General features: G+C 53.5%; 49 protein-coding genes (2 of these 49 running past the window's edge). 21 read left to right on the top strand and 28 right to left on the bottom strand.

Translation table 11 applies throughout. The features are described 5' to 3' along the window. The 6 genes from G006_RS0115020 to G006_RS0114995 all read left to right on the top strand — a co-directional run. A protein-coding gene (locus G006_RS0115020) for a hypothetical protein (protein WP_020484031.1) crosses the window boundary here: on the top strand, positions 1–98 show its 3' portion. Its footprint begins 313 nt before the window's first position; 98 of the gene's 411 nt are visible here — the last part of the coding sequence; the start codon falls outside the window, past its left edge; it ends in the stop codon at positions 96–98. A 228-nt stretch (positions 99–326) separates the two neighbouring features. After that, positions 327–1,856 carry a site-specific DNA-methyltransferase gene (locus G006_RS0115015; protein WP_200860437.1) on the top strand — a complete coding sequence of 510 codons (1,530 nt, stop codon included), beginning with the start codon at positions 327–329 and terminating at the stop codon, positions 1,854–1,856. Positions 1,857–2,025: 169 nt separating this feature from the next. Further along, complete coding sequence (locus G006_RS0115010) at positions 2,026–2,274, top strand: UPF0175 family protein (protein WP_020484029.1); 249 nt, start codon at positions 2,026–2,028, stop codon at positions 2,272–2,274. Beyond that, a complete protein-coding gene (locus G006_RS0115005; RefSeq protein WP_020484028.1) occupies positions 2,267–2,761 on the top strand; it encodes a DUF3368 domain-containing protein in 495 nt (164 codons plus the stop codon). The genes G006_RS0115010 and G006_RS0115005 overlap by 8 nt, the downstream gene beginning before the upstream one ends. A gap of 168 nt (positions 2,762–2,929) precedes the next feature. After that, the gene (locus G006_RS0115000; protein WP_020484027.1) at positions 2,930–5,620 is read left to right on the top strand and encodes a DEAD/DEAH box helicase; all 2,691 of its coding nucleotides are present in this window, start codon (positions 2,930–2,932) and stop codon (positions 5,618–5,620) included. A gap of 165 nt (positions 5,621–5,785) precedes the next feature. Next, entirely contained in the window at positions 5,786–6,157 is a 372-nt protein-coding gene (locus G006_RS0114995) for a hypothetical protein (RefSeq protein WP_020484026.1), read from the top strand. Between the two features lie 71 nt (positions 6,158–6,228). On the opposite strand, the gene G006_RS0114990 is transcribed toward G006_RS0114995, so the two are convergent. Continuing rightward, complete coding sequence (locus tag G006_RS0114990) at positions 6,229–6,408, bottom strand: Arm DNA-binding domain-containing protein (RefSeq protein ID WP_020484025.1); 180 nt, start codon at positions 6,406–6,408, stop codon at positions 6,229–6,231. Between the two features lie 179 nt (positions 6,409–6,587). Further along, on the bottom strand, positions 6,588–7,439 hold the full coding sequence (locus G006_RS0114985) for a YicC/YloC family endoribonuclease (RefSeq protein WP_020484024.1): 852 nt from the start codon (positions 7,437–7,439) through the stop codon (positions 6,588–6,590). 55 nt (positions 7,440–7,494) lie between these two features. Here G006_RS0114985 and G006_RS0114980 point away from each other — a divergent pair, with 55 nt between their 5' ends. Genes G006_RS0114980 through G006_RS0114965 form a run of 4 tightly spaced genes read left to right on the top strand, consistent with a single transcriptional unit; the run spans position 7,495 to position 10,861 of the window. Next, positions 7,495–8,400 (top strand): serine/threonine protein kinase, encoded by a 906-nt coding sequence (locus G006_RS0114980; RefSeq protein WP_020484023.1) that lies wholly within the window; start codon positions 7,495–7,497, stop codon positions 8,398–8,400. A 57-nt stretch (positions 8,401–8,457) separates the two neighbouring features. Then, complete coding sequence (gene rph, locus G006_RS0114975; protein WP_020484022.1) at positions 8,458–9,207, top strand: ribonuclease PH; 750 nt, start codon at positions 8,458–8,460, stop codon at positions 9,205–9,207. Positions 9,208–9,212: 5 nt separating this feature from the next. Next, positions 9,213–9,800, top strand: a complete 588-nt coding sequence (rdgB, locus tag G006_RS0114970; protein WP_020484021.1) for an RdgB/HAM1 family non-canonical purine NTP pyrophosphatase — start codon at positions 9,213–9,215, stop codon at positions 9,798–9,800. Continuing rightward, complete coding sequence (locus G006_RS0114965) at positions 9,797–10,861, top strand: phosphotransferase enzyme family protein (protein ID WP_020484020.1); 1,065 nt, start codon at positions 9,797–9,799, stop codon at positions 10,859–10,861. The genes rdgB and G006_RS0114965 overlap by 4 nt, the downstream gene beginning before the upstream one ends. A gap of 464 nt (positions 10,862–11,325) precedes the next feature. On the opposite strand, the gene G006_RS0114960 is transcribed toward G006_RS0114965, so the two are convergent. From G006_RS0114960 to G006_RS0114915, 11 genes are all read right to left on the bottom strand, one after another. After that, complete coding sequence (locus G006_RS0114960) at positions 11,326–11,727, bottom strand: hypothetical protein (protein WP_020484018.1); 402 nt, start codon at positions 11,725–11,727, stop codon at positions 11,326–11,328. 1 nt (position 11,728) lies between these two features. Next, entirely contained in the window at positions 11,729–12,232 is a 504-nt protein-coding gene (locus G006_RS27150) for a DUF4410 domain-containing protein (protein ID WP_081607941.1), read from the bottom strand. 325 nt (positions 12,233–12,557) lie between these two features. Continuing rightward, positions 12,558–14,921, bottom strand: coding sequence for a penicillin acylase family protein (locus tag G006_RS0114950; RefSeq protein ID WP_026147076.1), 2,364 nt, complete (start codon positions 14,919–14,921; stop codon positions 12,558–12,560). 247 nt (positions 14,922–15,168) lie between these two features. Further along, positions 15,169–16,728, bottom strand: a complete 1,560-nt coding sequence (locus G006_RS0114945; RefSeq protein WP_020484015.1) for a SulP family inorganic anion transporter — start codon at positions 16,726–16,728, stop codon at positions 15,169–15,171. Positions 16,729–16,760: 32 nt separating this feature from the next. After that, positions 16,761–17,393 carry a carbonate dehydratase gene (can, locus tag G006_RS0114940; protein ID WP_020484014.1) on the bottom strand — a complete coding sequence of 211 codons (633 nt, stop codon included), beginning with the start codon at positions 17,391–17,393 and terminating at the stop codon, positions 16,761–16,763. Positions 17,394–17,541: 148 nt separating this feature from the next. Then, positions 17,542–19,113, bottom strand: a complete 1,572-nt coding sequence (locus G006_RS0114935) for a complex I subunit 4 family protein (RefSeq protein ID WP_020484013.1) — start codon at positions 19,111–19,113, stop codon at positions 17,542–17,544. After that, positions 19,106–20,647: a complex I subunit 4 family protein gene (locus G006_RS0114930; RefSeq protein ID WP_020484012.1), complete on the bottom strand. Its 1,542-nt coding sequence runs from the start codon at positions 20,645–20,647 to the stop codon at positions 19,106–19,108. Before G006_RS0114930 ends, G006_RS0114935 begins: the two co-directional genes overlap by 8 nt. After that, positions 20,644–22,215: a proton-conducting transporter transmembrane domain-containing protein gene (locus G006_RS0114925; protein WP_020484011.1), complete on the bottom strand. Its 1,572-nt coding sequence runs from the start codon at positions 22,213–22,215 to the stop codon at positions 20,644–20,646. Before G006_RS0114925 ends, G006_RS0114930 begins: the two co-directional genes overlap by 4 nt. A 2-nt stretch (positions 22,216–22,217) precedes the next feature. Continuing rightward, positions 22,218–25,415: a DUF2309 domain-containing protein gene (locus G006_RS0114920; RefSeq protein WP_020484010.1), complete on the bottom strand. Its 3,198-nt coding sequence runs from the start codon at positions 25,413–25,415 to the stop codon at positions 22,218–22,220. A 19-nt stretch (positions 25,416–25,434) separates the two neighbouring features. After that, positions 25,435–25,845 carry a hypothetical protein gene (locus G006_RS28645; protein WP_160167675.1) on the bottom strand — a complete coding sequence of 137 codons (411 nt, stop codon included), beginning with the start codon at positions 25,843–25,845 and terminating at the stop codon, positions 25,435–25,437. Next, complete coding sequence (locus tag G006_RS0114915; protein ID WP_026147074.1) at positions 25,845–27,317, bottom strand: complex I subunit 4 family protein; 1,473 nt, start codon at positions 27,315–27,317, stop codon at positions 25,845–25,847. Before G006_RS0114915 ends, G006_RS28645 begins: the two co-directional genes overlap by 1 nt. Before the next feature lie 285 nt (positions 27,318–27,602). On the opposite strand from G006_RS0114915, the gene rlmH reads away from it, so the two are divergent. From rlmH to G006_RS0114885, 6 genes are all read left to right on the top strand, one after another. Further along, positions 27,603–28,067 carry a 23S rRNA (pseudouridine(1915)-N(3))-methyltransferase RlmH gene (gene rlmH, locus G006_RS0114910; protein ID WP_026147073.1) on the top strand — a complete coding sequence of 155 codons (465 nt, stop codon included), beginning with the start codon at positions 27,603–27,605 and terminating at the stop codon, positions 28,065–28,067. Between the two features lie 4 nt (positions 28,068–28,071). Then, a complete protein-coding gene (locus G006_RS0114905) occupies positions 28,072–28,647 on the top strand; it encodes a Maf family protein (protein WP_020484007.1) in 576 nt (191 codons plus the stop codon). Continuing rightward, positions 28,644–30,101, top strand: a complete 1,458-nt coding sequence (rng, locus tag G006_RS0114900; RefSeq protein WP_020484006.1) for a ribonuclease G — start codon at positions 28,644–28,646, stop codon at positions 30,099–30,101. The genes G006_RS0114905 and rng overlap by 4 nt, the downstream gene beginning before the upstream one ends. A gap of 9 nt (positions 30,102–30,110) precedes the next feature. Continuing rightward, positions 30,111–33,914 (top strand): YhdP family protein, encoded by a 3,804-nt coding sequence (locus G006_RS0114895; protein WP_020484005.1) that lies wholly within the window; start codon positions 30,111–30,113, stop codon positions 33,912–33,914. 68 nt (positions 33,915–33,982) lie between these two features. Further along, positions 33,983–34,801, top strand: coding sequence for a carbon-nitrogen hydrolase family protein (locus G006_RS0114890; protein ID WP_026147072.1), 819 nt, complete (start codon positions 33,983–33,985; stop codon positions 34,799–34,801). A 5-nt stretch (positions 34,802–34,806) separates the two neighbouring features. Next, entirely contained in the window at positions 34,807–35,388 is a 582-nt protein-coding gene (locus G006_RS0114885; RefSeq protein WP_020484003.1) for an outer membrane protein assembly factor BamC, read from the top strand. Between the two features lie 15 nt (positions 35,389–35,403). Here G006_RS0114885 and moaC read toward each other — a convergent pair whose 3' ends face one another. Then, a complete protein-coding gene (moaC, locus tag G006_RS0114880; RefSeq protein WP_026147071.1) occupies positions 35,404–35,892 on the bottom strand; it encodes a cyclic pyranopterin monophosphate synthase MoaC in 489 nt (162 codons plus the stop codon). A 53-nt stretch (positions 35,893–35,945) separates the two neighbouring features. Between moaC and G006_RS0114875 the strand changes: the two genes are divergently transcribed. Further along, positions 35,946–36,179, top strand: coding sequence for a MoaD/ThiS family protein (locus tag G006_RS0114875; protein WP_020484001.1), 234 nt, complete (start codon positions 35,946–35,948; stop codon positions 36,177–36,179). A 4-nt stretch (positions 36,180–36,183) separates the two neighbouring features. Then, positions 36,184–36,639, top strand: coding sequence for a molybdopterin synthase catalytic subunit (locus G006_RS0114870; protein WP_033194253.1), 456 nt, complete (start codon positions 36,184–36,186; stop codon positions 36,637–36,639). 5 nt (positions 36,640–36,644) lie between these two features. Here G006_RS0114870 and G006_RS25625 read toward each other — a convergent pair whose 3' ends face one another. The 5 genes from G006_RS25625 to trxA all read right to left on the bottom strand — a co-directional run bounded on the left by G006_RS25625 (position 36,645) and on the right by trxA (position 41,864). Beyond that, positions 36,645–36,905 carry a hypothetical protein gene (locus G006_RS25625; protein ID WP_020483999.1) on the bottom strand — a complete coding sequence of 87 codons (261 nt, stop codon included), beginning with the start codon at positions 36,903–36,905 and terminating at the stop codon, positions 36,645–36,647. 134 nt (positions 36,906–37,039) lie between these two features. Continuing rightward, complete coding sequence (locus tag G006_RS0114860) at positions 37,040–38,143, bottom strand: glycoside hydrolase family 5 protein (RefSeq protein WP_020483998.1); 1,104 nt, start codon at positions 38,141–38,143, stop codon at positions 37,040–37,042. 42 nt (positions 38,144–38,185) lie between these two features. Then, positions 38,186–39,856: an ABC transporter ATP-binding protein/permease gene (locus G006_RS0114855; protein ID WP_020483997.1), complete on the bottom strand. Its 1,671-nt coding sequence runs from the start codon at positions 39,854–39,856 to the stop codon at positions 38,186–38,188. Positions 39,857–40,106: 250 nt separating this feature from the next. Then, on the bottom strand, positions 40,107–41,363 hold the full coding sequence (gene rho / locus G006_RS0114850) for a transcription termination factor Rho (protein WP_020483996.1): 1,257 nt from the start codon (positions 41,361–41,363) through the stop codon (positions 40,107–40,109). Between the two features lie 174 nt (positions 41,364–41,537). Next, positions 41,538–41,864, bottom strand: coding sequence for a thioredoxin TrxA (gene trxA, locus G006_RS0114845; protein ID WP_020483995.1), 327 nt, complete (start codon positions 41,862–41,864; stop codon positions 41,538–41,540). Between the two features lie 101 nt (positions 41,865–41,965). Between trxA and rhlB the strand changes: the two genes are divergently transcribed. Further along, the gene (gene rhlB, locus G006_RS0114840) at positions 41,966–43,306 is read left to right on the top strand and encodes an ATP-dependent RNA helicase RhlB (protein ID WP_020483994.1); all 1,341 of its coding nucleotides are present in this window, start codon (positions 41,966–41,968) and stop codon (positions 43,304–43,306) included. Here rhlB and yrfG read toward each other — a convergent pair. After that, the gene (gene yrfG, locus G006_RS0114835; RefSeq protein ID WP_020483993.1) at positions 43,245–43,901 is read right to left on the bottom strand and encodes a GMP/IMP nucleotidase; all 657 of its coding nucleotides are present in this window, start codon (positions 43,899–43,901) and stop codon (positions 43,245–43,247) included. The genes rhlB and yrfG overlap by 62 nt on opposite strands. 176 nt (positions 43,902–44,077) lie before the next feature. On the opposite strand from yrfG, the gene G006_RS0114830 reads away from it, so the two are divergent. Both G006_RS0114830 and nudE read left to right on the top strand, forming a co-directional pair. Continuing rightward, the gene (locus tag G006_RS0114830; protein WP_020483992.1) at positions 44,078–45,589 is read left to right on the top strand and encodes a methyl-accepting chemotaxis protein; all 1,512 of its coding nucleotides are present in this window, start codon (positions 44,078–44,080) and stop codon (positions 45,587–45,589) included. Between the two features lie 71 nt (positions 45,590–45,660). Then, on the top strand, positions 45,661–46,212 hold the full coding sequence (gene nudE, locus G006_RS0114825; protein ID WP_020483991.1) for an ADP compounds hydrolase NudE: 552 nt from the start codon (positions 45,661–45,663) through the stop codon (positions 46,210–46,212). Positions 46,213–46,265: 53 nt separating this feature from the next. Here the strand turns inward: nudE and G006_RS0114820 are convergent, their stop codons facing one another. From G006_RS0114820 to G006_RS0114785, 8 genes are all read right to left on the bottom strand, one after another. Next, positions 46,266–47,954 (bottom strand): BatD family protein, encoded by a 1,689-nt coding sequence (locus G006_RS0114820; protein ID WP_235048863.1) that lies wholly within the window; start codon positions 47,952–47,954, stop codon positions 46,266–46,268. Between the two features lie 12 nt (positions 47,955–47,966). After that, the gene (locus tag G006_RS0114815; protein ID WP_020483989.1) at positions 47,967–51,092 is read right to left on the bottom strand and encodes an efflux RND transporter permease subunit; all 3,126 of its coding nucleotides are present in this window, start codon (positions 51,090–51,092) and stop codon (positions 47,967–47,969) included. Positions 51,093–51,095: 3 nt separating this feature from the next. Then, positions 51,096–52,232 (bottom strand): efflux RND transporter periplasmic adaptor subunit, encoded by a 1,137-nt coding sequence (locus G006_RS0114810; protein ID WP_235048862.1) that lies wholly within the window; start codon positions 52,230–52,232, stop codon positions 51,096–51,098. Positions 52,233–52,367: 135 nt separating this feature from the next. Beyond that, complete coding sequence (locus G006_RS0114805; RefSeq protein WP_020483987.1) at positions 52,368–53,666, bottom strand: hemolysin family protein; 1,299 nt, start codon at positions 53,664–53,666, stop codon at positions 52,368–52,370. Positions 53,667–53,769: 103 nt separating this feature from the next. Beyond that, complete coding sequence (locus tag G006_RS0114800; RefSeq protein WP_020483986.1) at positions 53,770–55,560, bottom strand: vWA domain-containing protein; 1,791 nt, start codon at positions 55,558–55,560, stop codon at positions 53,770–53,772. Further along, on the bottom strand, positions 55,557–56,543 hold the full coding sequence (locus tag G006_RS0114795; protein ID WP_020483985.1) for a vWA domain-containing protein: 987 nt from the start codon (positions 56,541–56,543) through the stop codon (positions 55,557–55,559). Before G006_RS0114795 ends, G006_RS0114800 begins: the two co-directional genes overlap by 4 nt. Continuing rightward, positions 56,540–57,007 (bottom strand): DUF4381 domain-containing protein, encoded by a 468-nt coding sequence (locus G006_RS0114790; protein ID WP_020483984.1) that lies wholly within the window; start codon positions 57,005–57,007, stop codon positions 56,540–56,542. The genes G006_RS0114795 and G006_RS0114790 overlap by 4 nt, the downstream gene beginning before the upstream one ends. A gap of 9 nt (positions 57,008–57,016) precedes the next feature. Further along, positions 57,017–57,671, bottom strand: partial view of an EAL domain-containing protein gene (locus G006_RS0114785; RefSeq protein WP_020483983.1) — the end only. 3,503 nt of this gene lie beyond the right edge of the window; 655 of the gene's 4,158 nt are visible here — the last part of the coding sequence; its start codon lies beyond the right edge, outside the window; it ends in the stop codon at positions 57,017–57,019.

The raw sequence follows: 57,671 nt of genomic DNA, 5'->3' as shown, positions 1-57,671 counted from the left end.
GTGAAACTTGGATTTTCCCACTTGCTAAAGTTCTCAAGCGTATTAGCAACGGCAAAAGCGATGATTTGAATGTGTACTTTGCTGAAATCCTGGAATAAAGCATCAGTTCCCGATAATCACAAGATCAATCCGCATGCCATGGGCTTTCCGGGCGGTTGGCGGCAAATGCCGATTTGGTTATCGGCTATTTAGATTTTCACGGAGGAATAGTGCCCATTTTGCACTGGCTCAACAAAAACCAAGCCGTCAAAACCAGTAGCCAATGTGCTTACCGCTTGCTGGAAGAAGTGCCGGGATTGTCGTATGGCGATCCGGATAACCGCAATATGCTGATCCAAGGCGACAACCTGGAAGCCTTGAAAGCATTGATTCCGTTCTATGCCGGTCAGGTGAAATGCATCTACATCGACCCCCCGTACAACACCCGCTCTGCCTTCAGCCATTACGACGACAATCTGGAACACTCGATTTGGTTGAGCATGATGTACCCGCGTTTGGAACTGCTGCGGGAATTGCTCAGCGAAGAAGGCAGCATCTGGGTATCCATCGACGACAACGAAGCCCATTATTTGAAGGTGATGATGGATGAGGTGTTTGGGCGGGGGAATTTTGTTGCTTCCAATGTTTGGCAAAAAAGATATTCAAGAGAAAACCGAGAGTCGATTGGCGATGTCCACGAATACCTTTTTATCTATGTGAAAGATCAAGATAAATTCAAGCAATATCGAAATCGAATTCCGTTGGACGAATCACAAGCAAAAATTTATAGGAATCCAGAAAACCCAAAAGAGACTGATCCAAGCAAAAGATGGCGTGGTTTACCTATGACGGCACAAGGGTTTCGACCAAATCAGATGTACACGATTACAGCGCCGAATGGAAAAAAGCACGTTCCACCAGAAGGCCGCTGTTGGTCAATGATAGAGTCTGAGTTTATCAAATTGAAAGAAAAGGGCCGTATTTACTGGGGAAAAGATGGTAATGCACAGCCGAGCGTTATCCGTTTTTTGTCAGAAGTTGAAGGCTTAGTGCCTTGGACATGGTGGCCGCATGATGAAGTTGGTCATACAGATGAATCCAAAAAAGAATGTAATTCTCTTTTTGGAGCCGATGTTAGTTTTGGTACTCCCAAGCCCGAAAGACTATTGAAGCGAGTTTTCGAAATCGCATCCAACCCCGACGACCTAATCCTCGACAGCTTCCTCGGCTCCGGCACAACCGCTGCTGTGGCCCACAAAATGAATCGCCGTTACATCGGCATCGAAATGGGCGACCACGCGCAAAGCCATTGCCAAGCCCGCTTGTGCAAAGTCGTCGATGGCGAGCAAGGTGGTATTTCCAAGGCCGTCAACTGGCAGGGCGGCGGCGGCTTTCGCTTCTTCAAACTGGGCGAACCGGTGTTCGACGCTTACGGCAAGCTCAACCACGACATCAAATTCGCCGCGCTGGCCGCGCACATTTGGTACGCGGAAACCCAAACCCCGCTATCCTCGTTCCCACGCGCCGCGAGGGAATGCGGTTCAACCGCGCCGCAGTACATGGTCCGCGACGCGGACAAGCCCGGCGTTACCACGCAGCGCGTGGGAACGAGTCAATTGATGAGCTTGTATGACTCGCCGTTGCTGGGCGTTTACGACGGCACCGCCTATTATCTGCTGTACAACGGCATCCTCGGCGACCGTCGCCCGCAAGGCGGCAACGTGCTGACCTCGCGCGTATTGGCTGAATTGCCCGGCATAGCCGAACACATCGGCCCGGTCGTAATTTACGGCGAAAGCTGCCGCTTGGGCCCGTCCCGCCTGGCCGAGCACCACATCACCTTCAAACAAATTCCTTACGACGTGAAGGCGTTGTGAAGCTCGTTCTTTTACACGAACGAGCCAGTGGTTTTGATTGGGTCTGGCGTGTAAGCGCCCTGTCTTCTATCGCCACCATGAAATTAGATAAAGAGATAACTATTGTTATCGTTTCTTGCCAGAATGTAGGAACGATTGCTGACCGAAAAACTAAAAGTGGAGAAGCACGATGCAACTGATCGTTAATTATCCTGAACAATTACCCGATGCCTTGCAACAATCGCCGTCGCAGTTCGAACATGAGGCGAAAATGGCTATGGCGGTAAAGCTGTACGAAATGAAGCGTATCTCTAGCGGCATGGCGGCAGCATTGGTGGGCATGGAACGGGTCGATTTCTTGTTGGAGTTACACCGTTATGGCGTGGTTGCCATTGATTTGGGCGCTGATGAGTTATTGGCGGATTTGCGTAATGCCTGAAAGCAAAGAAATTGTTATCAACACCACGCCCATCTTGTCGTTAATCGCGGCGACTGGCTCATTGGATATGCTGCCCATGCTGTATAGCCGGGTCTGGGTGCCGTGGGAAGTGTGCCAGGAAATCCATGTTGGCGGTTCCGATGGTTTTGCGGTGAGCGAGTTTCAACAGGCCGATTGGTTGTATAAACAAAGTCAGCCAGTGACAATTCCTGTCTTACTGCGCAATTCATTGGATGCGGGCGAAGCTGCGGTGATTCAATTGGCCTTGCAGGAAGGCATCCCATTAGTGGCTATCGACGAGAATGTCGGTCGCCGTTTTGCTAGGCTATCCGGCCTGACATTGACCGGCTCTATCGGTATTTTGTTGAAAGCCAAACGCTTGGGTTATCCCGTCAAGATAACCGACGCCGTGCGGAGGATGCGGCAACGAGGCATTTGGTTGAGCGATACGGTGGTCGAGTTTGCTGTACGCGAAGCGGGCGAATGAAAGCGGATGGCTTAGTTTTTCGAAACTATTCAGCAGATGGTTTGAGTTGAGCTTCCCCCTTTGAAAAAGTACCCGAAGGGCATAAAGGGGATCGAGGGGGATTTATTTGAAAAATCTCCCCTAGCCCCTCTTTTTCAAAGAGGGGAATAGCAATGATAGGAATTCAGGATGTTAACCTTAAAAGGCTACCAACAACGCGCGATCGACACTTTGGACGACTTTCTGTCCAAGGCCCGCGACCGGCAAAATGTCACGGAGGCTTATGCCGAAGCGTTGCAAGCGCAAGGCTTACCACCGTTGGCCTATCGGGATTACGGCTTTGCCGACGTGCCTTATGTGTGTTTTCGCATTCCCACCGGCGGCGGTAAAACCCTGTTGGCTTCGCATGCCATTGTCACAGCCGCCAAAAGCTATCTGGATGCGGATTTTCCAATCACTTTGTGGCTGGTTCCCAGCAACACCATTAGGCAACAAACCGTTGAAGCCTTGAAAAAGCCCGGTCATCCGTACCGGGAAAAGTTGGATTTTGCCTTTAATCATCAAGTGCTGGTGTTGGACATTGATGAGGTCACGCAAATCAGGCCGCAAGACATCGGACAGAAAGCGATTGTGGTGGTGTCGACCTTGGCCAATCTGCGCGTCAACGATACTTCGGGGCGCAAGGTCTATGCGTATCACGAAAACTTCGAGCCGCATTTCGCCAAGTTGCCGCCCAACCATCCTTACCTGGAGCGGCTGGAAAAGGTCAGTGCAGCCGATATTCAGGAAGTGGGTTTAAGTGCTAACGAGCTTGGTAAAATCAAATACTCGTTTGCCAACCTGCTGGCCCTGCACCGGCCGTTGTTGATTGTGGACGAGGCGCATAACGCCAGAACCTCATTGACCTTCGACACCTTGCAGCGGGTGCATCCGGCGGCGATTATCGAATTTACCGCTACGCCGAACACCACATCCACCAATGGCAGCAACATTCTTTACCACGTTTCGGCGGCGGAATTGAAAGCCGAAGAGATGATCAAGCTGCCGATCATTTTGACCGAACATCAAAACTGGCAGGATGCGGTACGCGATACCGTCATCACACGGAACAAACTGGCTCAGGATGCTCAAAAAGACGAGGCGTATATTCGTCCGATTGCCTTGTTGCAAGCCGAAGCCAAAAACGGCGACGTGACGGTTGAGGTGTTGAAAGCCTATCTGACCGATGATTTGCATATCGATGCCGACAGCATCGCAATTGCCACCGGCAACCAGCGCGAACTGGATGGTCTGAATTTGTTCGACCCCGCTTGCCCGATTGAATACATCATCACCATCGAGGCCTTGAAGGAGGGCTGGGATTGCTCATTTGCTTATGTGTTTTGCTCGGTCAAGCAAGTCAGTTCCAGTAAGGATGCCGAACAATTGCTAGGCCGGGTGCTGCGCATGCCGTTTGCCCGCCGGCGGTTGATTGAAGATTTAAACCGGGCTTACGCGCATCTGGCCACCAAGGGTTTTGCCAATGCCGCCAAGGAGTTGACCGACAAGTTGATTGCGATGGGTTTTGAGGAAATGGAAGTTGCGGCGTTTTTACGGCAGCAAGCGCCGGTTGGTGATGGGCAAATCGATTTGTTTGGACCTAACGCCGGAGAGGGTTCCAAACCAGTGCTGGCTTCTTTGGTGATTGAATTGCCTACCATGCCGGATCTGGAGCATTTGGACGACGCCGACAAACGCCAATTGGCTATCAGTGAGGATAACGGCGCTTATGTCGTGCGCATCAGCGGTGAAGTGTCCGAACCGTTGCAGCAAGCCTTGTTGAAAGCGGTGGGTAAAAAGCCGGCGCAAGAAACCATCGCCCGCGATTTACGCATTCACAATCAAAGTATCCAGGCGCAAAAGGCGCCTTCGGAGCGTGGCGAAAGTTTTGGTCGTTTGCCCTTGCTGTGCGCTTACATTCAAGACGAATTGGAACTGATAGAACCGGAAACCATTCTGGAAAACGGTCAGTTGAACTTGCTGGATTACCCGGCCAAATTGAATAATTTTAGGATACAGGAAACCAGCAACAGTTTTTCCATTGATTTGGATGGCAAGGAAATCAGTTACCACATTGCCCAGCAAAATGAGGTGATTAACCTCAATGAAGATTTGTTGGATGTCACCGAACAAGACTTGATCGGCTGGCTGGATCGGGAATGCCGGCAACCGGACGTATTGCAGCGGGATTTGATCAAATTCAGCGCCTTGCTGATTAACGATCTATTGCAGCAACCGAACATTAATTTGACGGCGCTGGTTCGCAATAAATATCCCTTACTGCGGGCGGTCAGGGATTTGATCGGCTTATATCGCAAACGCGCGCAAAAAGCCGGTTACCAGCAAACCTTGTTCGGCCATGCGGCGCAAGTGGTATTGACGGATGAATTCGTCTACCGCTTCACGCCGGAACATTACCCGGCGCGTCCGCCGTATTACGCCGGTCGGCACAAATTTCAGAAGCACTTTTTCCCTATCATCGAGGATTTGAAAGCCCAAGGCGAAGAGTTTGAATGCGCGCAAGCGATAGAAAGTTTGTTAGAAGTGAAATACTGGATAAGGAACTTGGTGCGCCGGGATCATGCTTCGTTTTGGCTACCACTAGCTCATAACCGCTTTTATCCGGATTTTGTCTGCGAACTGCAAGACGGCCGGATGCTGGTCGTCGAATATAAGGGTGAAGCCTACGCTAGCAACGACGATTCAGCCGAAAAGCGTGCGGTGGGTGAATTGTGGGCGAAATCTAGCCAAGGACGCTGCTTGTTTATCATGGCGGTCGAGCAGGATAGTCAAGGCCGGGATGTTAGGCAGCAGATTCAGGATTTGCTGACTGTAATGTGAGCGGAACACTAGTTAGGTAGCGCAACTGCTGAATCTTGCAGTTTGCAACACCGAGAACCAAGAACTGCATTGCAAAGTATCCGCCGCCAATATTGCCGCCGCAGCCGCGCATCATGCGACCGCTGAAAAGCAGGCTTATCGCGGTTCGAAAATAAGGTAAGAGCATTGGCGCGACGGATCAAGGCCCACCCCGGTTATACGGAGGCACTGGTTAGTCTGTTGGGTATCGTCGGCGCGGAAATCAATACGGATTTAACCGATGCCAAGCCGGTGCTGAAGGCTGCGGATCAGACCGGTGGTAATGTGGTGTTGAGTTTTCAAAAATTCAAAAGCGACGGCATCAATATCTATTCTCAGCGGGAGAATGAAAGCGAATTTGTGTTTCTAGCCCGTGATACCCCAACTCGCTATGTCGATAACCGCCCGCTTTTGGTTGCCGGTAAGCCAGAGTTGCGCCGTTATACGGCGGTTTATGTGGTGAAAGATTTGGAAGTGGGTCAATACAGTGACGAATTGGTGGTGAGTTGTGCACCGTGAGCTTAAGAAAAACGTGTGCAGTTTCTCGGCTTTGCGTCAGCTGGTGGTCCGGCCGCTTTGTGGTGTCGTAATCAAAGGCTGCCCATTGTCACCCATCTTGAGACGCCTTTAATTTTGTAGCGAAGCCTCCAGATAGGTGCGGCAAAATTTTCACGATAGCTCAGATAAAGCCCGTCACCATCGCTTTTACCTTCAAAGCGTTCGCCGTTTTTAATCCATGCCTTTATCTGTATATCAGTCAGCTTTGCCATGATTCGCGCTCCCTATGTGGTGTACCACCAAATTTTGAACAATTATGCCATTGGTACACCCAGTGGTACACCTAAAACTTGCGCTCTTTTGGGATTACTTGGGAATGTCTAGGCATAAAAAAGCCCAGACTTACTGGGCTTCGTTTAGTTGGTGGGACTGTCCGGGACAGCCTGAAACATTATTCAATATTCTGAATTTGCTCTCGCATTTGCTCGATCAGCACCTTCAAATCGATGGAAATCTGCGTCATTTCCCGGTCAGCGGACTTGGAGCCCAAGGTGTTAGCTTCCCGGTTCATTTCCTGCATTAAAAAATCCAGACGGCGGCCGGTGGGTTCCGGTTGTTTCAAGGTGCGCAGCACTTCGGCGACATGGGTTTCCAAGCGATCCAGTTCTTCGGCCACATCAAGTTTTTGCGCCAGCAACACCAACTCCTGCTCCAAGCGATCAAAATTAGGTTCGGCCACCATCTCCAACACCCGGCTGGTAAGCTTGCTACGCAGGTTGTGCAACACATCCGGCATACGTTTGTGGGCCGCTTCGACCAACAAATTAATCTTTTGACAACGATCTTCTAATAATTGCGCCAGTTGCGCCCCTTCGCGGGCGCGGGTTTCCAGCATTTTATCCAGCGTTAAGTCCAGTAACTGGACAATTTTTTCGCGTAGCGCTTCCTTGTCGGTTTCGGTTTCTTGCTGCACCCCCGGAAACGCCAGCACCTCTAATGCGGAAAACGGCTGCGGATTGCTCATCATCGCTTCGATACCCGCGGTAGCCGTCAGCAACTTTTCGATTATTTCCCGATTGATATTGAAGCTGTTATCGCTGGCTTGCTTTTTGTAACTCAAGGCGCATTCGATTTTGCCGCGCTTCAGTTTGTCGGCAATCAGGCGGCGGGCGTCGGCTTCCACAAAGCGTAGTCGCTCGGGCAACTTGACGCTAAGATCGCTGTAACGATGGTTGACCGAACGTAATTCGCAAAGGATGGTCAGATTGTCGGCGCTTATTTCGCCGTCCGCGAAAGCGGTCATGCTTCTTATCATTTTTCACCTATAATCGTTACGCTTAACCCGCCCAGCTTTGCACATGGCCGAATACTACGATCCAGAAACTTATCCCAAGGAATGGAATTACCTTCAATCGGGAACCATTATAGATCAGTACATGATCGAGCGGGAATTGGCGCATGGTGGCTTTAGCTCGGTGTATCTGGCCAGGCAGTTGGCCGATCAGATTCAGGTGGCGATTAAGGAATATCTACCCCGCAAGTTGGCGCACCGCACCTGGAACAATCTAGTCGTACCCAATAATGAGGAGGCCAAGACACTGTTCATGCGCGGCCGCTCGTTATTCTTTGAAGAAGCCAAAGTGCTGGCGATGCTCAAGCACCACAATATCGTCGATGTGATTAATTTCTTCCAGGCCAACGACACCGTGTATATGGTGATGACTTACGACTACGGCATCACCCTGGACAAAATCCTCCACAAACGCAGCCTGCCGATTAACGAAGACTTCTTGCTGACCGTATTCAAGCTGTTGCTGACCGGCGTCGAAGCGGTGCATCAAAAAGGTCTGGTGCATCTGGACATCAAGCCCGCCAATATTTTGATCCGCAGCGAAAACGATCCCTTGCTGCTGGATTTCGGTGCCATCCGCAAAATCACCCTGGACCCACAACGCAACCGCGCCAAGGTGCTAACCAACGGTTATTCGCCGATCGAACAATACGACAACAACGGCAATCTCGGCCCTTGGTCGGACATTTATGCGGTGGGCGCCAGTATGCGCGCCTGTTTGGATTATAAAATCCCGCAGCCCTCGCCGGATCGCATCAAACAGGACGATTTAGCACCGGCCGTGAAGGCGCATAAACGGCATTTTCCCGAGTATTTACTGAAAGCCATCGATTGGGCCATGGCGGTTTTTCCAGAGAATAGACCGCAAAGCGTGGCAGAGTTACAGCAGGCTCTCAGTCCCGGCAATAGTTAAAAATCCGCCCGGTAAAGCCAGTATAATGCCGGCAATTTATATACCAGCGAGATGAATATGAGACCAAGCGGACGCAACCCCGATCAACTGCGCGAAATACGCTTCACCTGCAATTACACCAAACATGCCGAAGGCTCGGTGTTAGTGGAGTTCGGCGATACTCGGGTTCTATGCACCGCCAGCGTCGACAACAGCGTTCCTCGCTTCTTGAAAGGCAAAGGTGAGGGCTGGGTAACCGCGGAATACGGCATGTTGCCGCGCTCCACCCACAGCCGGATGGACCGCGAAGCCGGCCGCGGCAAACAAGGCGGCCGCACCCTGGAAATTCAACGTTTGATCGGCCGCTCCTTGCGCGCGGCCATTGACTTAAAAGCCCTGGGTGAAAACACCATCACCATCGATTGCGACGTGATTCAAGCCGACGGCGGCACCCGCACCGCGTCCATCACTGGCGGCTTCGTCGCTTTGTCGATTGCTATTGAACATCTGTTAAAAACTCACAAAATCAAGAAAAACCCGCTGCATGGGCAAGTGGCTTCGGTATCGGTGGGGATTTATAACGGCGTACCGGTGCTGGATCTGGACTATGCTGAAGATCATCAAGCCGAAACCGACATGAACGTGGTGATGAACGAAGCCGGCCACTTCATCGAAGTGCAAGGTACCGCCGAAGGTCATGCGTTTAGAAAAGACGAGCTTAACGCGATGCTGGAATTGGCCGAGTTCGGCATCAATCAGCTGCTGGAAAAACAGCAAGCGGCATTGCGGGAAGCGAAAAAGCCAGCCCCGCTGCGAGTCGTGCTGTAAAAGAAATGAGTTCGATAGTTTTGGCCAGCGGTAATGCCGGCAAGATTCGGGAAATTCAGGCCATCCTGCAAAACGACCAAATCCTGCCGCAATCGCAGTTTAATGTGGTCGAGCCGGAAGAAACCGGCGCGACCTTTATCGAAAACGCCATCATCAAGGCCCGCAACGCTGCGGCGCATTGCAACTTGCCGGCCATTGCCGATGACTCGGGTTTGGCGGTGGATGCGTTGGGCGGCGCGCCTGGCGTGATTTCGGCGCGTTATGCCGGTGTCGGCGCTTCGGACCAAGCGAATCTGGACAAGTTACTGGAAGAAATGCGCGACGTGCCGGACACAGAACGCAGCGCGCGTTTCATCTGCGTGATGGTTTATCTACGTCATGCGTTGGACCCGACGCCCATCATCGCCCAAGGCGTTTGGGAAGGCCGGATTTTGCGGCAAGCTGTGGGTGAAAACGGCTTTGGTTACGATCCGGTGTTCTGGGTTGAGCAGTACCAATGCTCGTCGGCGCAACTGGCCCCGGAATTAAAAAACGCTCTCAGCCATCGCGGCCAAGCTTTGCGGGCGCTTAGTCAACAACTTGCCGGGCTGTGATTCGGCTACAGCAGATAGCCGAACAATTTACCGGCCTCGGCAGCGCACCGCAGATCAGCCCGCTCGGTAACGGCCTGATCAACGACACCTATCTCGTCACCCCAAGCAACGGCAATCGCTTTGTATTGCAAGGCCTGAACGGTCGGGTATTTCCGCAACCGGAACAGGTCATCGCCAATCTGCAACGGCTGAATCGGCACATCGGCTCGCAGCGTGCCGCCGATGTGCGTCTGCAAATTCCGGCCATGCTGCCCACTGTGGCTGGATCGGCGAGTTATCGGGACGATAGCGGCCAAGTCTGGCGAGCGTTGGAATTGATCGAGCCCGCCGAGAGCCGCGAGTACATCAGCAATCCGGCGGAAGCCAGCCAAGTCGGCTTTGCCCTGGCACACTTTCACAAGCTATGCGCCACCCTGCCCGCCGCTGAGCTGCACGACACCCTGCCGGGCTTCCATATCACGCCAAGCTACTTTGAAACTTATCGGCAACGGCTGGCGCAGCCGTTGCAAGTCACCTGCGATACGGCATTTAACGAATGCCGGGATTTTATCGACCGGATGCAGCAACGAATCCCCGTCCTGGAGCAAGCCAAACAGTGCGGAGAACTGTGCGAACGGGTGATACACGGCGACCCGAAACTGAACAATTTTCTATTCGAACCCGGCAGCGACCGCATCGTCAGCCTGATCGATCTGGACACCGTCAAACCCGGCCTGGTGCATTACGACATCGGCGACTGCCTGCGCTCCTGCTGCCACAACCCCAGCAACAACGAATTCGACCTGGCCCGCTGCCAGACCATACTGGAAAGCTACCTGCAAGAAGCCGGCGAGTTTTTCACCGCCAACGACTACGACTATCTCTACCCGGCCATCTGGCTGATTCCGTTTGAACTGGGCCTGCGCTTTTTCAGCGATTATCTGGACGGCAACCAATACTTCAAAGTTAGCGCGCCCCGGCAAAACCTGGAACGGGCGCAGGCGCTATTTGTTTTGTGCGCCAGTATCGAGCGGCAGAAGGACTTATTGGAGCGTTTAATTGCTCGATGCAAAGGCGGGTAACTTGAATGTTCTTGGTTACATGAAATCACCGGGCTAATGGCTTAGATGTAAGGGACAGGCGCATAAAACACGTATGGCATCCAATGCGTTCAATCAGTACCTTACTAAGCTAAATCGGCCATCCCAGCCACCAATCCACCAGAAAAAGAATTGAGAACAAAACCAAAATCCATCGCTCATTCTTGTGAAGGTGGCGGAGCGCCAAATGGAAAGGTAGTACTAGCGGATTCTGGTGGCTATTAAAACTTTCGTGTTGTTTCATGGTATTTCTCCTTATCGAGTGACTCAGTGTATCTGGACGTTTGGCGAAAAGCCTTATGCATGTATAAGTAACCTGCCTTGAGGAGGCCCAACGTCCACTGAGGGGCGCCGGTCAGAGAGGTTAACGACCTCGGCGCAACCGGTTAGAAAAATAGCATGCAAAGCCACCTTGAAATGTTGTTTTCATTTTCCGGCGAGTCACGCTAGCTTCCAGACTTTGGGTCAAGTGCGACATGTACTTGCTCGGGTTTGATATCGAATAACCCGCCGCTTGCAGCATCGATCAAATTCCCCACTCCGAGCGAAAACGCATCAAGAAACCACCAAACAAACCGGACCTCTCTTCTTAAAGGTACAACCTCGGTTTTATAACCTTCTTTAGAAAATTCAAGGGAATGCGAAATGCTTTTTTCCAAAGAAACAATGACAGGTGTGTTGTATTTCACGCCAGTATCGGTGTCAATCACTTGCGCGTTGGGAGGATCGCTTGTCAATTTAATGTCTTGGGTCAGGCCGCCAAATAGTGTGCCGCAGCCATTCAAGGCTAACAGCAAGAATGCTGAGCGTAAAGAGATATAAAACCGCCGCAACTTGATAAGGCCCACATTACTTGGTCCCGGTGAAAAATTGCGAGAATGCCTCGGCGGCTTTTTCATGGACGTTATAAAAATCGCCGCCAAACACCCCCATCGAAATACTGCCATCGATATTACAGCTGCCGATTTCGCCACCGGTCTGATCAGACACTTTCCACGCCGTTTTCATTTTACCTGTGCCAGCGCCGAAGCCGACAAAGTACCGAAGCGCTTTACTGCCTTTATCGTATTGTTGAATTTGACCAACGACGGCCGCTACGTCTTTATTCTCGGTCGATACAATCTTGACGCCGGCTTTTTGCAATGAATCGGAAAAAGCAGATTTCAAATTGCCAATGTCCTCATTAGAAACCTTGCTTCCGGTGTTATCAATCAGAATCAGTGATGCTGAAGCCGGTTTAGCAGCCATTGCCTGCACTACACTCAAATTGGCCGAAGCGCACCCATACAACATTAAAACCAATACCGAGAGGCTGAAACCCGACAGATATCTTTTCATTTTTCCGTGATTCATTGCTGTACCTTTATTAAGTCAATTTAACAGTTAAAAACACTACTAGGATAACCCAAAAAGCTAAGACTACATCTGCTTGGCGTTCGAGTGTTAGCCCCAATACCGTCTGTCCTCAGCACGCGTAACGCCGTCAGCGTAATTGGAGGAATCCGGCTCGAAACTTGTCGGTACGTAAGCTTTTATGCGTTTTAGGGTAAGTCGTGCGGACCCATCAAACGTCAGCTTGTTGGACTTTTCTTGGTGTTTCAGATTAATTTTAGCTGGCAGCTCTGGTTTGTCGTTTTCTAGTTGCCAAACCACCGATATTCAATCAGCCCCACTACCGTCATTGCGGCACAAACTGCAACACCTCCTCAGCCTTCGCCGACCGCAACGGCAAGGCCACTCCATCCCGCCAAAAATTCTGCTGGTCGCGGTAATGTGCTGATAAAGGGTGGCCGGACTGGCCGCCCGGCATGTGGAATATGGCGGCTTCCGGGTGGGAGGGCGACAAGACCAGCCGTTCGCTGGCGCCATGGGCGTTGTCCATGACCTTGACGCATACGCTGGCGCAGCCGTCGCTGTCGAAGGCGGGCATGTCCAGTACGCCGCTCAACACAGCCGCTACTTTGCTGAACGGGTGGCGTAAATTAACCGGGTGGGTCATACCCCAGGTCAGTTGATCGGGTTCGACAGCGGGATATTTCTCACGCAGCGCTTGCACGGTTTGCCGCAAGGTTGCCACGATCATGGCCTGCCAATCGTCTTGATAACGCCGATTCAGCACACCCTTGGGCCGTTGTGTCAGCAATTGCCGGAGCGGCGTTTCCATTTCCCGCCAGGCGTAACGAAATTGCGGGTCCAGCGTTTGGCTAGCAGCGACCACTTTTTCAAACACTGCGCCGGCGAGGCGGGTTCGGAATTCACTCAAGATTGGCGCGCCTAGGCTATCGGTTTGCATATAGCCGTCCCAGGCCGCGATGGCGTTGCGGGCTTTTTGCAAACCGTCGTCCGCGTCGCTCAGATGGTCTAAAGCGTCCAGTGCCAATTGCCGATAAAACGCCAGAACTTCACTGCGGGTATCCAGTTGGATTGCCAGCAAATCTTGTTCGGTCAGGCCATTGCGACTTTTCAGCAATTCCTCGATGCGGTGCGCCCGATAGCTCAAGGACCAGTTATGGCCGATCACATAAGGATAATCCCGGCCCAGGGTACGATTGTTGGCGGTGACAATAAAACCGTCCGCCGGGTCTAGCAGCCGTGGCAATTCATCGGGAGGGATAGAGCCAGCCCAATCAAGGTTGCCGTCGGCCCAAGACTGGCTGATCAGACCGTCGAATCCGCGGCGCTTGGGGAAGCGCCCCATGTAAGTCCAAGCGATATGGTCGTCACGATCAGCAATCACCACATTCTGCGGCGGCCCGCCGAACCGATTCATTATCGCCACGGCTTGTTGGGTATTACGGGCTTGGTCCATATCCATCAGGCCCAGGTCCACAAAGTGCGGCTCAAGCGCAGTCCATTTGATCGCCACTGGCTGACCCAGTAAATCTTGATCCGATACCGGCCCCCATTCGCTGTCGCGCAAGGTCAGCGTCACGTCGGGCTCGCCTTTAACCCGAATGGTTTCCTGGTGTTCGGTAAATGCTTGCCAGCCATGCGGCGTGCGATATTGGCCGGGATGGGCCGGATCGACGTCCAGGCGGATCAAATCCAGGAAGTCGCCGGTGACATTGGTAAAGCCCCAGGCCACATCATCGTTGCCGCCGACGATTACGGCGGGTACGCCGGGCAAGGTGATGCCGTAGATATGGCGATTGTCGTAGTTCAGATCGGCGCGGTACCAGATGTTGGGCACATTCAGCGCCAAGTGCATGTCGTTGGCAATCATCGCCCGGCCATCGCTGGTTTTGCTGCCGGCGACCACCCAGTTGTTGGATCCGGACACCACGTTTTCGGCATCCACTGCTTGATTAAGTGCCAACGTTGAATCGCTGCCGGGCAGGCTGGCCAGCGCCTCAAGCGGAATCGCTGGCTGGAAGCGGCGCGGTTGGCTGCCGCCGACCAATTCCTTGGCGTAGGGATCGGTATCCGGCGTCAAAAACGTCACCAGCTCCTGAGGCAGTGCGCGAGCCATGACGCTGACCATGCGCTCGTCCTGTTCCTGGCCGTTCAGGGTTTGAAACATCGCCAACACCACGAGAATGCTGTCTTCGGGGCGCCACGTCTCGGGGCGGTGGCGCAGCGCCAGAAACTCCGGCGGCAGGACACGGGCATGGTCGATGAATTGATTCACCCCATCGACATAAGCCTGCAATGCCAGACGTTGGGCCGGCGGCAAATCGGTAACGATGCGTTGCGCGGCGCGGTCCATTTGATAGACGCGTTGTTTGCGGTCCGCATCCAGTGCCTTGGCGCCAAACAGCTCGGCTAGGCGTCCGGTGCTTTTGCGGCGCATCAATTCCATCTGAAACAAACGGTCGCGGGCATGCAAGTAGCCCAGCACACGATAGGCGTCTTCCCGCTGCGTTGCTTCGATTTCCGGCACGCCGAACGTATCGCTTTTAACGCTGGCTTGACTGGAAAGGCCGGGCAAAACCACCTCGCCATTTTCGGCGGGCAGAGATGCCAGCAACAGCCCTATTATCAAAGCAATTCCGCTGAAAATAACACCGGTAATCGACAAGAAGGCGACGCGCATTCTGGACATGGTTGATATAGCCTCGGGGAGATCGGAAAAATTGGCGAGGCGAAAGTCGCCAACCGCCCCGGCTATTATAGGGCTAAGCGATTAAAAGCCGACTGACCAGATTTTTAGCAAGGCGGAGTTTATCAACTAGACTCCGCTATCAAAAACACCCGAAATACATGCGTCAAAAAATCGGTTTCGGCGCGGCTTTTTCCGAAACCGATTAGCAACTTTGCATTGGTAGCGGCTTAAAGTAGCCGGTTTTGCATTAGTGAGCGGACGAAGAAATGTCACATGAGACGCTAAAGCCCTGGATTTCTAAATTAATACCGCGATCCCGCGCGGCCAGTAGAAAATCCGCGATGGTTTCAATGATGTCTTGATCGATGAACAACGCTTTGGAGCCGTCAATCAGCAATTCACAATCATTGGGTATGGCGGATAGATGCTTGCGTAGCAAGGCCTTATTCAAGAAGGAGACATCCTTATGCAGGCGCAATAAATAATGGTCGCCGTGCTGGGTCAAGGTAATCGCCGCATGGAAGTTGGCTTTCAAGACGAAGTAGAATCCGGCAGCCATACCGATGGCAATACCCAGCAACAGGTCAGTGAATAAAATCGCCACAACGGTAATCGCAAACGGCGCGAACTGATTCCAGCCCTTGCGATAAAACTCCACGAACAGTGCCGGCTTCGCTAGTTTGTAGCCGGTTTGCAGCAGAATTGCCGCCAAACAGGCCAGCGGAATCATGTTCAAATATTTCGCAAAAAACAGCACGCTGACCAATAGCAAAACGCCGTGTAAGAATGACGCTATTTTGGTCTGGCCGCCGGCATTGATATTGGCCGAACTACGCACGATCACGGCGGTAATCGGTAGGCCGCCCATCAAGCCGCTGACCATGTTGCCCAGGCCCTGGGCTTTAAGCTCCCGATTGGTAGGCGCAACGCGTTTGTGCGGGTCCAATTTATCGACCGCCTCTATGCTCAGCAAGGTTTCCAGGCTGGCGATAATCGCAATGGTCACCGCTACGCTGTAAATTTTCGGATTGCTGAAATAACTGAAATCCGGCAGGCGCAATTGGTTGATAAAGTTGGCGGTACTGCCCAACTCGGGAAGCGATACCAGGTGTTTTTCGCCAATCATCATATCGGGCGCAAAACGCAAAGCCAGCGCGTTGAAACTGACACCCCAAATAACGGCCAGCAACGGACCGGGAATCAGCTTTAAAAGTTTGAACTGCTTGATAAATCCGGAATCCCAAACGATCAAAATCAATAGCGCCACGGCACTGACGATAGTCACGCCGGGGGTTATCGCTTCCAAGGCCTCCGACAATTCAAAAAAGCTCGATCCCGCGCTCTCCTGCATATAACTTTCATCGCCTTCGAAGCTGGTATCGTAACCGGTGGCATGCGGCGTTTGCTTGATGATCAAAATCAAGCCAATCGCCGCCAGCATGCCTTTAATTACCGAAGCCGGAAAAAATGCACCAATCACCCCGGCTTTCAAAAAGCCCAGCACTATTTGCAAGCCGCCGGCCAGCACCACGCTCAGCAAAAAACCGCCAAAGCCACCCAGGGTTTCGATGGCTTCGAAGACGATAACCGTCAATCCGGCTGCCGGTCCGGAAACGCTCAATTGCGAGCCGCTGGCCCAGGAAACCAGAATACCGCCCACCAAGCCGGCAATAATCCCGGAAAACAAAGGCGCACCGGACGCTAATGCAACCCCCAGGCATAACGGTAAAGCCACCAGAAAGACTACGATACCGGCCGGTAAGTCCTGGTGCAGATGTTTCATATAAGAATTCAATTGAGATTTCATTGGTTTACCCAGTCGTTGCGAAAATCCGGATGCTAGTCGGCATAGCGGTAAATCGGATTGATTTGCGTGTTATGGTCGAGTTTGATCAATTCATTGATCAAGCCGTCGTTCAGGCCGTATACCCAGCCATGTAAAGTGGGTTTGTGCCCGTGTTTCCAGGCCGACTGAATAATCGAGGTGTGCGCTAGGCGATAAACTTGCTCGATGATATTCAGCTCGATCAGGCGATCCGTTTTTTTCTCCGGCGGAATAGACTCAAGCTCTTCCTGATGCAAACGGTATATATCTTTAATGTGCAGCAACCATTTATTGGTGATAACCAGATCGGATTTTTGCGGCTGCAAGGCCGCTTTTACGCCGCCGCAGCCGTAATGGCCGCAAACGATAACGTGCTTAACTTTTAAGACCGAAATGGCATATTGCAAAACGCTCAGACAATTGAAATCGGTGACGATGACCTGATTGGCAATATTGCGATGCACAAAAATTTCGCCGGGCTTGGCGTTGACGACTGTCTCAGCGGGCACTCGGCTATCCGAGCAGCCTATCCACAAAAAGTCGGGCTTTTGTTCTTTGGCCAACTGGACAAAAAATTCGGGGTCTTTTCTACTGACTTCTTCCGACCAGGCTTTGTTTTCAAGTAGTAATTTCGTGGGCGTAATCATAATGGGTGTCCTTATTTTCTATCACTATGCGTTCTGGAGCGTATCCGGAACGGGTTATTCAAAAGAATGTGCGTTTATCGGTAATACTATATCGAATCGAAACTATATAGCAATTGCTTTGCGATCTAAATCTGGGCTAAAGCAAAAGTTATATTGAACCCTCGCTCTGCGCACCTGAAATTGTGGTTCTCTGCGTGAGTTTCGATTCCGTTGTCGCCTGCGGAACCGCCACGCTTAACCGCTGCCACCAGGACTGCAAACTGGTTTCTTGCCAGGACAACAGCCATTGCGGATAAAGGCCTATCACCAATACCAGCAGCGCAGGCACGACCAACAGTATCAGCTCACGGGGACGCAGATCCTGTGCTTTGGCTACGCTGTCGTGCACAACCGGGCCGAAAAATGCTCGTCTGACAAAACCCAACAGATACGCCGCGCCCAATACCGCACCGAACAAAGCCACCATCGCCAGTGCCGGATAGGCTTGCAAAGCGCCGAGAACCATCAGTAATTCGGCCGGGAAGCCATTCGTGCCGGGCACGCCGATGCTGGACAGCGCAAATACAAAGAATAAGACGGTCAGCCGCGGCATGGGCTTGGCCAAGCCGCCGAGATGAACCAAATCGGTACTACCCAAACGTTGCTGAATCATGCCGGCGATTAGCATCAAGCTACCGGCGACAATGCCGAAATTCAGCAACTGCATGACCGCGCCCTGTAAACCTTGCAGATTAAAAGTGGCGATACCGACAATCACCAACCCGACATGGCTAATGCTGGAATAAGCCAACAAGCGGCGCAGATTGGTTTGCTGCAACGCGATCAAGGCACCGTAAATTAGCGTTACCGCACCGAGTATCGCCAACAGCCAGCGATGCTCCAGACCCGCTTGCGGAGCCAGTGGTATCGCAAAGCGAATGATGCCGTAAACGCCCAATTTCAAGCCGACCAGCAAGGCGCTCAGAAAAGTCGGTGCCTCCATTGCCGTGGTCGGCAACCAGGTGTGGAAGGGCAGTAACGGCGCTTTTACCGCAAACCCCAAAATCAGCAACAAAAAAATCAAGCCTTGCGCCGACTCGGGTATCGGTGTGTTCAACAACACCGGCAGACTGAAAGCCAAATCCTGCGGAATCGCCCCCCCGGTATAGTGCGCATGATTAATCGCCAACAAAATAATCCCGAACAACAAGGGCACACCGCCGAATAACATGTACAAGGTATATTTCATCGCCGCATGCCGTCGCTCGGCGCCGATCCCCCATAAACCGATCAGGAAGAAAATCGGCGGCAAGGTTAGCTCCCAAAACAGGAAGAACAAGGCTAGGTCCAGAGCCGTGAACACGCCGATGGTCACGCTTTCCAGTGCCAGCATCAGCGCCAACTGAAAGCGGTTTAGTCGTTGTACGCTATTCCAGCTGGCCAACAAAGTCATCAGCGTCAGCAAGGCAGTCATCGGCAAGAACAGTATCGAGATACCGTCTACACCGAGTTGATAGTGAATATTCAGGCCGGGTATCCAGGGATAGTCTTCCAGCAACTGAAAATCGCCGCGCGCAGTATCGAAAACCCAAGCCGCGGCGATGGTAAAAAGCAATTCGACAACGGCTACCAGTAATGCACCGCGCTTGGCTAACTGGCCATCCCGGATGAATACCAGCGACAGCGCTCCCAGTAGCGGCCAAGCCAGACACAAGGACAGCCAAGGGAAATTATCAATCATGGTGCGGGCCGTTCATGTGGTGGCTGTGATGTTCCGGATAATGTTCGCCGATTTCCTTGGCTTCCTGATCGATATATTTCAGCCAGGGGGTGGTGTAAAAACCGGTGCCGATCAGCAAGCCGCAAATAGTCACAGCGATAATCCGTTCTTTTAACACCGGGTGATGAATGCTGCCGTAGGGCTGCACGAAGCGTTTGGGATGCGCAATGAACAGCCGCTGAAACGCCCAGAGCAAAAAAGCCGCGCCCAGCACGTTACCCAGCAAAATCGCAATCGCGATATACCAACCGTGTTCCTCGATGGTGCCCTCGATCAACAAATGCGCCGCGTCAAAACCCGGCGTGCCGGGCATGACCATGGTGCTGAGCGCGGAAATCAAAAACAGCAAGGCAATCGTCGAATTGGTCTCGAACAAACCGCCCAAACGCGGCAGAAAGGACGTACGAGTGCGTTCGTAAATCAAACCGATACTGAACAGCATGCCGGCAGTCGCCAGACCGTAAGCTATCGACAGCAGAATACTGCCTTCCAACGCAAAATCGTTGAAGGAAAACACACCTATCACCAACATGCCGGTATGACTGATCACCGCAAACGCCAATAGCCGGCGCATATTGATTTGCATCAGTGCCAGCAAGGCGCCGTAAAAAATGCCTATCAAGCCCAGATCGACGACAAAATGCACCCACTGCTCGGCGGCGCCGGGCACTAGCGGCAGAATGAAGCGGATCAAGGCGTAAATGCCCAGCTTCAAGCCGGTTAGAAAAATCGCCGCGCTGGCAGCCGTGCCGTGTTCGGCCAGCAAGGGTAGCCAGGCGTGAAACGGAAACAGCGGCATGCGGATGGCAAAGCCGAAAAACAGCAGGATAAAGATCAGGGTTTCGTTGGGAATCGCCAGGTTGTGATGTTTCAAGGTTAACCAATCAAAACTTAGATCCAGCCCGTTTTGCGCCAAACCAAAGCTCAACAGCACAAAACCGGCCAGACTCATCGCCAGACCGGACAGCCAGTATTGCAATACCGATTTCACTACCTGGTTGCGCTGTTTGCCGGTACCGGCGAACACCGTTAATAACACCACCGGCACCAGTTCCAGCAAGCACCAGAACCAGAATTGCAGGGTGTTTAGTGCCGCAAAGGCACCGATTAAAATGCCTTGATAGGCCAGTAAGCAGGCGATAAACAGACGATCATTGCGATGCCGGGTGATCAGGGTATACACCAGCGCCAGCAAACCTAAAATTGCCGTCAGCGGAATAAACAGAATATTGGTGCCGTCCACACCAACCCGATAGTTCATCCCCAGCAATTGAAAATGTTCGGCAAGATGGATGCCGGGGGTTTCCGAATCGAATATCAGCAACAAATAAATGCTGAGCACCACGTTTAGCAGCGCGCCGCCAAAGGCCAGCCGTACGCTATAAATCGGCTTGGCGAATACCACCGCCAACATGGTCAGCAACGGCACCAACGTCAACACCGTTAACAGCGGCACAGCCGCCACTGCATGCCAGAAAACAATAGGGGTATTCATCGGTATCCCAGCGCTACCATCAAGGTGATCAACACAAACAACGCCAGATAGCGCGGCTGTAACAATAATTGCTCGAAACGGTTGGCGGCCTGACCCAGACGCCGGCCGAGCCGAATCGAATCACGGCCGATGCCGCGCAGAATAAAGTGATATTCAAACCAGTTAAGCAAGGCCGCCGTCCACTGTGCCAGTTTGCCGGCCAAACCGCTGCCTTGCGCGAAACTATCTTCCTGGCTATTCAGGTTGGCACCCATTTTTTGTTCTTCCCATTGCGCCAAGGACGACACGGCTTTGATCGCCGGTGCCGGCGCACCTAGGGCAGGATCGACGATGTGCTCGTCGATATACCGCACATCTTTGGCCAACCGCAAAACCGGTTTAACTAGCAACCAATCCATGGCCGGTTCCAGCCAACCGCGCTGCAAGGACGCGATAAATGCCCAGCGACAATTTGCCAACGCCGGTGCCACCGGTCGGATAGCTTGACCGTGGGTGTTGTGTAAGATGGAAGGAGCGGTGAGCAGCAAATAGCAACGCACCACGGCATGCGCGCACAGATGCCAAGCCGCCAAAGTCCAAAAGCCCAAGCCGCATTCAACAAACATCAAACCCAGTTGCGCGGAGGTGGCAAAGATTTGCGAGCTTTTAATATCGGTCTGGCTCAAGCCTACCCAATAGCTATAAATCGCCGTCAACGCGCCGATCACAGTCAACAAAGACATCGCCAGCGGCGCCTGCATAAACAGGGGCTCTAACTGGATAATCAAAAACACGCCGGCATGGATCATGGCGCCGCCGTAGAAAATGGCGCTGGACGGCGTCGGCCCTTCCATCGCCCGCGCCAGCCAGGGCGTGAAGGGAATCTGCGCGGATTTGGCAAATGCCGCCACGGCAAAACTCAAGGCCAGCAAAGTGGCGTCGCCAGGCTCCAGATCGGCCGCGCTAAGGTTAATAGTCTGCCAGTCGGCATTTTCCAGCCAAGCCAAAGCCAGGCCAATGGCCAGAATAAAACCGCCGTCGCCGATGCGATTGGTCACAAACACCCGCGTGGCATTGTGCGCTGCGATGGGGCGGTAGTAGGCGTAAGCAATCAGCCAGTAAGAACAAACCCCGGCTATTTCCCAGGCGATAAAGGTAAACACCGCATTGCCGGATAACACCAATAACAGCATCGCCGCCGCGAATAAATTCAGCACGAAAAAGAAACGATGGAAGCCGGTCTCGCGGTGCATATAATTCACCGAGAAACGTATCGCGACCAGCAACAGCAAGGAAAACAGACTCGCCAAAGCTAGACTGAAACCGCCGGTAGTCAGTTTGTAATCTATGATCAGCGAACCGCTGCGCAGCCAGGTACCGTATGAGACTGAGTCGGGAAGCTGGCCGGATAAATCAGCTATCAATAAGCTTAAGGCGGTCAACACCGATAGGCTGATAGCCGTTAAAGCCAGCCGGGCCGTGGTTTTCTCGCCGGCCTCGCCGTCGATAATCCGGCAAAAATGCAGGCCGCCGATCAGCAGCGCGGCCAATAACGGGAATAAGGGAATCAGGGTTGCGTAGGCTGCCATACTCAGACAACTCCCATGAACTCGGGCTGTTTGATCAGCATCGGCGCCACCGGCAGGGTTTCCTCGCGATAACAATCCGGTGAGTTGTCCCGTAACGGCAGCTGGATGTCGCTAGGCTGCCAACTTACAAATCCAACACCGCGCTGAAACACAAATATCTCGCCGCTATCCGGATCTTTAGCGCTTAAATGCACCCAGCCGCCACCGATCAATTCCCGCAAGCTTTCCTGCCGGCCATAAATTTGTTCCAGCACCGAGGTTTTGGCCTCGACGATGATTTGTAAGCGCATGGCCTCGTGAATCTCAATCATTTGTCGCGGCAAACCGGTGCGCAGGTCGCTGCCGGCGCCTTCCATCACCGCGCAAAAGCCCGTCAGATTGTGCGGCACTTTCGAACCGCAACCCAGCCGCTCGTTATTCACGGTGGAAAAATAATATTCCAGATTGATACCGGCACCGACCGGACCGACCGCCAGCAAGATGCCCTCTAAAACTGCACCTTCCGGGTCCTGGCTGGGATCGTAGGAAATCAAAAACAGGCGGCGGTCGAAAAACGCGCCTTGCGTCAACGAGCGTCTGCCGACCAATGCGGCAGCGTTGGTGGCATGCCCTAACTCCGGGCGAGCCTGGGAAAAGTCGGTAGCGCGCTCCAGAAAATGTCGTAAAGCCCGCTGCGGTTCTGGCCGGCGCGGTGCGGAAGCCAGACGCCGGCAACGCTCGTGAGCAGACATACGCTGCGCGTGTTGCATCTGCTGCACGAATTTGTTGAAAGCCGCTCGTCGCTCGGTCGGCACGGTAGCGCTGTCGTACCACGTGATGTCTTCGTCGCAGGTGTTGTGCTCTGCGCCGATAAACCAAGTATCGTCCGGTATCTTAATACCTCTGTCAGCTAGCAACTGCCGCACCTCAGGGCGATTGGCCATCGCCGCGAACAGCCGGGCGTTCGGTCCGCCGTGCCGCCCACTACAGGCACCGCAATCGTAAGCGGATAAATGCGGATTGTTTTGGCTCATCGAGCCATGGCCCATTAGCACCACCAATTCGGCAAAACCGTAGGTCAGGCCGGTATTGCGCAAAAATCCGGCGATCCGGTCGGCTTGTTCCTGGTCGGTAAAACCCAGGCGCGGCTGTTGCGGTGTGGCCGGAATCGAATCATCGGCAGCGGTAAAATTCAATTGCGAGACCACGTCAGGCGCCATCGATTTTGCCGTCGCAGCCAACAGCTGATGCTGAGTTTGCGGAATGAAGCTTTTCGCCAGCAAACCGAGCAAGGTAAACGGCGCCATGGCATTGATCATCGGATACGCCAACAGCGCATCGCGGCGCAAACCATGATGGAGCAGATTGGCAAGCCGTTGTTTCAGATTACGGCCTTGCCGGTGGCGAGCCATGGCTTTTTCCTGGCCTGGTTGACTGCATTCTTGAACATTATGCGCCGGCACCACCACCACCGGACACAAGGCCGTCAATTTGCTGTCGTCCAGTCCTTGATAATTCATCGGCACCCCGAAAAATCCGGCGGCGCCCAGCGTCTCGATGGCCGGATTGAGTTCCTCCAAATGGCGGCGGATGCCTTCCTCGCGGTCATCCATGCAAAACACGATTTGCGCTGCGGGGCGGCTGTCTCGTTGCGCCCAGCGCCCGCGATTATGATTGGCGTGCAGGGCTTGCAGCAGCGCTTGTTGATAGTGGCGTTCGTAGGCGTTCAGCCAAATAGTGCTGCGATCAGCCTCGCTGAAAGTGTCGATGACGGCCAAGCATTCCAGCAGCGGCGCCGGCTCTGAACGCTGCACGTCACTGGCGGTTAACCCAAGCAATTGGCAAAGGCGAAACAGCCGCCAACCCTGGTTATAAATACTGAGGGCTGAGGGAGCCAGCGGGCTAAGTTGCCAGGTCCAAATCCGTTCGGCCAAGGTCTGCCAAGCCTGTTTGTCCCGCGCCGCGTCGTTAAGCAAAGACTGCGCTGCCAGTGCCAGATACTCAGGCAATTGGCCTTGAAACAAGGCTTGCCTGACCGAAAACTCCGCCAGATTTTTCGAAAAATAGCCGCGTAACCGGTCTAGTTGTGCCTCGCAATGCCATTGTTTGCATAGCTGTTCCGCGTAAAGTCGGTCCAAGGTCAAGCGTATCGCCAAGTAATCCGCCAATAAGGGCTTGGTGTCGTCGTCTGCTTGATAATTGGGGTGGGTCTGACGCCAGTTGATCAAGCCGGACCATCCCGGTAATTCCAAGGCCAGTCTTTGCAAATAGCCTGCCCAGCGTTGCTCGGGGACAGTCAGCGCCGTCAACTGCTGTGCGATGGCGTCGATGGCATCGGCCGGGAGTGCCGCCGTAATCGCTTGCCAATCGTTCAGTTCCTGAAAAACCGGTTGCGCATCGTAGATCAAACTCTCGCGCCAGGCTTCATACAGACCCAGCTCTTCCCGCTTGGGTAAACGCCAGGCCGCCAAACCTTCGTCCAGCAAAGAGGCGCATAAGCGAATTAACGTTGGCCGCACCGAGTCGAGAATATCCTTGCCGGTTAATGCCAATAGTAAGCCGCGTAAGGTTAAACTATCGCCGACCTGCGCAAACAGATTTGTCAGGCTCTCCATGCCGTATTGGCGCATCTGCTGCTCCGCGCCGGCATCTGCTATGTCCGGCAGCCATTGCCGGATCTGCTCGGCGGACAAATCCAGCAAATCTTCCGGATGTAAATCCGGCGTTTGCAGCTCCAGCTTGGCGAGCAATGCATCCCACAATTCACGAGCCGTTTCGCCAGCGGCGGCCGGCTTATCCAACACACCGAGTTCTCGCACCTGCCAATCGAATTGCGCGGGCGTCAGCGCCTGCAAATCGTGCAGCAAGGCCAGCCGGTAAAGCATTTGCTGAGTAACGGGTTTGCCATTGACCTTGCAAATCTCAGTCTCCAGCGCATCCCCAAATTGCTGGGCCAACGCGGCATCAATATCTTCATCGCCTATCCGGCCTTGCGCATAAAACTCCCGAAACTGTGCGGCGGACAGATAACAACTGATGCCGGTTAGCTGGGTAAATTCCGAGAGCGCTTGCTCGAACGGCAAATGTTGAAAGCCATGCAAGGTATTGTGATGGACGAAATCGTGAATCGGTGCTTGCCCCGGCAACACATGATCCAGGTGATGGATTGCATCAAGGATTGTGTCGCGCGGCGAGGCGATATTCGGTAAGGAATCTTGCATGATCAAATCAATTCCATATTCATTGACACACCGGACGATAAACGTTGTCTCTTAAGTTGGTAAGGGTTTTTACCCCGCATGCCGCGCCGAGCACCGGAGCTTTTGAACGGATCAGCCCGCAGGGGTGCGGCATGGATGCCGCACGTTGCCGAAGGGGCAGGAAGCCCCTTTCGGCAACCCCGTTCAAAAGCGAGGAGCGCAGGATAAAAGCGGCATCCGGGTGTCTTTTCTTTTGGATACTTTTCTTTGGACAAGCACAAATTCGTCTGGAACGAATTTGAACAGCTGGTAGGCTGGCCCGAAGGGCGAAAACCACGGATGGTTTTCGTAGCGAAAGTATCTCGCCTGTCGGTGCGAGAACCGACTTTAAAAACCTGTCGCGATAGCGACGCATTACTGAAGATGAAGAAAGGTCGATAAAAAACAACATCACGGCAACCTCTCCCCCATCACCGCCAACATCTTCCCTACTGTCGCAGTAGACAAATCAATCAAAGGCGCCGGCAACAAACCAAACAACACAATCCCGCCTACCAACACTCCTGAGGCCATCAATTCCAGCGATTTCAAATCGGCGATGTCGCGCATCTGCGGTTTCACCGGCCCGGTAAATAGCAAGCCGATGGTGCGCATGGCATAGGCGGCGCTGATCAAGATGCTCAAACTAAAAAACACCATCAAACCGCCCCATTGCTGAAAGCCGCCGATTAGCGTGTGCAGTTCGGCGATAAAACCCACTGAGCCGGGCAGGCCCATCGCCGCCAGCAAGGTCAAGGTGGTCAAGGTGGCGAAGCGCGGCATGACTTGTACCAGCGAACTGTAATCCTGGATGTTGCGGGTATGTGTGCGTTCGTAAAGCAGGCCCACCAATAGAAACAATGCGCCGGCAATCAGGCCGTGGGCGGTCATTTGCAATATCGCGCCGGTGAAGCCGGTTTGATTCAGTGCGGCGATACCGAGTAAGACGACGCCCATATGACTCAGCGACGAATAAGCCACCATGGCTTTCAAATCGCGCTGCCGCCAGGCCAGCAAGCCGCCGTAAATCATGCCGAACAGCGCTAGAAATACCAGCAAGGGCTGGATGAGTTTGGCGGCAACCGGCAACATCACCACGCAGCGCAATAAGCCATAGGCTCCCATTTTCAGCAGGATACCGGACAACAAGATACTGATCGGGCTGGGTGCTTCGACGTGAGCCAGCGGCAACCAGCCATGCAAGGGAAAGATCGGCATTTTTACGCCAAAACCGATCAGGAAACCCAGCAGCACCAGGACTTGCTCGACCACCGGCATGTTTTGCGCGGCTTGGCCCATGGATGCCATTAGGGAACCCTGGTTTTCCAAATCGTATTGACTGATCGCCAGTAAACTCAGCAGCATGAACACCGACCCGCCCATTGTGTACAGCACAAAATTCAGGCTGGCGGCGTGACGGCGCTTACCGCCCCAGCGGTCGATCAGGAAAAACAGCGGGATTAAGGTCACTTCCCAGAAGATGTAAAATAGCGCCCAGTCTTGTGCCATAAACACGCCGAGCATGCCGAATTCCAACAACAGAATGGAGATGTGATAGCCCTTGATGCTATCGGACAGGGAGAAGGAAGCCAACAGGGAAATACAAGTTAACAGAGTAGCCAGCACCAGCATCGGCATCGACAGGCCGTCCACGCCCAGTGCGTATGCGCTGCCGAGTTTGGGGTTCAGAGGGTAAAACTCGCTGAACTGCAACGCGGTGTCGCTGACGTCGAACTGGGCCAATAGCAAACAAGCCATCAGCAAAGCCGCCAGGCTGAATAGATTCGCTACAATTCTGATCAATCGGCTGTTCTGGCCGGAGACCAGTACCAGCAATATTGCCCCCAGCGCCGGGGTCCATAACAGCGCGCTTAGCATCACCATTGTTATCGTCAAAGTCCAATACAGCAAACATTCTAACGACATTTGGTTGAAAAAAGCCAATCCGGCAAAAAATTGGTTTAAATAAACCATCGCTAAATACAGGGCCTCGCTCCATCGACCGTAGCGTCGATTTCGCAAAGCCAAAAGCTTCGTGTACCCTACGCGCATCAAAAATAACGGGATTTCGGGGTTCAATTCGTCATGTTACTGAGCAAGGGCTAAGCCCATGAATGCCACCCGGTTTATTCATCCAGGTTTACCGCAAGGACAAAGCTTTTAAGCGCTATGCAAATACACATGATCGCCGTTGGCAACAAAATGCCGGACTGGGTACAGCAAGGTTATAATGAATATGCCAAGCGGCTACCGCGCGAATGCGAGTTGCTGTTAAAGGAAATCGCCCCGGACAAACGCCGCAGCGGCGACATTGCCCGGATAACCAAGGATGAAGGAGAACGCATGATAGCGGCATTGCCGGGCCGGGCTCACGTGGTGACGCTGGATATTCCCGGCAAACCCTGGACCACGCCGAATCTGGCGCAAGCCCTGCAACGCTGGCTGGGCAACGGTCAGCCGGTTGCGCTGATGATAGGCGGACCGGAAGGTTTGTCTCAGCAAGTGCGCGATCTGGCGCAGGAATCCTGGAGTTTATCGCCGCTGACTTTTCCGCATCCTTTGGTTCGAGTGATTGTCGCTGAACAAATCTACCGGGCCTGGAGTCTGTTGAATAACCACCCTTACCATCGTTAAGCGCATGCACCCACAACTGATCCTGGCGTCCGCCTCACCGCGCCGTAGCGAATTGCTCAAGCAAATCGGCATCCGTCACAGTATCATGGCGGTCGATATTGACGAAACGCCTTGGCCGGGCGAAGCGCCCGCTGCTTACGTCGAGCGGGTAGCCGCGGAAAAATCCGCACTCTGTCTGGCAACGGCCGCTACCGATTTACCGGTACTGGCTGCGGATACCAGCGTGATTTGTGACGGCCGTATCCTGGGTAAACCCGAGGATTTGCAGCACGCCATTGAAATGCTCAGTCATTTGTCGGGACGCAAGCATCAAGTGTATAGCGCGGTATCCTTACGCGGTGAGCAACACTGGCAGGCGCTTAGCGTCAGCGAAGTGCGTTTCCGACCCTTGAGCCACCAGGAAATCGTCGCCTATTGGCAGACTGAGGAACCTCACGACAAGGCTGGAGCCTATGCAATTCAAGGCTTGGCCAGCGTGTTTATCGAATCGATCACCGGCAGTTTTTCCGGCGTGATGGGCTTACCGCTATTCGAAACCGCGCAATTATTAAGCCTAGCAGGCATAGACATTATTCAATGAGCGAAGAAATATTAATCAACGTCACGCCGCCGGAAACCCGGGTGGCGGTGATTGAAAACGGCGTACTGCAAGAACTGATTATCGAGCGGGTCCGGCAAAAAGGCTTGGTCGGCAACATCTACAAAGGCGAGGTATGTCGGGTTTTGCCCGGCATGCAGGCGGCCTTTGTCGATATTGGTTTGGAAAAAGCCGCGTTTTTACATTTATCCGATTTCAGTAGTAAGGAACTGGCCGAAAAAGCCTCGGAAAATATCGAGCACTATCTAAAGGAAGGCCAAAAACTGGTGGTACAAGTCACCAAAGACCCGCTCGGCAACAAGGGCGCGCGGCTGACCACCGACATTTCCATCCCCTCCCGCTATCAGGTTTACATGCCCTATGCCGGCAACTCCGGCGTCTCGCAGCGCATCGAATGCGAATCCGAGCGCACCCGCTTGCGGGCTTGCATCGAAGCCTATCAGCTGAAGCACCAGGTGCCTGGCGGCTTTATCGCCCGCACGGCCGCCGAATGCGTGGAAGATGTGATTTTGTATTCCGACATGACTTTTTTGCACAAACTCTGGGAATCCATCCTGGAAAAAAGCAGCAAAGCCAAGGTAAAAACCTTGATCCACGAAGACCTGCCGCTCAGCATTCGCACCTTGCGGGATTTATACAAAGACGGTATCGAAAAAATCCGTGTCGATTCCAAGGAAACCTTTCTAAGGCTGGTCGAGTTTGCCGAAACTTTCGTCCCGGAAATCGTCTCGGTGATCGAACATTATTCCGGCGAACGGCCGGTGTTCGATATATACAATGTCGAAGACGAAATCAGCAAGGCGCTGGACCGCAAGGTCAAGCTCAAATCCGGCGGCCATTTGGTGTTCGATCAAACCGAATCGATGACCACGGTGGACGTCAATACCGGCGGCTACGTCGGCGGCCGCAATCTGGAAGAAACCATCTTCAAGACCAATCTGGAAGCGGCCCAGACCATTTCCCGCCAGCTGCGGCTGCGCAATTTGGGCGGTATCATCATTATCGATTTCATCGATATGCAAAGCGAGGATCACAAAAAGCAGGTGTTGACCGCGCTACAGCGCAATCTGGACAAGGACCACGCCAAGACCAAAATCACCGAGGTGTCGGCACTGGGCCTGGTGGAAATGACCCGCAAACGCACCCGCGAGAGTCTGGAACACATCCTCTGCGAACCTTGCTCGACTTGCGGTGGCCGCGGCGTATTGAAAACCCCGGAATCGATCTGCCTGGAGATATTTCGGGAAATTATTCGCGTGGTCAGGCAATACAATGTCCAACAAATCTTGGTATTGGCGTCCGAGCAAGTCGTGGAGATGTTGCTCGACGAAGAAGCCGATATGCTGGCGGAGCTGGAAATGTTCTTGAAAGTCGGCATCAAAATCCGCGCTGAAGCCGAATACAATCAGGAGCACTACGACGTGGTGTTGTTATAGGCGGCTATTTTGGTTATTCACCACGTCACCCGGGCCACCCGACACCTGCTGTTCTGGTCACTGATCGCGATAGCCCTCGTCTTGAGCGCGGTACGGGTTTTTTTGATCGATATTGCCGATTACCGTAGCGCACTCGAACAAAAAGTCCGCGATACCACCGGTATTCCGCTACATATCGGTAAACTGGGCGCGAATATGCGCGGCTTCAGCCCGGAATTCTTGCTGCGGGAAATCGCTATCGAAGGCAGCGAAGCCGGCGCGAAGCCCGCTATCCGCCTGCAAGAAGTGCGGATCGGCATCGATTTACTGGAATGGTTATTCACCCAGGACCCCATGGCCGCCAGTTGGGTGACGCTGGTGGGCGCCAAACTGGATATTCTGCGTAACGAGGACGGTAGCCTCAGTATCAAAGGCCTGCAAAGTAGCGACGAGCAACCGCTATGGCTGTTACAGGGGGGCAAATACGAGATTCTGCAAAGCCAGGTGACCTGGCAGGATCTGAAGCGGCATCGACCGCCGGTGACTGTCGAACACTTCGATTTGCTGATCAAAAACCACTATCTCGATCAAAGCCACGAGATCCATCTGCTCAGCAGCCTGCCCGAGCAATACGGCGATAGCTTGCGCATTTCCGCGCGGCTTAACGGCAATATTTTCCAGGCCAACGCGATTAACGGTCAAATTTATGTGGAAGGCAGCAATCTGCAAGGGCCGGCTTGGCTGATCGAGGATTTACCGCTGGGCTTGCATTTGGAATCCGGCTCGGGCGATATGCGGATCTGGAGCCAATGGCGTGACTCCATGCCTTACCAAGTCAGCGGTTATCTGCAAGGTCAACAGATTAAACTCAGCAGGCAGCAAGGCAAACCGCTGCAACTCGACACCTTTGAAGGCAATCTGGCTTGGACCGAGCAAAATGGCCGGCAACGCTGGAGTGCCTACGACGTTAATGTCTTCGCCAATCATCAGCGCTGGCGGGATGGTGAGGTCTATCTACAGCAGGACGCGCAGGGCAATCTCAGCGGCGTGATCAAACAGTTAAATTTGCAAGCCTTGATGCATCTGATACCGCCGTTTCTGCCGGCAGAGCAAACCGATTGGGCTAAATGGCTGAAACTCAATCCGCAAGGCAATTTGCAAGACTTGGCGTTTTATTTTGACGGCAACCAGCAACGCTATGCGCTAAACGGACGTTTCAGCCAGCTTGGAAATGATGCGCAAGGCGACCTGCCGCAAATACAGGCACTGAGCGGCTCGATCATCGCCGGCGACCAAGGCGGGCAATTGATATTTGACAGCATGAACGCCAAATTCAATGCGCCGCAAATGTTCAGAAGTAGCCTGGACGTCCCGCGCTTGCAAGGCCGAATCGACTGGCGGCAAACCGATACCGACTGGCAAATTTCCAGCGAAAATCTGCAACTCGACAGCGCCGCCTTCCACACCCAAACCAATCTGCAACTCAGTGTCCCGAAAAATAACGATAGTGCGGTTATCGATATGCGCACCCGTTTCGGCAATTTCAAAGACATCAGTAACGTACCGCAATACCTGCCGGCCAAAATTATGGGTAAGGATGCGGTCGCCTGGCTGGACGACGCCTTTATCGGCGGGCATATCGACAAGGGCGAAATGCTGTTGAACGGCAAGCTGGCGGACTTTCCGTTCAGCAACGGTCCCGGCCGGTTTGAGGTGGTGTTTGCGATAGACGACGGTGAAATCCAGTTCAATGCCTTATGGCCGCATTTGCGCGGGGTGCATGCCGACGTGCAATTCCTCGGTGCGGACCTGAAGGTGGCGATCAATGGCGGCCGTAGCGAAAACGTTGATATCAATCAAGCCGTGGTCTCGATTCCGGATCTGGCCAATAGCGATTATGTTTACGTGTTGGGCCAGGTGCAGAGCAAGTTACCGCACAGTTTGCAGTATCTGCAAAAAACCCCGTTACGCGCCAAAATCGATCCGCTGGCCAAAGTGTTGGCCCCGGATGGCAACACCCAGGTCGATCTTGATTTGAAAATCGCTTACTACGAAACGCTACCGACCACCGTTAAAGTGGATGCGCATCTGGATAAGGCCCGCTTACTGGTCAAGCCGGTCGATCTTGCCGTCAACGACATCAGCGGCGTACTGCGCTTTACGGAAGATAGGGTCAGCAGCAACCGCCTGGAAGGCAGTACCCTGGGTTATCCAATACACGCCGTACTGCAAAGCGATGCCAGCGCCACGCAAATCCTGATAGACGGCACGACCGACATCAACCGCCTGGAAAAACAATTCAGTTTCCTGAAAAACCAGGTTGCCGACGGTAGCTTTAACTATCAAACCGTATTGACACTACCTTACGACGCGGCTAGGCCGTCTACCCTGAATATAAGCAGCAACTTACAGGGTGTAACGATCAACACTCAGGATGCGCTGGCCAAATCGGCCGATCAAGAGCAAGCCTTGAATCTGCAATTTACGCTCGAAAGCAGCAGCGCTTACTTGCCTTTAAAAGTTGCTTACGGCAAGGAATTGAACGCAGCACTGTTGATAGACGGCAAACAAAATCAGCTGCATTCCGGGCATATCGTCTTCGGCCAAGAACAGGCGGACTTTTTTGAACCGGCCGGTTTGAAATTGCAAATCCGGCAACCGCAATTCAAATTATCTGACGCGCTTGCCGCATTCTCCGATACCGAAACTCAGCAACGCTTGCCGGCCTTAAAAGAAGTGATGCTGGATACCGAGCAACTGATCTGGCAGGGCCAGAACATCGGCGCGCTGAAATGCCGGCTCCAGCATCTGAATCAGGCTTGGCAAGCCACGTTGGATAGCCCGATGGCGCGCGGTAAATTGATCTTACCCGATCAACGCGGCGGCGCGAACGTTATCAAGCTACAGATGGATTATCTGAATTTGTCGGCGATGGACGGCCTGAATTTCGATGCTGCGGAAGAAGTGGTCACCGACTTGCCCTTGATCGACATCGACAGCAAGCAGCTACTATGGCGCGGCGTGGATTTGGGCAGCTTAAAACTGCATACCGAACGGCTGATCAACGGTATTCATTTCAAGCATGTGCAACTGGCCAGCGTGGCCGGTACGATAGACTTCAGCGCGGACTGGATCAAACTGGTCGGTGGCAGCTCGACGCAATTGACCGGCAAGCTGAACATGAACGGTTTTGGCTTGTTCTTGTCGCAGCTGGGTTTTACCGATGATTTAAGAGGCACACATGCCGAAATCAATTTCAACGGCGGCTGGCACGGCGCCCCGCAGCAGTTTGCCACGGCCAACCTGACCGGACAAATGCAACTGAAATTCAGCGACGGCCGCATTTCCAGCATCGAACCCGGCTTTGGTCGCTTGTTGGGCTTGATCGCCATGGAGCAATGGGCCAAACGCTTGAGTCTGGATTTTACCGATGTCTACCGGCAGGGTCTGGCCTTTGACCAGATTACCGGCGATTTTAAAATCAGCAATGGTCTGGCCTATACCGACAATTTATTGATCGACGCGGTATCGGCGAAACTCAGCATAGCTGGCACCGCCGACCTGGTGAAAAAGACCATGGACCATCGCGTCGCCGTCGTGCCCAAGAGTTCCGGGGCTGTGCCGATTGCTGGTACAATCGTCGGCGGTATCGCCAGTATCATTACCCAGGTAGTGACGGACGATTACAAAGAAGGTTATTTTTTCGGCTCGCAATACAAACTTGCCGGGCCCTGGGGTAATGTCGAGGTTACGCCGCTGCACGATCAGGACGGCCTAGTGCAAAAAGCCTGGCGGGGCCTAACCGGCGGCTGGCTGGAATCGCTGAGCAAATGAGCGGCCCTGCCGACCAAGCTTCCCCAACAGTTAAAACTATCGAAAACAATTAAAATCAGGGACACCTCATGACCATATGTGCCGCCATCCAGATGGCCTCCGGACCACAAGTCAGCGCCAATTTGCTCGAAGCCGAGAAACAGATCGCTGAAGCCGTAAAAGCCGGCGCGAAACTGGTGGCTTTGCCGGAAAATTTCGCCATTATGGGCATGAACGAATACGACAAAGTGAAAGTCAGCGAACAGGATGGCTCAGGCCCTATCCAGGACTTTCTGGCCACCACCGCGAAAAAATACGGGGTTTGGGTGATAGGCGGCACGATGCCGATGCAGGCCACCGCCCCCAACAAAGTCCGCGCCGCCTGTTTGATTTACAACGAACAAGGCGACCGGGTCGCCCGCTACGATAAGGTGCATTTGTTCGACGTCAGCGTGCCGGACACCGCCGAAGAATACCGCGAATCCGATTCGGTGGAAGCCGGCGACGCCTCCTGCGTGATCGATACGCCATTCGGCCGACTTGGTGTAGCGGTTTGCTACGATTTGCGTTTCCCGGAGTTTTTCCGGCCAATGACCCGGCAAGGCCTGGATATATTGGTCATTCCTTCCGCATTTACCGCCAAAACCGGCGCCGCGCACTGGGAAGTGTTATTGCGAGCCCGCGCCATCGAAAACCTCTGCTACGTCATTGCCCCAAATCAAGGCGGCTTTCATATGAATGGTCGGCAAACCTACGGCCACAGCATGGTGATCGATCCGTGGGGCGTGGTGCTTGACTGTTACAAAACCGGCCCAGGCTTCGTCAGTGCCGAAATCGATAAAAGCCGCCTGGAAAAAACCCGCTTGTCTTTCCCTGTGTTGGAACACAGACGCTTTTTTTGCGAGTGAGCTTTATGTTGTTAAGAACCCTGACTTACGGCCTACCGTGCCTGTTGCTGACAGCTTGCGCGGATGCGCCGGACAAATACCGCGACACCCATCACTTGGAACTGCCGCCGGTTTTACCGATAGAACACACCAATCCGCAGCCGGCAGTGGCTGCCGACGATTTAAAGCCCAAGTCGGCTCTGGCCGATTTGATGGCGTTTACCGACGAAGGGGGCAAGCCCGTGCTTACCTTAAAAACCCGCCCCGACCGGGCTTGGGAAATGGTCGCCACGGCATTGAAAATCAGCAATATCGAAGTGCTGGATAAAAGCCAGGAAGATCAACGCTTCCAGGTGCGTTATGACCCAGACACCAGCGGCAAGGATGTCGGCTTGTTGCGCTCCTTATTGAATAATGATTACGACGAAGCCGAGTACACCATCAAGTTGAAAGAAGAGCGGCGAGGCTTAACCGTCAATGCCAACCTAACAAAACCGGACGACTTGGAGTTTGGCGAAGATGGCTCGGCAGAGCTGATACGCCTGCTACACAAGGCCATAGACGAAAAAATCATCAACCGCCAACCTGACAAGAAGACCGACGAATAAGCGGGAAGGGTTGAGTTAAGCGTCGTCACGTCGCCAATGCCCGGACTTGCCGCCGCTTTTTTCCAGCAAGCGCACCCCTTGAATCGTCATGCCGCGGTCCACGGCTTTGCACATATCGTAAATAGTCAACAAGGCAATCTGAGTCGCGGTGAGCGCTTCCATTTCCACGCCGGTTTGGCCGGTGGTCTTCACTGTGGTTTGACAATAGACCCGACTCAAGTCGGTTTGGGCTTGCAGGCTAAGCTCGACATGGCTGATCGGTAAAGGGTGGCAGAGCGGAATCAAATCGGCGGTTTTTTTACTGGCCATAATGCCGGCAATGCGGGCGATGCCCAGCACGTCGCCCTTCTTGTGGGTGCCGGCCACAATCAGCGCCAAGGTTTCCGGCTGCATCTCGATGTACCCCTCGCAAACCGCTTGACGCTGGGTGATGGCCTTATCCCCGACATCCACCATATGGGCTTCTCCAGCGGCATTAAAATGAGTGAGCGTCGAATTGGACATGGCATACTAGGCAAGTTAAATCAGTCAAGCATTGTATTACCGGGTGAATGAAGATGTCGATTAAAGTGCTTTACTTTGCAAGCTTGAAGGACCGCTTAGGTCGTAGCGGCGACGAACTCACAATCGAGGCGCCGCTGACGGTACTTGAGGTTTGGCAACGGCTTAATCCGAACGTGGACATGCCCGATACGATGTTGGCGGCGATCAATATGGAGTATGTCGGGCTGGATGCTGAAGTTGACGACGGCGACGAAGTGGCGTTTTTTCCACCGGTGACCGGAGGTTGAAATGATGACCATCAAACTCAGCGGCGAGATTTTCGATCCCTGGCAAGAACTGGCCGATTTTCAAGCCCAAGCTGTCGACATGGCCGGCAAATACGGCGCTACCGGCGTCTTTGTCGGCACCATGCGCGACTTTAATCAAGGTGACGAGGTACGCGGCATGTACTTGGAACATTATCCGGGCATGACCGAAAAACAATTGCAGCATATTGTCGAACAAACCCAAAGCCAGTGGCAGTTGTTGGATGTGTTGCTGATCCACCGCATCGGCCACGTATCACCCAACGATACGCTGGTGCTGGTGGCGGTGTGGTCCGCGCATCGCGGCGACGCTTTTGACGCCAGCCGCTTCATTATGGAAAACTTGAAAAGTCAGGCGCCGTTTTGGAAACGAGAAACCTTGGAATCCGGGCAAATACGCTGGGTAGAAAAAAACAGTAACGGCTATCTAAAGCAACCTTAGGGCTGTTAAGACTGGCGCAAATTACCCGTAGACTTTGTATCGGCAGCATAATTTACCGTTGGCATTTCGCCCAATGACTGGGCTTGCAGCTGCTGTTGCAGTTCGGCAATTTGCTGGTTGGATTGAGTAAGCTGCTGTTTCAATTCATTTATGGTTTCATGCAGATATTCGAAGTGAACTTGAAAATAGCGCGCAGACGGGAAGCTGGCATCCAAGGCTTCCGGCGACATTTTGTCCAATTTGGTTCTAGATCGTCTTGTTTTCATATTACACCTAATCATCATTCTCGGCTAAAGCATACCCATCCGGCATGATTGCTATGATGCTGTTAATAGTAAGACGTTCCAGAACGCAAATCCCCCACTTAAAATACTAAATATTTTCGCAAGCGCTCCACGCGTCAAGCAAACTTGCCCGGCAACCAGCCACGCTCGACGCATTCCCGAAAATTCCATTGCGGCATATCCTCGGTTTTATAGCTCCAGAAAAACCACCCCAGATACTTTTCGAACACGGCCAGCTGGGCGGCCGCGTAACCGCGACAAGCGATATCGAATTGAATATCGTCCATCTGCGTATGGGCATGATCGAAAGACCCGTCGGCCCAAAGTGCCGCCAGTTTTGCATCCAAACCCAAACTCCATTCGCCGACATAGGTCGGCAAACCAAGACCGCCGATGATCTCGTCAGCTTCGGTTTTCCAGTCGCAAACAACTTTTTGCAGATGCCGATAAATATCCTTGTCGATATCGTCCTGCACAAAACATTGATAACGGTGTATATCGAAGATCACGTTGCCATAATCGGGCAGCTGTAAAAAACCGGCGTATTCGCGAAACGACCGGAAACCATCATGAAATATCACCGCCACCTGTTCGGCCGGACAATGGCGGCGAATGCGCCAATAAGCGGCATCGGTGTAACGTTGCAACAATTCCGTATCCACATCCCAGCGCGGCTCGTTTAACACCTCAATCCCATGCAAGGCCGGGCGCTTGCCGTAACGCTGCGCCAATCGTTCCAGAGTCTCCAGGGAATAGTCGATATAGGCGTCTTGGGTATGCCACTCGCAGACATCCTGGATGCCGCCATTATCGAAACCGTTCTGACAGCCGGGCGCGGCATGTAGATCGACAACGACCTTTAACCCAAATTCTTCGGCCCAATCGAAAGCACGATCAAGCACCTCTGCACCGCCGCCGACAAAGGGATGCCGTGCCGCGCCGAAACTATGATGATAGGGGTAATCGGCCGCGAACAGCCAGTAGCCAACCGGGATGCGCACCGCATTGATCCCGACTTGCGCCAACCAGGCAAAGTCGGCGCGGGTGATGAAGGTTTGCCAATGCTGCTGCAAACGCGTTTCTGCGTCGCGGCCCAATTCGACGCACCAACCGGTTTCGTCCCTGGCATTCAACCCGGCAAACAAACTGGGGGTCATCCATTTTTCTAAAACCAACCAACCGCCCAGATTCACACCGCGCAGCTTGTTAGCAGACGTCATGACAACCCCCGTAACAACGGATGCCCTAGAACAACTTACCCGTTAACAGAGGGTAATCCGCCGTTTGTACAAGGCCTGTATGTTGGGCTGCTTGGTGATGGTCAGTACTGCCGAATCCGAGAGCCTTTTATGAATCATATTAACCATATCCACTTCACCTTCGGGGTCGAGTGAATCGAAGGCTTCCTGCATCAGTATCCATTTAGGTTTGTGCAACAACAGCCGCACTAGGCCCAAACGTTGTTTCTGTTCACGCTCAAGATTCTTCTCCCAATCAGCAACCTGATCGAGCTGCTCTTCCAGCTCTTTCACACCGGCCAGTTCAAGGGTATTTTCCAAAACCTGCTGATCGAAAGCGGAAGGGTCGGATGGGTAGCAAATTGACGCGCGCAAAGTGCCGGTCGGTAGATACGGACGCGGCGGCATAAAGAACATTCTTTCATCATTCGGCAATTCGATCACGCCTTCGCCCCACGGCCAAAGGCCTGCTATGGCTTTGAACAGCTTATTACCGGAAAAGGCGTTACCGGCAATCAACACCCGCTCTCCGGCCTTGATTTCTTCGTTAAGGGTAGATACGCAGATAATTCTGTCTAAACGCGAAATGCATAAATCGCGAAATGCCAATACGGATTTGTCACTTTTAACCAAACGAATTCGATACGGATCGGGTTTGGCGATTTCCCGCTCCAATTGTTCCAAAGCCTTGCTCAATCCCAATACCCGCTCGACTGAGGCGCGCCATTCCGCAACCTTACCCATATTGTCAACCGGCCAGGACAAAGCCGCGACCATTTGCTGGAAAGCCTGCGCGGATTGCATTAATGCCCCCAGGCTGATAGTACCCAGAATGAAGCGCGGTGCCGACACCAGAATAGGGAACGCCATCGACAGTATCGAATAACCAGAGCTGAACATGGTGATACGTTGCCAAGCATGGGTTTGCTGATTCCAGGCGTCGACAATATTCCCGAATAAGCGGTGAAAATGCGGATTCTCATGGCGCTCACCGTGGATCAAGGCAATGGCTTGCGCATTCTCGCGGGCTTTGACCAGCGCGAAGCGGAAATTGGCTTCCACGGTCTGTCTGTTGTCGGTAGCCATGGTGAGCGGTTTACCGATCCACCAACCCAGCGTGGATGCGCTAGCGGCGTAAATCAGCGCCAACCAGACCAGATGGCCTTGAATGGGGATTTCGACCAAACCTAAATTTACCGTAACGGTCCCTGACAAGGTCCACAGTATCTCGGTAAAACTGGTCAACAACAGTAAGCAATAAAAAAAAGTGTGTAACAAATCAATTGCGTATTCAGTGGAAATGCGCACATCTTCTGCGATCCGGCCATCAGGATTATCATGCTGCCCCGGCAAATGAGTAACCAGATAGTGTCGGCCGTCGCGCATCCATTGGCCGATCAATTTGTCGGTTAGCCAACCCCGCCAACTCAATTGCAAACGACGTTTGACGACCAGATGGGTAGCTGTAATCGCCATATTCGCGATAAAAATCAAGACGATCAGGCCAACCTGGGTAAACAGTCTGGACATAGAGCGCTGCTCCAAGGCATCGAATAAATCCGCGCTCCATTCGGTAATAATCACCGACACTGCAATTTGCGCCACTGTCAACGCGACCAAAAACGCCGATAAGGTCCGGATGGTCGTCTTATTTTCCGAGCACCAGAACGGGCCTGCTAATCGGACGAATTGCATAAAAAATTTGCTGGTTGTTCGCAAGGCCGTACTCCTCGTTTAAGGTCGTCGCGCAATATAACAAAATTAAACACATCGATAACCATCAAATGTATTGGTATGCAGCTGCCTGCGCCTCAGGCTAAGGATAGGTTTTTGTGTTTTATGGAGAAAACAGAGGGACAAATCAGGATTGGAGATTGTTTGGCCAGCTTGGTTTAGCCGGTTTGCGACGAGCGATGATTACCGCTCGTCGGCGGGCGTTGCGTAATTATCGTTTCATCGACTCAAAGAACGCGGCATTGGTTTTAAAGTCTTTGAGTTTACCCAATAGAAATTCGGATGCCGCCAGTTCGTCCATCGGTTGCAGGATTTTCCGCAAAATCCAGGTTTTTTGCAGTTCGTCAGGATCAACCAGATATTCTTCACGGCGGGTGCCGGAGCGGTTGATGTTAATGGCCGGATAGATCCGTTTCTCAGCGATTTTCCGCTCCAGATGCAGTTCCATGTTACCGGTACCTTTGAATTCTTCGAAGATCACCTCGTCCATCCGCGAGCCGGTTTCGACCAGTGCGGTGGCGATGATGGTCAAACTGCCGCCTTCTTCTATATTCCGCGCCGCACCGAAAAAGCGTTTGGGTTTTTCCAGCGCGTTGGCATCCACACCGCCGGACAACAATTTGCCGGATGAAGGCACCACCATGTTGTAAGCGCGGGCCAGACGGGTAATCGAGTCTAACAGTATAACCACGTCGTGCTTGTGCTCAACCATGCGCCGGGCTTTTTCGATGACCATATCGGCCACTTGCACGTGGCGGGTGGCCGGTTCGTCGAAGGTACTGGAGACCACTTCGCCGCGCACGCAACGCTCCATCTCGGTCACCTCTTCCGGGCGTTCGTCGATCAGCAGTACGATCAGGTAGCATTCGGGATTATTCTCGGCAATGGCATGGGCAATGCTTTGCATGATCATGGTTTTACCGGCTTTCGGCGGAGAAACGATCAGGCCGCGCTGGCCTTTACCGATAGGGGCAATCAAGTCGATGATACGGGCGGTTAAATCTTCGCTGGTACCGTTGCCTTGCTCCAGGCGGAAGCGTTTGTTGGCAAACAGCGGTGTCAGGTTGGAAAAGGAAATCTTGTTTTTGGATTGCTCGGGCGATTCGAAGTTGATGCTTTCCACCTTCAACATCGCGAAATAACGTTCACCTTCCTTGGGTGGGCGAATTTTACCGCTGACCGTATCGCCGGTGCGCAAACCGAAACGTCGGATCTGGCTGGGCGATACATAAATATCGTCGGGGCCCGCCAAATAAGAACAACCGGGGGTTCTTAAAAAACCGAATCCGTCCGCCAGTATTTCCAAAACCCCATCGCCAAAAATATCTTCCCCGCTCTTAGCCTGTTTCTTCAAAATCGCAAAAATCAATTCCTGCTTTCGGGCTCTGTCGATATTTTCCAGCCCCAAGGACTCGGCAATTGCAATGATTTCAGTGACTTGTTTAAGTTTTAACTCGGTAAGATTCATGTTGATTAAGGGAAATGAAAGAAATGCAAAACAGCAGAGTGCTGTTTACAGCGGCAGGTAGTTGTTGGATTAATTAAGGACGTTCAGAATGCGAAGAAGCAAGCGGAGAAAATTCTAGCGCAATAACCGGACTTATCAAAAACATTTTTAATAAATCCGGTGATTCGGCTCGATTTAGAGGTTGCTATCGATAAACGCAGCCAATTGGGATTTGGTTAAGGCGCCAACTTTAGTCGCTTCCACTTCGCCGCCCTTGAAAAGCATCAAAGTCGGAATACCTCGTACACCGTAGTGCTGAGGCGTTTTGGGGTTTTCGTCGATATTCAGCTTGGCAACAGTGAGTTTGCCTTGATACTCGGATGCAATTTCATCCAAAACCGGGGCGATCATTTTGCACGGACCACACCATTCTGCCCAATAATCGACCAATACCGGCGTACCGGCTTTCAACACAGTTTCATTAAAATCAGCGTCTGATACATGAAGGACTAGGTCGCTCACGCCATTCTCCATTAGTTTACAAAGTCAAGACTATAGTTTCGCGGCGCTTTAATTGTCAATCGATTTCAACCGCGCGGCTTTTTAGTTTATTCTATCGGGCTATGAAGAAAACACATTTAACGGAAACGCGTTTTAGCAATTTGGAGCTGTCCGACTCCATCATCAAAGGTCTGAAAGAAGCAGGATTCATCAACTGCACGCCGATTCAGGATAAATCTTTGCCCTTGTCGTTAAGAGGCAAAGACATTGCCGGCCAAGCCCAAACCGGCACCGGTAAAACCGCCACGTTTCTGCTGGCAACCTTTCAGCATCTGATCAACGACGAAAGCGAAAAAATCAAGAACCCGCGCGCGCTGATTCTCGCACCAACCCGCGAACTGGCTATCCAGATTCACAAAGATGCGGTTGCTCTGAGCAAGTATCTGAACCTGAAGTTTGCGCTGATCTACGGCGGTACCGACTACCAAAAGCAGTTGGATAAAATCAAAGGCAATGTCGACATCATTATCGGCACGCCGGGCCGCATCATCGATTTTTACCGGCAAGGCGCGTTCACGCTGGATAACATCCAGGTCACCGTGATGGACGAAGCCGACCGCATGTTCGATTTGGGCTTTATCAAGGACATCCGCTTCCTGCTGCGCCGCATGCCGCCGGCAGAAAAGCGTTTGAATATGCTGTTTTCCGCTACGTTGTCTTATAAAGTCACCGAACTGGCTTATGAGCACATGAACAACCCGGTGCTGATTCGCATCGAATCCGAGGAAGTGACTTCCAAAGCCATCAATCAAGTGGCTTACTGTCCGGCCAACGAGCAAAAAATCCCGCTGTTGCTGGGCTTGCTGAAACATCACCAACCGCAGCGCAGCATCGTCTTCGTCAACACCAAACGCTGCGCCGAGCAGCTGGACGATTATCTGGCTGCCAACGGCCACAAAGTGGCCATGCTCAGCGGGGACGTGCCGCAGGAAAAGCGCCAGCGCTTGCTCAATGATTTTCAGGAAAATCGGGTCACACTCTTGATTGCGACCGACGTAGCCGCGCGCGGTTTACACATCCCCGACGTATCGCATGTGTTCAATTACGACTTGCCGCAGGACGTTGAGGATTACGTGCATCGGATCGGCCGTACCGCCCGTTTTGGTGCCAGCGGCGAGGCGATCAGCTTTATTTGCGAGGAATACGCTTACTCGATGCCGGACATCGAGGATTACATCGGCGAGAAAGTGCCGGTGCAAACCATCACCCCGGAATTGATGGTGGAAGACGTAATCAAACCCGAACGACGTGAGCCGCGCGAACGGGTCATGCAGCGCGACAAACGCCCGCCGCGCGCGGATCACAAACCCAGGGAGCACCGGCCGCCCCGCCCAGCAACTGCTACAAACCAGGCATCAACGCCCGAAAATCCTCCACCGCCACAAACTCAGCAACCTGCTTAACCGGCCGTTGACTATCCGGCTTGCTGATCGACACTAGATGAGCAATGCCGAACGTCCGGGCGGACGTCAGCACGGCAACACTATCGTCTACCAGCAACGTTCTGTCCTTTGCAAACAGATGTTTATCTTGCAGGATTTGCCAAAAACCTTGCTGCTCCTTGGCAAAACCAAAATCATGCGACGAAACAATTTCATCAAAAAACGCCTGTAAACACGTCTTTTCCATCTTCAGATTCAAACTGTCTCGATGAGCGTTTGTCACCAACAATAAGCGTTTGCCGCTGGCTCGCACAGCATCCAGAAACTCGGTGACGTGTGGATGCACCGCAATCAAGCCAGCCAACTCCTGCTTCATTCCGGCGATATTCAAAGCCAATTCCTGGGTCCAATAATCCAGGCAATACCATTCCAGTCTGCCTTCCATCGCCTTGAAACGCGGCGCCAACTGCTGTTTGGCGTCCTCAAGCGTTAGGCTGTGCAGTTCGGCAAAGCGCAAGGGCACAAACTCCTGCCAAAAATGATTATCGAAATTCAAATCCAGCAAAGTGCCGTCCATATCCAACAGCACGGTATCGATTTGTTTCCAGTCGAGCATGTCAGTTTATCCTTATCATTCAATAGCGCTTGTCGTTCCCAAACACAGCCTTAATGAGTTTTTTATTCTAACCGGAAAATCGCCAAGTTCAGCTAGGCTTGATGTCTATAAGAAAAAGGATTAAAAGCTTGCATATCTGTGTTGTCCGGCATCAGCCGTCGAAAGGAGTTAAATTCATGAGTACCATGAGAGTGCGGACCCGTTTAGGCCTGGGATTCAGCGGTGTCCTACTGTTATTGGCCATTATTGCCGGCATCAGCATCAACGGCATGAACGACCTGCTGTCCAACATCGACAATATGGTCAACGATAAATTTCCGAAAACGGTCTGGGCCAATAATGTCATCAGCAACATCAACGTTATCGCCCGCTCGATGCGTAATACCCTGATTATCAAAGATCGAGCCGCCATTGATAAGGAATTGGCCCGTATTCAAGACGCGCGCCGCACCATCAAGGAAAACCTGGATAAACTCGACGAGAGTATTAGCAGCGTGGAAGGTAAAGCCGTACTCAAAAAAGTGCTGGATGCCCGTACACCTTACGTGACCGCCCAGGATCAGTTCATCAAATTGGCCGGAGAGGGTAAGCAAGCGGAAGCAACGGATTTCCTGCTGACTCAAGTCAGGAAGTTACAAACCGAGTATATAGATTCAGTAGCCGCGCTAATCGAGTTTCAAACCAAACTAATGAAACAATCCGGAGTAGAAGCCAAGGAAACGGTTAATCAAAGCGTTAACTTGATTACCACATTGGCGCTAATTTCCGTGGTGATTGGCGGCGTTGCCGGCTATCTGATTACTAAAAGCTTAATGACGCAGCTTGGCGGAGAACCCAGCTATGCTGCCGAAGCGGTCAATACCATGGCCGCCGGCGACCTTTCCGTGGCGATAGAACTGCGGGAAGGCGACCACAGCAGTTTGCTGTACGATTTAAAAGGCATGCGCGACCAGCTCAGTAACGTCGTACAGCAAGTTCTGGGTAACGCCGACGTATTAAGCTCCGCGTCCAAGGAAGTTAGCGCTACCGCGCAATCGATCAGCCAAGCCACCACCGAGCAGGCGGCCAGTGTCGAAGAAACCACCAGCTCCATCGAACAACTCAGCGCTTCGGTTCAGCAAAATACCGAAAACGCTCACGTTACCGAACAGATGGCCGGCAAATCCGCCAGCGAGGCCAAACAAGGCGGGGAAGCGGTGATCGAAACGGTCAATGCCATGAAACACATTGCGAAAAAAATCGGGCTAATCGAAGATATTGCCTACAAAACCAATTTATTATCCTTAAACGCGGCAATCGAAGCCGCTTCCGCCGGCGAACACGGTAAAGGCTTTGCCGTGGTGGCGGCGGAAGTCCGTAAACTGGCGGAAAGCAGCCGCACCACGGCGGCGGAAATCAACGAACTGGCTTCCAACAGCGTCTCGATTGCCGAAAAAGCCGGCGTACTCATCGGCCATGTTCTACCGGACATCGTTAAAACGGCGGACCTGGTGCAAGAGATCAATGCAGCGTCTGCCGAACAAGCCAGCGGCATCAAACAAATCAGCGAGGCCATGCGTCAGCTGGACAGAGTTACTCAACAAAACGCGGCCGCCTCGGAAGAAATGGCGGCAACCGCCGAGGAATTGAACGGCCAAGCCGAACAACTGCAAAACGTGGTTGGTTTTTTCAAGTTAGCCAACAGTTAGAAGTGCTTTTGCGCGGATCTTAGCGTCAAAAGCAAACCCACTTTAGCAACCAAGTTGTAGAACCTGAGCCGATGCCCAACAGACCGAAAATTCTGAAACAAACCGTCATCGCCCAAACCCGGCAATTCTGCATCGAAGCTCTGGACCTGGAGTTTAGCAACGGTGAGCGCCGCCAATACGAGCGTCTGGCCCGCAGCGCCTCGCATGGCGCGGTGCTGATTGTGCCGATGTTGGATGCAGACACGGTGCTGCTGGTTCGGGAATATGCCGCCGGCATCCATCGTTACGAACTGGGCTTACCCAAAGGCAAGCTCGATGCCGGCGAAGACATGCTGGACGCCGCCAATCGCGAGTTGAAAGAAGAAATCGGTTACGGCGCTGCCAAGTTACAGCATTTGCACCGCGTATCGCTGGCGCCGGCCTATTTGGAACACACGATAGATATTATTCTCGCCGAAGAACTGTATCCGGAAAAACTGGTCGGCGACGAGCCGGAAGAGCTGCAAGTGGTGCCTTGGCCGTTGAATAGTATCGATACCTTGTTAGCCAGCGGCGAATGCAGTGAAGCCCGTTCGATTGCCGCGTTGTATATGGCTTTGGCGCATCTGAACGGGCGCGGCTGAGCTGTCGTACAGCTGCGGATAGACAAGATCTTGCACCTCTACAGCTTCGAACCTTAGATCTTGAACAAGGGCTCTAAACCGTCGTTGCTTTTCCCCTCGCCGCTGGTCGCTGCGGGTTTGGTAGAAAATGCCTGCCAAAGATTCCGGCCTTGCCAATCCTGATTCCGCCCGGAATATAACAAGCGATTCAGTGCCAAAATCTCTTCACGGAGTGCCCCGGTACAATGCGCCGCAATCGCCCCCAAACTCTCCGCGCCGAACTCGGCCTTACCCCATTGCAGCAAGGCCTGTTTGGCGGCCTGCGGGTTATTTTCCCAACAAGCGCGTTTCAGGGTCTTTTCCAGCGCGGTTTCCGGCACAAGCTCAACGCGTTTGGCCGTTGAACCTTTGGTGGATGGGCGACGATACAACACAACGATAGTCAGCAACCAGCCCAGTGCCAAAGTCGCCGATACCGCTTGCCAAATACGGGTATCGCTGCTGCTGGTAACAGTAATCGGCGACGTGGTCACTGGGCTGGTTGCCGGCTCTTGCGGCGCACTCGATGTAGCGGGCGTAGCCGGCACTTGCGTATCCGTTGCGCCGGCCAAAGCGGTCAGCTTGACGCTGGGCAGATGCGCGGTTTCCGTTTTCTGGGTTTTGGTGTTGAACCAAACGATGTCCAGCGCCGGCAAACTGTATTCGCCGGGCTTGGAAGGGATGAAGGCAATTTTTTCCTCGCGCAGTGCGGTCAAGCCGTCGCTTTCCTTATCTTCCTTCAGCACTGGTTGATCCGGATAGGTTTTGATACCGTCGATAGCGGTCTTATCGAGCAACTCCGGTAACTGGCCCACCGTGGCACCTTTCGCGCTGAGCGTCAGCGTGCGGGTCAAGGGTTCGCCGACTTTGGTTTGCAGGCTAGAGTCGGACCAGGTTTCGCTAAGTTTTAATGACTCGGCGCTCAACCAGTTCGGGCCTTTAAAGCTGGCCGGCACCGCTTGTACGTTTAAAGTGATGGCTTTGGAAGCCACCCGCCGGGTTTCTGTATCCGGCCGATTGAAGAAGCCGTTAAAACGCGGTTGGCGTTGATTGCTCAGGTATTCGGCATTCAAGATCAACGGCGCAATGGTAAACACGCCGCTTTGCTGCGGAAAAATGGCATATTTGCGTTCCGTCACCCAATAATCCACGCCCTTGATCTGGGTGGCGTAGGTACTGTCCTCGCCCAGTTTTTCGACTAGCGCATCCTTGATCTCCGGCTCGCTAAGACTGGCCTGGGTAATCTGTACTTTGCGGAACAACTTCAGCGTGTACAACACCTGCGACTGCACGTAAGGTTGCTCGGGCGTGGCTGTCACGTCCAGAAATATGTCGTCGTTGCCTTGCGGAGCGGCGGTATTTTCGTTGACGACCAGTTTCAAAGGCTTGCTGCTGTCGGCGCCGAAGGCAATCGGCGGAATGAACAACTCGCCGGCTTGTTTGGCCATCGCCCGCAAAACCCACTGTTCGCTACGACTGCTCTTGCCATTCACCCACGACGAATTACTGCTGCGTTGCTGACTGAGAATTTCGAAATTTTCCTGCAAGGGCGCGAAATCGGGGTTGCCGTCCGGATCTTCGCTGGCCGTGAAGGTAATCTGAAACGATTCGTTAAGGCCGACCGGATTGCGATCAACCGCCACTTGAATCTCCGCCGCCTGTATCGCGGTGCTCAACAGCATTAACAGGCCATACAACAGCCACGCGCAATAATGTCTATGCATACAATTGATCATTTACTTCATCGAAAAAGGTTTATGTATATCGCGGCGATCATCGAACCATCCGTATAACACCGGCAATACCACCAGCGTCAGCAGCGTGGAACTAATCAAGCCGCCTATCACCACGATAGCCAAGGGCTTTTGCACTTCGGAACCGGGGCCGATGGCAAACAAAAACGGCACCAGACCCAGCAAGGCCACCGTGGCCGTCATCATCACCGGCCGAAAACGCTGTTCGCAACCGCGCCGTATCGCATAATCCAGACTCAGGCCGCTTTCCCGCTGCGAACGGATATACGACACCAATACCACGCCATTCAGCACCGCTATGCCCCACAAGGCGATGAATCCCACCGAAGCCGGCACCGACAGGTACTCGCCGCTGAGAAACAGCGTGATGATGCCGCCAATCGACGCAAACGGCAGCACCAGAATAATTAATGCGGCAAAGCGCAGCGATTTAAACAGCATAAACAACAAAAAGAAAATCGCCGCGATGGTGACCGGGATGATCATCTGCAAATGTCCCAAAGCTCGTTCCATATTCTGGAACTGGCCTCCCCATTGCAAATAATAGCCTTCCGGCAATTGCACCTTGTCGGCCACGGCTTTTTGCAGCTCGGCGACGAAGCCGCCCAAATCCCGGTCGCGAACGTTTATACCCACCACGATGCGGCGTTTACCCATTTCCCGGCTGATCAAGGCCGGGCCGTCGTTTAAGGTGATGTTGCTGACATCGCCCAGCGGCACGCGCGCGCCGTTCGCGGAGGTCAGCATCAACGCGTCGATAGCGCCGATATTATTCCGAAATTGCTCCGGCAAACGCACCGCCGCCGAAAAGCGCCGTTCGCCTTGATAAATCTCGGTCGCCACCTTGCCGGCTATCGCGGTTTCTATGACGTCGTGAATGTCCGCTGCATTCAAACCGTGGCGGGCGATGGCTTGCCTATCGACGGTGATATTTAAATATTGCTGACCGGTCAGGCGCTCAACCCGAATATCGCGAGCACCGTTCACGCTGTTGGCTACGCCGGCAATAGCGTCCGCCAGGCGTTTCAGTTCAGCCAGATCGTCGCCGAAGACTTTCACCGCTACATCGGAGCGCACGCCGGTGACCATTTCGTCCACCCGGTCGGAAATCGGCTGCGCCATCACCACCTGCATGCCGGGCAGATTTTCGGTGAGTTTCGCGCTCATCGCATCGGCTATATCGTCCTGAGTCCAGCCTTTCGGCCATTCTTCCCGCGGTTTCAACGTAACGATGGGCGTCGATTCGTTTTGCGCTTGCGGATCGGCCGGACTTTCGCCGCGACCCACGCCGCTGACCACGGTTTTCACGCCGGGAATTTCCATCACCATCTTCATCGCCTGCATTTCCACATTGATGCTTTCCTCAAGCGAAATATTCGGCATCCGGTTAATCCCCGGCACGATGGAGCCTTCCTTCATCTCCGGAATGAACGATGTGCCCAGCAAGGGCAGTAAGGCCAACGTGGCGGCAAACACGCCGACCGCACCGCCCACCACTTTCAACCGATTGGCCATCGCCCAATCCAGCATTCGTAAATAAATCCGTTTAATGAAGGCGATCAGCTTAGTGTCGTGCTCGCCGTCGTGCCCCTCCAGTAAAAAAGCGCATAGTACCGGCGACAAGGTCAGCGACACGATCAGCGAAATCAGCAACGCTATCGCGATGGTATACGCCAGCGGCGCGAACATCTTGCCTTCCATGCCTTGCAGCGTCATCAGCGGTAAAAATACCAATATGATGATACCCACGCCGAACAGCACTGGTGTCGCAACTTCTTGCGCGGCGGTCATCACTACTTTCACCCGGCTGGTGGCGCGGCCCTTGCGTTCGCCGAGCAGTCGAAACGCGTTTTCCACCACCACCACCGAGCCGTCCACCATTAAACCAATCGCAATCGCCAAGCCGCCCAGCGACATCAGATTAGCGGAAAGACCGAGCTGATTCATCGCGATAAACGTCACCAAGGGCGTGACGATCAAGGTGCTGACCACGATCAGGCTGGAACGCACATCGCCCAAAAACAGGAACAACACGATCACCACCAAGACGATACCTTCCAGCAGAACCTTGGTCACGGTATGCAAGGCCGCATCGACCAGATCGCTACGGTCGTAATAGGAGATAATTTTCAGGCCATGCGGGAGCATGCCTTTCGCGTTGATGTCCGCCACTCGCGCCTTGATCCGGCTCACCACTTCCTTGGCGTTACCGCCGCGTAACATCATAACGACGCCACCGACCGCTTCGGTATAGCCATCCTTAAGGACCGCGCCAACCCGAACTTCATGGCCGATTTTGATTTCGGCAACATCGTGCATATGCACGGGCACGGCGTTTTCTTCCTTCAAGACGATATTGCCGATGTCTTTGACTTCGTTGATCAAACCGACGCCGCGAATCAGGTATTGCTCGGCATAATGCGCCAGCACGCCGCCGCCGCTGTTGGCGTTATTTCTGGCCAGCGCCTCGAATACTTCATTCAAGGAAATCCGATAGTGATGCAGGCGATTGGGATTGACCAAGACCTGGTATTGCTTGACATAGCCGCCCTGGGAATTGATTTCCGCGACGCCGGGAATCCCACGCAACAGCGGCCGCACCACCCAGTCCTGCGCTTCGCGGCGCTGTTGCAATTCCTCCTGGGTCAAGGCCCGCTGGCCGTCGTCGTCGCGTTCCAAGGTGTATTGATAGACCTCGCCCAAACCGGTGGACACCGGCCCCAGCACCGGATTGATACCTTCCGGCATCTGCTGCTTCACCTCTATCAGCCGTTCCATCACCAATTGCCGGGCAAAATACACTTCGGTGCTATCGGTGAAAATCAAGGTAATCAACGACAAGCCGTTTTTGTTCATCGAACGCATTTCTTCCAGGCCGGGCAGGCCGGCCATCGCTATTTCCAGGGGCACGGTGACCAGACGTTCAACTTCGTCCGGCGAGCGGCCGGTGGCTTCGGTGGCGATTTGGACCTGGATATTGGTGACATCCGGGAACGCATCCACCGACAACTGCTGCACGGCGCGCACCCCGAACAGCGTGACCGCCACCGCCAGCACCGCCACCAGCACGCGCTGATGCAGAGCGGCTGCAATAAGGCTATTAATCATGCTTTACTCCAAGGTGCTGCGCAGGCGTTCGTTATTTAAATGAAACGCACCGCCCACGACAATTTTTTCACCCGCTTTCAAGCCTTCCAGCAAGGGTCGTTTCTGGGCTTCTTCGCGACCCAGCCGCACCGGGCGTAATTCAAAACGTGCTGAGCCGGTGTCGACAAACACAAAATCCTTATCATTTTCCCTAACCACTGCCTGACTGGGGACGATTAAAGTTTGCGAACCGGGCTTGCTGATTTTCAAGGTGGCCAGCATCTGCGGCTTGAACAATCGCTGCGGATTGGCCAAGGCCATCCGCACCGTCACCGTGCGGGTGTCGGAATCGACCATATCGGCGACATAAATCAGCTTGCCGCTAACCTCCTGCCCCGGCAACGCCGGCACCTCGGCGAAGGCTTGATCACCTTGCCGCGCCCAATGCGCTTGTTGCTCGGGAATTTCCGCAACCAGCCATAGCTGCGACAAATCCGCAACGGTATACAAGCTGTCCGCCGGCTGCACCACCTGGCCGATGGCGACGTTACGCTCGATCACCACCCCGTCTATGCTGGCGGTAACCGGCGAAAAGGAGTGAATACTGCGTTGTTTGTCCAGGCGTTTTAAATCGGCTTCGCTCATGCCCATCACCCGCAACTGATCGCTGGCAGCACGTAAATCAACATCCGCTTCGGTCAACACGCTCTGCCGCTCCTGAAACTCGGCCTCCGCGATCACACCGCTTTCCAGCAAGCGCTCGGCGCGTTTGACGGTAATCCGGCGTAAATTGACTTGAGACGCGGCTTTCAAATAGTCGGACTGCGCTTTGCCCAACTCGGTACTGTTCAGTAGCGCCAGACGTTCGCCCTTTTTCACTGCTTGACCGAGCATGGCATCGATTTCGGTAATCCGCCCGGTAACCGAGGCACCGATGCGCGCGACCCTATGTTGATCCAATTCCACCCTGGCCGAAAGATTCAGAGATTCACCGACTTCGCCGGGTTTAACCTCGGCGATGCTCAGCAGCTTTAACAAGGCGGGCGAGGCTTCCAGGACCGGTTTCAAATCGGCGCCAAAGGCGGGTAAGGCAAAACTCAGCAAAAATAGCGCTGCCATAAGTGGCGAGGAGCGGAATGGAGTCTGGAGCGAGGAGGTCATGGTCTTTCCTTTAAACAAAATAATTTTTTCAAGCAATTAACTAATAACGGACTATGCCGGATGCAAGCCACGTTAGCGGATAGCTTGGTTGGCGCCTATTGCGCTTTTGGCCGACAAACGCAATTTAACGAAGCGCTAAATTGCGGCGTCGGGCGGCATTTGGCTAACCAACACCTTGTCAATGCGAGTGCCGTCGATATCGACGATCTCGAAACGCCATTGCCGGAATTCGAAGTTGTCCGTTACTTGGGGAATTTTTTCCAGGTAAAACAGAATGAAGCCGCCCACAGTGTGATAGGCATTGTCGGCCTCTCCGGGTAAATTGCCGTCCATACCGATCACCGTTTTCAAACGCTGAATCGATAAGCCGCCATCCACCAACCACGAACCATCGCTACGTTGCACCACATCAATGTCCAGATTGGTGCGACTGGGCAGGTGGCCGACGATGGCTTTCAGCACATCACTGAGCGTCACCAAGCCCTCAATGTCGCCATATTCGTCTACGACCAGCGCCAGATCGGCTCGCTTTTCCTGGAAAAACTCCAGTAATTGCCTTAGCGTCATGGCTTCCGGCACATATAACGGCGCATGCAGGATAGGCTCAATATCCAAGCCTGCTCCGGCCATTGCCGGTTTCAGCAGATCGCTTCTTTGCAAGATTCCGACCACATTTTCCAGACCGTCTCGGCAGATTACCGCCCGGGCGTAGGGGCAGTCGGCGATTTCGGCGCGCACTGTCGCGTCCGGATCGCTTAAATCGATAGCGTATATCTGTTGACGGGGCGTCATGGCCGCGCCGAGCATTTGTTCATCCAGTTGCAAGACGTTGCCGACCAAATGGCTTTCGCTGGCGTGAAACACGCCGGATTCCGCACCGATTTCCATCAGCAGTTTGATTTCTTCGTTGGTGACACTGGTCTGCGGCGGCCGATGCGCGCCGAATAGCCGTAGTATCAACGTGCTGGACGACGACAGCAGCCAGACGACCGGACTGGCAATCTGCGACAGCGTATGCATAGGCCGGGCGATAAACACCGCAATCCGCTCCGGATGCAGCAAAGCCAGCCGCTTGGGCACCAGTTCGCCGATGACTACGGAACAATAAGTAATCAGAAAGACTGTGGCGATCAGCGCAATACTCTGGGCATAGGGCGCCAGCAGGGGGATGTTCAGCAGTTGCCGATACAAAGGCTCGGTCAAAGCATCCTCGCCCAACGCACCGCTGAGAATACCGACAGACGTGATGCCGACCTGCACCGTGGATAAAAACCGCGACGGATCTTTATGTAGTTTCAGTGCGGTACGTGCACCGGCGCGTTTTTCGCCGGCCAGTTTTTGTAGGCGGGCCAGCCCGGACGAGACCAGCGACATTTCCGACATCGCAAACACGCCGTTGATCAGGATCAAAATCAGTATTAAGCCTATATCCATCGTTTCATAGCACCACGAGTTGTTAGAGTGTCGGGCTTACGGTGCCTGGTTTTAATCAAGACGAAAGCCACCTTGAATTTTCAGTCTGTATTCCTACCGGGATTTACCATGCAGGACCGGACTGGTTAGCTCGATTGCGCTGACCGTATTGATATTTGAATTTACGCTTCAACAAGCCGGTCGGCTCGTCCGGTATGCGCTTCAATAATTGCTCGTTGGCACGTTCTGTTTCATTTTTTTCCGTGGCTTGCGCAGCTTTTTCCTGGTCTGTCGGCTCTTGCTTGGGCGGCTGCGGCTCAGCTTGCTGTTTGGCCTCCGCTTCGGACTGTTGGTCTTCTTTCGCCTTATTTTGTTCCGCGTCCTGCTTGGCGTCGGCTTTTTGCTGGTCTTGGGGCTTTTGCTCCTGCTGCGAGTCTTTATCGTCTTGATCAGACTTGCCGTCCTGCTGTTGCTGTTTTTGCTGTTGATCGGACGATTTCTGTTTGTCCTGTTTTTGCTCGTCTTGCTGATTTTGGTCCTGCTGATTTTGTTGTTCCTGTTCTTTCAGCTTCTTCTCGACCAGTTCCTTATTGTATTTCGCATCCTGATGCTTAGGATCAAGTTGCAGCGCCTGTTGATAGGCTTGCACGGCTTCCTGCAACTGGCCGGCCTTAGCCAAGGCATTGCCGCGGTTGTAATGGCCTTCCGCGCTTTGGGTGTTTTTCAAGGTCTCGGCGGCTTCTTGATATTGACCGGCCTTGTATTGGGCGGCGGCGCGCCAATCCGGGTTGTCGAACTGCTCGGCAGCTTGTTGATATTGCTGTTGCTCGAAAGCCTGCTTGGCGCGCTGATCCGGCGTTTGCCATAGGCTCTGCCAGTCCAGCGCGTAGCTGTTCTTCGGCAACGGCAATAAACACAGCAAGGCCAATAACAAACCTTTTCTAAATTGCAAAGCCGCCCACGGTAATACTAACAACAGCAGCCAGGGACCTTTTTCATCCCATTGTTGCAACAACAGATTGCTATCCAAATTTTCGCCACCGGTGTCGGCGCTATTGAACAAACGCCCCAAATTCTCGACATCCGCATCGTTTGCGGTCACCGGCTGATAAATACCGCGACCATGCTGGGCTAACGTGCTCAGCGCTGCCTCGTCCAACTTCGCGACCACGATAGCGCCATTACTGTCCTTTAAAAACCCGGCCCCCTGTAACTGGATAGGCGCCCCTTCCGGCGTACCCATCGCCAGTACCGAGAGCCGATAATCGCCCAGCCAGTGTTCGGCCTGCTCGGCCACATCGGCATCGGCGCCGTCGGTGACCAGCAGGATATGTCCCTTGACCAGGCCAGCCTGGCGCAGCAAAGCCACCGCCGCATTCAGCGCCACGCCGGTGTTGCTGCCCGGACTGGGCATGATGTCGGTGGTCAGCGCGGCCAATTGGCTATCGATGGTAGCGGTATCGTTGGTCAACGGTGTGACGGTAAAGGCATCGCCGCCGTAGACCAGCAGCGCGGTTTGACCGTCCTTGCGTTGCTTCAGTAAATCGGCGATTTTGTAGCGGGCCTTACCGATACGGCTGGGTTTGATGTCGGCGGCATCCATGGATTTGGACAAATCCAGCGCAATCACCAGCGCAGCGTCGTTTCTAAAAGCCGGGCCCGGCAAACGCTGCCAGGTCGGACCGGCCAATGCAACGATGGTCAACAACGCGGCAAAACCGGCGCCGAACAAATTGCCGCGCGACTGTTGCAGCGGTTTGTCTTGCAAAATAAAGGGCAACAACTCGGCATCGCAGACTTCGCTCCAGTTACCGCGCCCATGCCGATGCCGCACCAACAAGATCAAAAACAGCGCGGCCGGTAATACAGCCAGCAACCACCAGGGCCGCAGGAAATGAAAATCGGCAAAATTCATGACCACCTCAATCGGGCCAAGGTTAACCAGCCCGTCAATAACAAGGCCAGGCCCAGCGGCCAATAAAACAATTCGCTGCGCGGCCGGAAGTATTGTTTGTCTTTTTCAACCGGTTCCAGTTGATCCAGCATGCGGTAGATTTTTTCCAGCTCTTCGGTGTTTCGAGCCCGGAAATAATGGCCACCGGTGGCGTCGGCAATCGCGGTCAGAGTCTTTTCGTCCAGATCGGCGGAGGGGTTGACGCGGCGGGTGCCGAACAGGCTGCGCACCAACACTTCGTCGGCGCCTATGCCTATCGTGTAGATTTTCAGTTTGTGTTCTGCAGCCAGTTCAGCAGCTTTCAAAGGCGTCAACTCCCCGGCGGTATTGGCGCCGTCGGTCAACAAAATCAACACCCGGCTGGCATCTTGCTGCTGTTGCAGACGTTTGATTGCCAAACCGATAGCGTCGCCTATCGAGGTTTTCGGGTCGTCCTCGGTAATGCCGATAAACGCCTCGTGCAGCAGGGTTTGCACAGTCTTGCGATCAAAGGTCAACGGCACATGTAAATAGGCTTGCGTACCGAACAGGATCAAACCCAAGCGGTCGCCGACCCGGCGTTGAATAAAATCGCCGGCCACTTGCTTGATGGCAGTTAACCGATCGACGCGCTGCTTGCCGAGGATGAAATCTTCCTCCTGCATACTGCCGGACACGTCCACAGCCAGCATCAAGTCGCGGCCGCTGACTGCTTGCTCGATGGGTTCGCCCAGCCATTGCGGACGAGCGGCCGCCACCAGCAAACATACCCAGGCCAACGCCGCCAACCACAGCGGCCAGCGCCTATCGCTGCTGACTACCCGACTGGCGCTGGGGCCGAAATCGTCCAGAAACGGTACTTTCAATGCCGCTTGTTGGGCGACGGCACGTGCCGGCAACAGCCAACGCAATAACAGCGGTAGCGGTAACAACCATAACAACCAAGGCCAGTGCAATTCGATCATCTTTTTTTCGCCTGCTGCTTCAACCAGCGTTCGCACAACTCGAATAACGCCTCCAGTTCTGCGTCGGACGGTGGTGTTTGCCGGTAATGGCCGTCGGCTAGACAACGGCCGGGACCTTGACTAAACGGTGCATCCGGCAAGGATTGGTCCAGGTAGCTCAGCCAAGCCTCGCCACGCAAGCTGGCCGCATCGCTACGCGGCGCGGTACTGATGGCTACGCGCCGCAACAAGGCGGACAAGGCCGCCAGGGTCTGTCTGGCATCGGCCCCTCTATCCCGGCGAATGGCGGACAACAACTTGGCGGCAGTTTTGGCCGCAGTCTGGCGGCGGATGCGTTTATAAAAATAACGGCACAAAAAAATCAGTAACGGCAACAATACCGCTAACAACCACCAGCCCGGCGCCGGCGGCCAAAATGTCACCGAATCGGGCAAATGAATATCTTTTAAAGGCAATGGTTCCATGTTGAATGTTTACATCTCGTCCAAATTGGGGAGTGGGGTATACAAAACCAGCAGGTCGTCGATTTGCAGCTGAATAGCCCGCAGATCGTTAAATCCTGCCCGCGCGGCATCGCGCTGGCCGGCTTCGTAGCGCTTTAGCAGACTCTCGGCCAGCACATGTAGTTGCCGTTGTAATTGTTCGATACTTTCCAGCCAATCATGGGCATACTGTTTGTCGTGTTGTACTTGCTTCAACCAACGGCCCAGATGGGTACGGCGCTGGTCCATGATGGGCCAGCTTTTCACGACACCTTGTGGCTCCGCGAACAGACTGGCTTGTACCCGCTGCAACCACTGCCGGGTGTCGAACCGGCGAATCGCAATGTCGATCTGTTCTGCCGACAGCTCGGCATCCGCATAAATTTGCCAGTCGCCGAAAGGCCGGTAAGCAATCACCCAGTCCGCAATCGCCGCAGCCGGCATCGGACGGGCAATCGCGTAACCTTGCAGCAGATGGCAACCCAGCAGCAACAGCACGATGCCTTGTTCCTGGCTTTCCACGCCTTCCGCGACGACTTCCCGGTTAAAAGCCTGGCTGAGTGCGATCACGCTTTCGATGATGGCGTAGTCGTCGGGATCGTCGAGCATGTCGCGGACAAAGGTCTGATCGATTTTCACGGTATCC

The organism is Methylomonas sp. MK1, assembly GCF_000365425.1.
Classification (GTDB): Bacteria; Pseudomonadota; Gammaproteobacteria; order Methylococcales; family Methylomonadaceae; genus Methylomonas.
Note: the sequence above shows the minus strand (reverse complement) of the source record. Positions and strands in the feature narration are given on the sequence as shown.

Bases quoted from the DNA above. Each gene is read 5' to 3' on its own strand.
- G006_RS27150 (WP_081607941.1), bottom strand. From the start codon at position 12,232: ATGAATCACGGAAAAATGAAAAGATATCTGTCGGGTTTCAGCCTCTCG.
- G006_RS0114935 (WP_020484013.1), bottom strand. From the start codon at position 19,113: ATGATTGATAATTTCCCTTGGCTGTCCTTGTGTCTGGCTTGGCCGCTA.
- moaC (WP_026147071.1), bottom strand. From the start codon at position 35,892: ATGTCCAATTCGACGCTCACTCATTTTAATGCCGCTGGAGAAGCCCAT.
- G006_RS0114950 (WP_026147076.1), bottom strand. From the start codon at position 14,921: ATGTCCAGAATGCGCGTCGCCTTCTTGTCGATTACCGGTGTTATTTTC.
- yrfG (WP_020483993.1), bottom strand. From the start codon at position 43,901: ATGCTCGACTGGAAACAAATCGATACCGTGCTGTTGGATATGGACGGC.
- G006_RS0114890 (WP_026147072.1), top strand. From the start codon at position 33,983: ATGACCATATGTGCCGCCATCCAGATGGCCTCCGGACCACAAGTCAGC.
- G006_RS0114930 (WP_020484012.1), bottom strand. From the start codon at position 20,647: ATGAATACCCCTATTGTTTTCTGGCATGCAGTGGCGGCTGTGCCGCTG.
- G006_RS0114810 (WP_235048862.1), bottom strand. From the start codon at position 52,232: ATGACCTCCTCGCTCCAGACTCCATTCCGCTCCTCGCCACTTATGGCA.
- G006_RS0114980 (WP_020484023.1), top strand. From the start codon at position 7,495: ATGGCCGAATACTACGATCCAGAAACTTATCCCAAGGAATGGAATTAC.
- G006_RS0114920 (WP_020484010.1), bottom strand. From the start codon at position 25,415: ATGCAAGATTCCTTACCGAATATCGCCTCGCCGCGCGACACAATCCTT.
- G006_RS0114990 (WP_020484025.1), bottom strand. From the start codon at position 6,408: ATGGCAAAGCTGACTGATATACAGATAAAGGCATGGATTAAAAACGGC.
- nudE (WP_020483991.1), top strand. From the start codon at position 45,661: ATGCCCAACAGACCGAAAATTCTGAAACAAACCGTCATCGCCCAAACC.
- G006_RS0114925 (WP_020484011.1), bottom strand. From the start codon at position 22,215: ATGGCAGCCTACGCAACCCTGATTCCCTTATTCCCGTTATTGGCCGCG.
- G006_RS0115000 (WP_020484027.1), top strand. From the start codon at position 2,930: ATGTTAACCTTAAAAGGCTACCAACAACGCGCGATCGACACTTTGGAC.
- G006_RS0114800 (WP_020483986.1), bottom strand. From the start codon at position 55,560: ATGAATTTTGCCGATTTTCATTTCCTGCGGCCCTGGTGGTTGCTGGCT.
- G006_RS0114985 (WP_020484024.1), bottom strand. From the start codon at position 7,439: ATGACCGCTTTCGCGGACGGCGAAATAAGCGCCGACAATCTGACCATC.
- rho (WP_020483996.1), bottom strand. From the start codon at position 41,363: ATGAATCTTACCGAGTTAAAACTTAAACAAGTCACTGAAATCATTGCA.
- G006_RS28645 (WP_160167675.1), bottom strand. From the start codon at position 25,845: ATGTTGTTTTTTATCGACCTTTCTTCATCTTCAGTAATGCGTCGCTAT.
- G006_RS0114830 (WP_020483992.1), top strand. From the start codon at position 44,078: ATGAGTACCATGAGAGTGCGGACCCGTTTAGGCCTGGGATTCAGCGGT.
- G006_RS0114790 (WP_020483984.1), bottom strand. From the start codon at position 57,007: ATGGAACCATTGCCTTTAAAAGATATTCATTTGCCCGATTCGGTGACA.
- G006_RS0115005 (WP_020484028.1), top strand. From the start codon at position 2,267: ATGCCTGAAAGCAAAGAAATTGTTATCAACACCACGCCCATCTTGTCG.
- G006_RS0114795 (WP_020483985.1), bottom strand. From the start codon at position 56,543: ATGATCGAATTGCACTGGCCTTGGTTGTTATGGTTGTTACCGCTACCG.
- G006_RS0114885 (WP_020484003.1), top strand. From the start codon at position 34,807: ATGTTGTTAAGAACCCTGACTTACGGCCTACCGTGCCTGTTGCTGACA.
- rhlB (WP_020483994.1), top strand. From the start codon at position 41,966: ATGAAGAAAACACATTTAACGGAAACGCGTTTTAGCAATTTGGAGCTG.
- G006_RS0114870 (WP_033194253.1), top strand. From the start codon at position 36,184: ATGACCATCAAACTCAGCGGCGAGATTTTCGATCCCTGGCAAGAACTG.
- G006_RS0114815 (WP_020483989.1), bottom strand. From the start codon at position 51,092: ATGATTAATAGCCTTATTGCAGCCGCTCTGCATCAGCGCGTGCTGGTG.
- G006_RS0114820 (WP_235048863.1), bottom strand. From the start codon at position 47,954: ATGCATAGACATTATTGCGCGTGGCTGTTGTATGGCCTGTTAATGCTG.
- G006_RS0114905 (WP_020484007.1), top strand. From the start codon at position 28,072: ATGCACCCACAACTGATCCTGGCGTCCGCCTCACCGCGCCGTAGCGAA.
- G006_RS0114945 (WP_020484015.1), bottom strand. From the start codon at position 16,728: ATGAAATCTCAATTGAATTCTTATATGAAACATCTGCACCAGGACTTA.
- rdgB (WP_020484021.1), top strand. From the start codon at position 9,213: ATGAGTTCGATAGTTTTGGCCAGCGGTAATGCCGGCAAGATTCGGGAA.
- G006_RS0114805 (WP_020483987.1), bottom strand. From the start codon at position 53,666: ATGGATATAGGCTTAATACTGATTTTGATCCTGATCAACGGCGTGTTT.
- can (WP_020484014.1), bottom strand. From the start codon at position 17,393: ATGATTACGCCCACGAAATTACTACTTGAAAACAAAGCCTGGTCGGAA.
- G006_RS0114915 (WP_026147074.1), bottom strand. From the start codon at position 27,317: ATGGTGATGCTAAGCGCGCTGTTATGGACCCCGGCGCTGGGGGCAATA.
- G006_RS0115015 (WP_200860437.1), top strand. From the start codon at position 327: ATGCTGATCCAAGGCGACAACCTGGAAGCCTTGAAAGCATTGATTCCG.
- G006_RS0114875 (WP_020484001.1), top strand. From the start codon at position 35,946: ATGTCGATTAAAGTGCTTTACTTTGCAAGCTTGAAGGACCGCTTAGGT.
- G006_RS25625 (WP_020483999.1), bottom strand. From the start codon at position 36,905: ATGAAAACAAGACGATCTAGAACCAAATTGGACAAAATGTCGCCGGAA.
- G006_RS0114860 (WP_020483998.1), bottom strand. From the start codon at position 38,143: ATGACGTCTGCTAACAAGCTGCGCGGTGTGAATCTGGGCGGTTGGTTG.
- rph (WP_020484022.1), top strand. From the start codon at position 8,458: ATGAGACCAAGCGGACGCAACCCCGATCAACTGCGCGAAATACGCTTC.
- rlmH (WP_026147073.1), top strand. From the start codon at position 27,603: ATGCAAATACACATGATCGCCGTTGGCAACAAAATGCCGGACTGGGTA.
- rng (WP_020484006.1), top strand. From the start codon at position 28,644: ATGAGCGAAGAAATATTAATCAACGTCACGCCGCCGGAAACCCGGGTG.
- G006_RS0114855 (WP_020483997.1), bottom strand. From the start codon at position 39,856: ATGCAATTCGTCCGATTAGCAGGCCCGTTCTGGTGCTCGGAAAATAAG.
- G006_RS0115010 (WP_020484029.1), top strand. From the start codon at position 2,026: ATGCAACTGATCGTTAATTATCCTGAACAATTACCCGATGCCTTGCAA.